The organism is Kitasatospora sp. NPDC093550 (genome assembly GCF_044764985.1).
In the GTDB taxonomy this organism is placed as follows: Bacteria; Actinomycetota; Actinomycetes; order Streptomycetales; family Streptomycetaceae; genus Kitasatospora.
The window spans coordinates 1-57196 of sequence record NZ_JBIWJF010000040.1 but is presented as its reverse complement, the minus strand read 5'-3'; the positions used below and the strand labels follow the sequence as shown (position 1 = coordinate 57196).

Below are 57196 nucleotides of genomic sequence, written 5' to 3'. Positions count from 1 at the left end.
CGTACTCCCGCACGCCGGTGAAGGCGCCGTAGCCGGCGATGATGCCGTCCACCCGCGCCTCGCCCAGCAGCTTGTCGACGTACCACGGGTCGTTGTAGGTGGTGGTCCAGGACAGGGTGGCGGCGAGCCGGCCCGCCGCCCGGTCGGCCGCGCCCTTCTTCAGTTCCGCGCAGGTGTTGTAGGTGGGCTCGGTGCAGTTGCCGAAGCCCTTGGTGATGTCGCTGTCGCCGTAGTCCATCGCCCGGTGCCCGTTGGGGAAGCCGGAGCCGGACTTGTCGAAGGCACTCGTCACCTGGTCGCGGCTGCCGGTCGTGGTGATGCCCTCCAGCGGGCCGAGCCTGCCCTCCAGGCTCTTCCAGCCCCGGCCGCCGACGTCCGGGGTGGTGCCGCCGTGGTACTCGTAGAAGCCGTAGAGCACCTGGATCCCGGCGGCGGTCAACCGCTGCGCCTTGTCCCGCAGACCGGCGACGCTGCAGGTCCGGTTCGGCTGCTCGCCGCAGTAGTTCGGGTCCTTGATGTCCAGCCAGACCAGCGACAGCCGGCGCCCCGCTCGGGCGTTCGAGAGGATGCGGTCGATCATGCTGTCGAAGCCGGGGCCGAGGCGGTTCTCCCCGGCCGAGGAGCAGTCGTGGTAGGCGCGCCACTCGTTCGGGTTCCACCAGGCGCAGACGTCGATCTCGATGCCGTTGGCGCCGTGCTTGAGCGCGGCGTCCACGCCGTCCAGGGTGTCGACCCGGTGCGCGATGGCGTAGACGGGCTGCCGGGAGTCGGTCGCGGCCGCGCTCGCCGGGGCCGTGCCGATCGCGGTGGTGCCGACGATCCCGCACAGCGCGGCCATCAGGGCGGGCACGGCCCGCCGGACCGCACCCTGCTGGTGGTGAGTGGTCAAGGGAGGCACTCCTTCCTCTCGATGTCCTGAGAGCCCTGCGGGTCCCCTGCTCGCCCTGCCGGGCGCGGGGCGCCCGTGGGGGGCGGGCTCAGGTGCGTTTGAAGAACTCCACCTCGGCCAGGGCGGCGGCCCGGCCGGGGCCCGTCCCGGCGGCCTCGCGGACGGTGAGCTGCACCCGGACGACGTCGCTGATCCCGGTCACCACGGTCTGCGGGCCCGGCTGGTCGTTGAGCGTGATCTCCTTCCGGTGCCGCTCACCGTCCGAGGACGTCACCTCCAGGGACAGGACCAGCGGACGGCCCTGCTGCCGGAACTGCTGCGGGTCGGCGGAGGCACCGGTGTGGATGATCAGGTCCACCAGCCGGAACGGGGTGCGGAAGTCGTAGGTGACGGAGTCACCGATCGCGGGCGCCGCCCAGTAGGTGTTGGAGAGGCCGTCGTCGGACAGCGAGGCGGGATGGCCCTCCAGCGCGGCGCTGGCCGAGGTCGTGCCGGGGGTGATCGGCGCGGTGCCGCGCACCTTGTCCAGCACGTCCTGGAAGACGTTCTTGCCGACCGGGTACAGCAGGATCCCGGCGACCACCACGGCGAGCAGCACGAGCAGCGCGATGGTGCGGCGCAGCGCGTTGCCCGACCCGCCCATCCGGACCCGCCGCCGGAACGGCCAACGGGTCCGCCACCAGGGCAACTTCGGCGGGGCGGCGGTGGCGGTCAGCGGTGCCGCGCAGCGGCGGCAGAACCGGCGCTCGGGCAGGTTGGGCGTGCCGCACCGGGGGCAGGGCGGGCCGTCCTGGGCCTCCTCGACGGGGGACGCCCGGACGACGGGGCGGGGTGCGACGGGCTTCGCCGGTTGCACGGCCACCGGGTCCGCCTGCGGTGCGGCCTGCGCTTCGGACGCGGGCGCGGGGGCCGGCCGGGGGGCCTGCGGTGGCACGGGCGGCGTCGGGGCGGGGGCCGGGGGCGCTGCCGGTGTCGGTGTCGGTGTCGGGTCGGGCGTCGGCGCGGGGGCGGGGATCGGCCGTACGCGGGTGGAGGAGGTGCCCCGGGGCTGCTCGGCGGGCGGGCTCGGCGCTTCCTGCCCGGGCGGGTTGGGCGGTTCCTCGGCGGCCGGGCTCGGTCGCCCGGTCTCCGGGGCGGGCGGCTGCTCCCGCCTGCGGGTCACCCGGCGCGACACGTTCCGCCAGGTGGACCCGGTGCGCGTGGTCGTGGGCTCGGCGGTCTCGGGCGCGGTCGTCGGGCCGGGTACGGCGGTCTCGGCACGTACGGCGGTCTCGGCAGGCGCGGCAGAGGCGGGCGCGGCCGACGTGGGCGCGGTCGGCGTGGGCGCGGCAGAGGCGGGCGCGGCAGAGGCGGGCGCGGCCGGCGTGGGCGCGGCAGACGCGCCAGGCGGTGCTTGAGCAGGCGCCGCAGGCTCAGCGGCCGCCGCCGGGGCGGCGGCGCTGCGCGACCACCCCAGGTAGGCGCCGCAGTTGCCGCAGAAGTCGTCCCCCTCGCCGTTGACCGTTCCGCAGTCGGGGCACACCGGCATCCGTCAGCCCTCCGCTCGCCCGGGTGGGCCGGGCAGGATCTCCACCCGGCAGGTCAGATGGACCGGGCAGCCCGCCCGGACGACGGTCAGCACCTGGTCCTCGTCGAGTTCCCGGCCGTCCAGGGGCCAGACCCGGATCAGCAGCTCGCCGCCCGGGGCGGGCGGCAGGACGGCGTCGGCGGCGGTGGACCAGGTGGCGCCGCCGCCGTCGAGGATCTCGGCGCCGGCGCCCAGCACCAGCCGCAGCCGTTCGGTGAGGCCGCGCCGGGTGCCGCGCCAGCGGTGGAGTTCCACCGCGCGTCCGACCACCGCGCGGCGCACCTCGGCGGGCCAGGCCGGGTCGGTCTCCACGGCGACCCAGGACGCCAGCCAGTCGAGGAAGTCGGGTGGCGCGAGGCGGGGTTTGAAGTAGGCGGGCAGGTTGTCCAGGGTGGCGAAGACCGGGGCGAGGACGGTGTCCAGGCCGGCGGTGAACCGCTGCGCGAAGTCGTCGTCGGCGAACAGCGCGGGCAGCAGTTCGCCGATCGGGTGCGCGCTGGGCAGGCCGGGGACGGCGGCGCGCGTCATGACGGCCCGCCCTCGCCGGCCGCGGTCACCACGACCTGGTGCTGGTGGGAGAAGACCAGGGCGTCCGGCGGGACCTCGACCCGCTCGGCGGGCGCGCCCCGGCGCCCGGTGATCGGGTCGGCCGGGAACAGCCGGAGTTCCTCGACCCCGGCGACGGCCGCCACCCGCTGGAGCACGGCGAACACCTCGCCGTACTGCACGGCCCGGCCGAACGGCCAGCCGGAGCCGTCGGCGCCGCCCCGCAGCGGGTTGAGGTACCGGTAGAGCTCGGCGAGCACCTCCTCCCGGACCCGGTCGGGGTCGGGGGCTCCGGTGGTGAGCCGGGCGACCACCGTCACGCCCTGGTAGGCGGGCGGCTGGACGAGGACCCGGGTGCCGATCAGCCGCCGTTCGTCGAGGGCCGTCGCGACGGTGGCCAGCATCTGCTCGCCGGGGATGAGCTGCTCGAAGCGCAGCCGGTCGCCCTCGTCCGCGACGGCGTCGGGGACGACCAGCACCCGGACCGCGCCGGGCTCGGCGGCGCCGGCGGGCACGCAGCTGATCCGGGCGGCGGACGGCGCGGCCTGCCGGGCGATCAGCTCGAAGTCCCCGGCGGTGACGGCGCGTTCCTGCAGCCGCAGCTGGTGCGGGGCACGGAGCTTGGCGTTCTCCACGGTCTCGCCGTCGACGCCGCCCCGGGCCGCCTCCCGGTTGTCCACCCGGGCGATGTACGGGACGGAGCTGCGCAGCACCGTGATGGTGCCGCGGGCGACGTTGCCGGCGGTGCCGCCGCCGGTGCGGTAGCGGGGGACGCGCAGCTGCGCGCCCTTGGGCGGCACGGCGCCGAAGGCGCGCAGGCTGCCGTCGGGTTCCCGGACCGCGGGCGGGAGGAGGAACTCACCGGTGGTCGCGTCGAGCACCACGTGCCGGTCGGTCGGCGAGGAGTCCCCGAAGTGTTCGACGAGCGTCCAGGGCTGCCAGCCGTCGCCGGCCGCGACCTCGACCACCGGGGGCTCGCCGTCGAGCAGGACCGGTGGCCGGGCGAGCCGGAAGCGCTGGCCGGCGACGCCTTCCGAGGTGCCGAGCGGCGCGTCGGTGACGGTCTGGGCGTGGACGACGGTCGCGGTGCCGCCGACGGTGAACACCTCGGCCGAGCGGATGGTCGGGGACTCGGAGTAGAACGGCTGGCCGGGGCGCGGCTCGGTGACCCGGCAGCGCAGCCAGCCGGCCCTGCGGCCGGCCACCACCGACGCGGTGTGCCCGGCGGGCACGAACACCTCGACCTCGCCGGGCCGGTTGAGGCCGCCGGTGGTGTCGCTGCCGGTCTCGCAGGCGATCCAGCGCGCGCCGTCCCACACCTCCCAGGCCAGGGGTGGCTGGCGCGGGTCGACGCCGACGCCCTCCACCCGGCTGTCCAGCCGGACGATCAGGATGCAGCGCGGCACCACGGCCGGCAGGGCGAAGAGCACGGCGTCCCCGACCGCCGGCCGCGGCTGGAAGCACGGCACGTCGGCGCCGTCGGCCAGCCGGGCGGTGGCGTCGGACTGCTCCCCGGAGGCGTGCAGGGTGACCAGCCGCTCCAGCGAGCTGGGAACGATCGGGAGGTCCTCGGCGGTGGAGAAGACCACCGCCTCGTCGGTCTCGGTGCGCAGCGTGGAGACCTCGGTGCCGGCCCGCAGCAGGACCGTCTCGGGTTGCGGGGCGGACAGCCAGAAGTCGACCTCGGCCCGGGCGGCGGCGGGCGGGAACAGCCGGATGCCCAGCAGGTCGAGGAAGGCGGAGTAGTTCTTCTCCGGGACCCGGTTCAGCCGGTAGAGCAGCTGGTCGACCAGGTAGGCGAAGGTCTCGATGAGGGTGACGCCGGGGTCGGAGACGTTGTGGTCGGTCCATTCCGGCGCGCGCTGCTGGACGTACCGCTTGGCCTCGTCGACGAGTTGCTGGAAGCGGCGGTCGTCCAGGTTCGGGGAGGGCAGGGCCATCAGCTCACGCCTCCGTTCGGGACGGCCGCGAGGCCGGCGACCGCGGAACCGGCCGTGGCCGATCCGGCGGCCCCGGGCTCCGCGTCCGGGAACTCCGGGATGGTGTAGAAGGGGAAGACCAGGTTGCGGCGGTCGTTGGTGGCGCGCACGGTGTAGTGGACGTCGATGTAGAGCGTGCCCTCGTCGACGCTGTCGAAGGCGATCACCACGTCGTCGACCTCGATCCGCGGCTCCCAGCGTTCCAGCGCGATGCGCACCTCGCGCGCGATCCGCCCGGCGGTGGTGCTGTCGCCCGGGGCGAAGACGTACTCGTGGATGCCGCAGCCGAACTCCGGTCGCATCGGCCGTTCGCCGGGGGCGGTGCCGAGGATGAGCCGGATGGCCTCCGCGATCTCGCGCTCCCGGTCGACCATGCCGATGCCGCCGGTGGCGTTGACCCGGAGCGGGAACGCCCAGCCCCGCCCGATGAAGCTGCCGGTCATACGGCCCCTCCGATCAGCACGTCGAACGCGCCGGCGATGATGGTGGCGCCGCAGGTCGTCTTGTCGCCCATGCGGGCCGCGGGCAGGCCGCCGATCAGCGTCACTCCCCCGGTCACCGTGCCGAGTTCGGGCTCGACGAGGTTGGCGGGGCCCATCTCCACGTGCGGGACGCAGGCGTGGACCGTGCCGACCACCGCGGCGGGGCGGCCGCCGATCAGCACGGTCGCCACCCTGGCGGCCCCCGGCGGCGGGGTGGTGAGGGCGCCGCCGTGATCGGTCATGTCGCCGGTCCGGGCTGCGGGGGGCATGTACGGTCTCCGTTTCCGATGTGCCGATGGTGCGAGGGGTCTCGATGCGGTCTCGATGACCTGATTGTCTGTCAATTGATGTGCACGAAGGCTCCCTTGAGGAAGGCCTGCGCACCGCCGTCCACGGTGACCGCCGTGGTGCCCCGGACCGTGACCGAGCCGCCGCGGATGTCCACCGTCCCGGTGCCGGCGTCCAGGGTGATGCCGGACGCGGAGAGCCGCACCGTGCTGCCGGGCCCGGCGCCGAGGCCGCGGACGTTCAGCACGATCTCCCCGCGCTGCTGGTCCAGCCGGACCTCCAACTTCTTGTCCCCGCTCGCCAGACGGACGCCGGAGGCGCCGCCCGGCACGTCGAGCAGCTCCAGCCGGTGGCCCGAACGGGAGACCAGGGAACGGCGGTTGACCTTGCCGGCGGCCCGGTCGACCAGGGGCACGTCGTGCGGCGAGGGTTGGTCCACGCCGTTGTAGAGCCCGCCCAGGACGTACGGGCTGTCCAGGTCGCCCTGCTCGAAGCCGACCAGCACCTCGTCGTTGACCTCGGGGCTGAACACCCCGCCGCCGCCCTGGCCGCCCCACTGCACGGTGCGCACCCAGTCGGAGACGTACGTGTCGTCCAGCCAGGGGAACTTCAGCTTCACCCAGCCGCGCTGGCCGCCGCCCGGCTCCCGGACGTCGGTGACCACGGCGACCGCCAGGCCCGGCATCCGCGGCCCGCGCGGCGGCGCGTTGCCGCCGGTGACCAGGCCGGCCAGCGAGCGGTCGGGCGAGGCGCTGACCACCACGGTGGTGCGGTAGCCGCGGAACGGTTCGAGGAGGTGGCGGGCGCCGGTGACGGTGTAGCGGCCGGAGAACGCGGCGCCGACGTTCCCGAGGGCGACGGCGGTGCCCGCCCGCAGCCGCGGGTTGCCCTCGACGACCGCCTCCAGCTCCCCGAAGCCGGCCGCCGTGGCGGCGGCCAGCGAGCGGGCCGCGGCGGTCGTCTCCGCCTGGGTGCGGTACGGGGTGTCGGCGACGGTCAGCTTGGCGCGGCCGGGGAAGGCGGCGGCCACCGTCGAGGGGCTCATCCCCGGCAGCACCGTCCGGGAGGTCACCGAGGGCTCGGTGGCGACCAGGGCGCTCTTGGTGGTGACGTTCCAGCCGCGCGCCTCGACCGTGTCCGCGCCGGCGGCACCGGTCAGCACCCCGCGCAGCTCCAGCAGGTTTCGGCCGTACTCCAGCACCATCGGGTTCTGCGGCGCCGGGGTGGAGGGGGCCGGTGCGCCGGACGCGGGCGTGGGGCTGACGAACTCCAGCCGGCCGTCGTCGTCCACCCGCACCTGCGCGCCGCTCTCCTGCGCCAGGAACTGCAGGAAGTCCCAGTCCGGGACGTTCGCCTGGGACAGCTGCTGGTGGACCACCGGGAAGGAGTCGACCCGGCCGCAGGTCAGGCCCGCGCCGGCGGCGACCTGGCGGACGATGTCGGCGGTCGACATGTTCCGGAAGGCCTTCACCCGGCGCCCGCGCATCAGCCGGTGGGTGACCGCCGACGCCCGCACCACGGTGTAGGAGCCGGTGGTGTCCACCTCCAGCTCCAGCGCGGTCACCTCGCCGGTGAACAGCCGCACCCGGGTGTTCCCCTGCACGGTCACCACGGAGATCCGCAGCGTGGTCCCGATGGTGATCCCGGTCGCGGAGAGGAAGGTGTGGTCCGCGTCCCGGAAGCTCAGCACGGCGGTGTCGGGCAGGCCGACGCTCTCCTCGATGTCGCAGGACACCAACTGGGCCGCCCAGACCGGCGGCAGCGGGCCCGGCGCCTCCACCACCGGATCCGCGGCGAAGGGCCGGCCGCCCCGGGCCTCGGGAGTCGTCATCGCTGCCCGCCCCGGGTGAGTTCGTCGATCCCCGGCACGATCAGCTCCTCGCCCGGCACCAGGGCCATCGGGTCGTCGATGTCATTGGCCTCCGCGATGGTGCGCCAGGCCGTCGCGTCCCCGTACGCGCGCCAGGCGAGCAGCGGCAGGCTGTCGCCCGCGATCACCCGGTGGGTGCTGCGGGCCTCCGGCGAACCCGAGGTCGGGTTCTGGCCCGCCGGATCGACGCTCGCCTCGTCGATGGAGAGCGAGCAGACGGCCCGCAGCGGATTGCCGTTCACGTCGAACAGCGTGTAGGTGACCGACAGGCCGGTCAGCACCCCGTTGAACGAGGTCGTCTTCAGGGTGCCCCAGTCCAGTCGGATCCACGGACTGGCCGGCGTCTTGCGCGCCAGACTGCTCGGGGTGGGCACGCAGGCCGTCATCAGCTTCTCCACCGCCCGCTCCACCGAGGTGTCGTGGGTCGCGGTCGAGTCCAGGAACACGTCGAGGGAGAGCGAGCGCGGGCCGCTGCCGACGAACTCGGGCAGCGCGGACTGGCCCGCCATCCGGGACGGCGTGCGCCGCCACTCGGTGGTCTTGCGCAGCACCAGGGTCGCCGGGTTGAACTGCAGCTGGAGCTGCGCGAGCGCGCCGCCGGGCTGGGCGCCGACCGTGGACGGCGGCTCCATGATGGTCAGTTGGGCCCGGGTGACGCTCGCGGGGACGGCCGAGGGCATCCTGGTGCTCCTTCCGGTGGGTGGGGGCGGCGGGGGTGTTCCGAGGGGACTTCTGGGGGACTTCTGGCGGGCTCCGGGGCGGCGGCTCGCGGCCGGCCCGGGATCAGGACGGGCGCAGGCCCGCGTGGGCGATCTCCAGGGTCTCCATCGCCGCCTGGGAGCTGGAGGGGTCGAAGGACGGCCCCTCCCACCGCACCGGGACGATCCCGAGCACCTGCCAGCCGACGATCCGGCTCAAGTCCGGCCGCAGCGCCACGATCTCCCCGTCCTTCGGCTCCACCTTCCGGACGATCTCGCTCAGCCAGCGCGCGATCTTCGTGGTGTCCGCGGTGACCGCCCGGGTCAGGGTGATGTTCGTCCAGGTGATCCGGCCCGGCAGCTGCCAGGCGAAACCGTTGTTGCCGCCCTCCGCGTACTGCTCGATCTCGACCTGGGCGCCGAGGCCCGAGCAGGTGGTGAACTCGCCCAGGTCGTTGCCGCCGATGGTCAGGCTGAAGAACACACTGGTCGCGAAGATGTTGTCGGTCATCGGTTCCGCATCCTGATTCCCTCGTCGTGCTCGGTGCTCGGTGCTTGGTGCTCGGTGCTCGGTGCTCGGTGCTCGGTGCTCGGTGCTCGGCTTCCGGTCGTGTCGCCGCACTCGGCGCTCAGCGCCGCCCGTCGTACGGCCGCCCGCTGCGTTCCCTCCCCCGGCGCAGCTCGGTGCGCAGCAGCCGCCCGACCGGTTCGACCAGGCGGCGGGCCAACTCGTCCAGATCGCCGAGCCCGTGGCCGCCGGTGTCGGCCGACGGTCCGCCGGTCTGCGGCGGGGAGGCGCTCCGGGAGGGCGATGCGGTCGAGGTGGCGGCCGCGGTCGAGCCGGTCGAGGTGGTCGACGGGGCGGCCTGCACGGTGGTGGGCGTACGGGCCGGCACGGCCGTCAACGGCACCCCGGTCAGGCCCGCCTGCTCCGCGAACCGCTGCAGCACCTGCGCCGTACCGGGCGACGGCGGCGGTGACCCGGCGGGTCGTACCGAGGGAGCAGCGCTCACGGCACGCGACACGACCGGTGAGGACGGCTGCAGGGGCGACAGCTGGGCCGGGGGTTGCGCTGCCGGGAACTGCTGCGCGGGCCGGGTGTGGGCGGGCAGGCGCTGAAGCGTCGGCGCCGGCGCCGTCACGGGAGCGAGCCGGACCACGGGCGGGCGGGCGGCGGCCACCGCCGCAGGCCGCGCTGCCGTCGGGGAACCGGCACCGGCACCCGCACTCGCACCGCGGCCGGGCTCGGGGTGCACGGGGTGCACGGCGGAGGCCGGGGAGGCGGCCCGCTGCACGACCGGGCCGCTCGTGCTCGACACGGCCGCCGTCGGGGTGGGGCCGAGCGGCAGCGGGCCGCCCGGGACCGACGGGCGACGAGGCGCCGACTCCGGCCCCCTGCGCACCCGTTGCAGCACGCCCGCGACACCGCTCACCGCGCTCGTAGCCGTGCTCGCACCCGTTCCCGCGCCCGCGCTCGTACCCGTTCCGGTGCCGGACCGCCGAACCGGCAGCGGCGCGGCAGCGGGTGACACCGAACTCCCGTGCGGCGACGGGTGATCGGCCACCGGCGGAGTGTCCCTGCGGACCGATTCGCGGCGCCGGCGCGCCCGTTGCAGCACGCCTCCGAGTCCCCGCGCCCTGGCCGCACCGGACCCCGCACCGGCCCCTTCGGCGGCGGGCGGACTCGGCACCGGCGCCGGGCCCTGGCCGACCGCCGCCCGGCCGTCCCCGCGGTCCGACGCGCGAAGTCCGCGCGCACGGTGGGGCGCGGCCGCCCCGGACGACCGGACCGGCTCCGCGGCGGAGTCCGCCGCGCGGGGCCGGACCGGGTTCGGCTGTGCTCCGGTCCGCCCGGTGGCCGTCCCGCTGGTCCCCGTCGCCGGTACGTGCCGCGCCCGCACCGCGCGCTGCACGGCCGGAGCCTGCTCGCCGGCGGATTCGCCGTCCGTGGCGGACCGAAGCGCCCTGGGCCAGACGGCCGGGACCACGGGGGGAGCGGACGACGCCGCGCCCACGCCGGGGCGGCTGCCGGACCCGGTCGCGGGCGAGGCCTGCGGGGCGGCGGCGAGGGTGGACCTCATCGGGCGCTCACCGATCAGCCCGCGCCTGGGGCCGGTACGCGTCACGGCACGCTGGACGCCCCAGCCGCCGACCACCGGCCGCGCGGAAACCGTCGGGGCGGGGCCGACACCGCTCCCCCGGGGAGCGCTGCCCGGGCCGGGGGCGCCGACGGGACGGGTCCGGGTCGCGGGGACGACGGCCTGCGACGCGACGACCGGCGGGTGCTCCGAGGCGGGGCCAGCCTTCGGGCCGGTGGCGGGCCGAGGCGCGTCGGACTGCGTCGGACGCGCGGCTGTCGGTCCGTTCCCGGTGCGCTCGGCGGACGCCGGGCGATCGCCACGGGACGTGCTTCGCTCGGTCGAGCGCCCGTCACCGCCGCCCTCGGGCCGGACGGACGGCTCCGCCGGGCTGCCGCCGGTCCGCCGGGCGGCGCGCTGCACACGCGGTCCTCCCTCGGCCGGGGACGGCACGGCGGCGGGCCCGCTCCGACCTGCCGAACGCCCCTCACCACCGGACTCGGACCGGCTCGACGGCCCCTGCGGAGCCTCACCCGGCCGCTGGACGGCACGCTGCACGGGCAGCCCTTCGCCGACCGCCGGCGGGGCCGTCGGCGTGCCCTGGCCCGCCGGACTCCCGGTGCTCCCGCTCCCGCCGCCCGCCGTCGGGCCCGTGATCCGGCGGACCGGCGCGCGCCCGCCGAGCAGCGGGGCGGTGCGGCCCGGTGCGGTCGCCGTCGGCGGCAGCGCGTCGAGGGGCGCGCCCAGGCCCACCCGGTCGCGGGTGGCGGGAGCCGGGTTCGGGACCGGGTCCGGCCGTACCTGGCCGGCTCGTTCGGGGGCCGGGGCCGACGGCGGGTTCGCTGAAGGCCGGTTCGAGGACGGCGGGTTCGAGGAAGTCGAAGGGGTTCCGGCTCCGGAGGGCGTGCGCTGGACGGGTGCGCCGTCGGCGGGCCCACGACCGGAGCGGGCGGGTGCGGGGCGCTCCGGCTCGTCCGCCCCGGTGGCCGTACCCGCGCCCGCCGAGACGACCGGCAGGGCGGGCCCGGCCGAGGCGGCGCCCGGCACCCGGGGGCTCGTGGAGGCCACGGGTGAGGCGCTGGCGGGCAGCGCGGTCAGGGGTGCGCCGAGGACCGGGCGGGCGGCGGGCGCGCCACCACCCGGCGCGGCGCCCGTCGGTGCGACGGCACGCTGGACGACGCCCTCGCCGGCCGGTCCGCTTCGCGTGGGCTCCGCGGTACGCGCCGGGGCGGCCGCCGTCGCGCCGCTGCCGGACGCACGCGGGCCGGCCACCGTTTCGGTCGCCTCGGCCGGATCCGCGGTACGGCCCGTCGGCTCGACGACGCCACCCGGCGCCCGTACCGGGGCCGGGGCAGGGACTGCGGCCACCGGGCGCGAGGCGAGGGTGCGGGGACGACGTGCCACGGTCAGCGGTCGGCCGACGGATCGGGGCCGCACCGGACGCACCGCGGGGTCGACCGTCTCGCTGCGACGCGGGGTCTCGCTCCGCTGCTGCGGGGACGTGGCGTCCGGACCGGGCGTCGGCAGGCCGCCGTCGGCCCCGCCCGGAGCGCTGACGCTCGGCCGTTCGGCCCCGACCGAGGAGGCCGAGCGCGTCGCCCGGCCCGCCCCGGCTGACGCCCCGACCGAGGAGGCCGAGGAGGCCGAGGAGGCCGAGCGCGGCGCCGACCGGACGGGGAGCCGCCGGATCGCGGCGGCGCGCTGGACCGGCCGCGCCCGCCCGAACTCACCGGGATCGCCGGCCGGTTCGGTCTCCGCCGCTGCCGGGGCGGCCGGGCCGGCCCGCAGGACGAGTTCCTCCCCGCCCGGGTGGCCGGCGGACGGGCCGACCGGCCTCGCCATCGCCCGCAGGATGCCCGCCGGGGCGGAGGGCAGGACGGCGTGGCCGAGCGGGCCGCTCAGCGAGGGGTCCTGCCAGGAGGCGAGCCGGGACCGGAACCGCAGGCCGTCGCTGACGCCGTGCGCCGTCCCGGCCAGGGTCGGGGTGAGCGGCCGTACCGCGCGCCACCCCCCGTCGCCGGGCGCCGGACGACGCCGGGCGGCCGCACCAGCACCGACCGCGCCCGACCCGGGGTCCGCCGCACCGCCGGAGCCGTCGCCGGCCCCGGAGTCACCGGCGTCCGGGCGGCCGCCGACCCCGTCCGTCCGTCGGCGGCCGATCCAGTCCCGCAGCCCCACCCCGCTCACCCGCCTTCGCTGACACGGGTGTTGATCCGCGCGATCTCGCGCACCCACTGCCCGCGCTCACGGTGGGTCAGGTCGAGGATGTCCTCCCGCTGCCAGTGGAAGTGGTAGGCGATGTACGCGATCTCCTCGTACAGCCGAGCAGGCGCGTACGTCACGATTCCCCCAGGCGCCCACCGGCGAGGTCGACCTCGAAGGCGCCGTCGCAGTGCGGGCAGGTCACCGCGGCGCGCGTGTGGCCTTCGCTGTTGATCCGCTGGTAGAGGTCCTGGAGGAACGCCACGTCGGTGGCGTACATCCGCTCGACGACCCCGGCGTGCACGTCGCTGATGTCGCCCAGCCTGGTGATCACGTGGCTGAGCAGCACCACGCTGAGGTAGGCCGGGTTCTCCTTGACCCGCAGGTCGATCTGCGGCATCAGTTCGTCGCGGGCGGTGGCCAGGCGCATGGTGCCGTGCCGGTGGACGGTGCCCTCGTCGTCGACGTAGCCGAGCGGCAGCTCGAACTCGAACTCGGTGTGCGGCGCCCGCCGTTGGGGCCCGGACGGTCCCGGGTACCCGGACGGCCCGGCGGGCTGCTGTGCCGGCGGCGCGGTGTGCTGCGCGGCCGGGGCCCGTTCGAGGAGTTCCTCCAGGCCGATCTTCCGCCTCACTCTACGCTGATCTCCTCGAACACGATGGTCACGGTCTCCGACGCGGCACTGGACTCGCCGGCGGTGAGCGTGGGGCCCTCCCAGCGGCTCGCCCAGGCGTTGGTGAGCTGGATGCGCCGCAGGGTGGCACCGGTGGTGTCCTTGACCTCGATGGTGAGGTTCTGCCGCGCGGTGTTGATCGCCCCGTTGTTGAGGGTCTCCTTGATCCAGTTCGAGAACGCGCTGCTCTTGTCGAGGCCGCGGGTGATCGTCACCTCGCCCGGCATCCGCGCGCCGGGCTGCTTGCGGACGATCAGTTTCCCTTCCTGGGTCACCTGCTTGTACTCGACGACCTCCTGGTCGACCGTCAGGTTGCTGATCTCCTTGACGGACTCGACGTTGTAGCCGCCGAGTTGGACGCCGAAGATGTGTGTGGAGAGCGGATCGCCTTCAGCCATGGCTAGTTGTCACCTTCCGATGGGGTGCCGACCGGGTACGGGGTGTGGGTGCCGGTCACTCGTTGACGAGGCTCGTGCTGTCGGAGAACTGGGACAGCCGGAACACCACGAACTCCGCCGGCTTCACCGGCGAGACCCCGATCTCGCAGATCACTTGGCCGAGGTCGATGGACTCCGGCGGGTTGTTCTCACGGTCGCACTTGACGTAGAAGGCCTCGGCCGCGGTCTGTCCGAACAGCGCCCCGCGCCGCCACTCCTCGGTGAGGAACGCGGTGATGTTCCGGCGGATGCTGGACCACAGCCGGTCGTCGTTGGGCTCGAAGACCACCCACTGGGTCCCCAGGAGGATGGACTCCTCCAGGTAGTTGAAGAGCCGGCGCACGTTCAGGTAGCGCCAGGCCGGGTCGGAGGAGAGGGTGCGCGCGCCCCAGATCCGGATGCCGCGCCCGGGGAAGGCCCGCACGCAGTTGACGCCGATCGGGTTCAGCAGGTCCTGCTCGCCCTTGCTGAGCCGGATCTCCAGGTCCACCGCGCCGCGGATGACCTCGTTGGCCGGCGCCTTGTGGACGCCGCGCTCGGCGTCGCTGCGCGCCCACACGCCGGCGGCGTGCCCGCTCGGCGGGACCATGACGTTGCGGCCGGTCGCCGGGTCGAAGACCTTGATCCACGGGTAGTACAGGGCGGCGTAGCGGGAGTCGAAGCCCGCCTCGTCGTTGCGCCAGGTGCGCATCTGCTGGGCGTTGAGGCCGGGCGGCGGGTCCAGCACGGCGATCCGGTCGCCCATCTGCTCGCAGTGCGACATGACGGCCAGTTGGACCGTCCGCAGGCCCTCCCCGTCGATGTCGCCGCGCTGGTAGGCGCTCATCAGGTCGGGCACCGCGACCATGGTGATCTCGTCGATCGCCTCCAGGCCGGAGAAGCCGGTGCGGGCGGCGGCGTCGCCGACGTACTCGGCGGGGTCGAGCCGGCCCGCGGCGGCCGCGACCGGCCCGGTGGCGGGCGCGGGGGCGGCGGCGAGGGCGTGGGTCCGGCGCTCGGGGCGGCTCGGCGCGGTGCCGGGCTGCTCGGCGACGGCGACCAGCTTGGACTCCCGCAGCTGGGTGACGAGGTAGCCCTTGGTGCTCTTGCGGGTCGAGACGTCGTAGGTCTCCGCGACCTCGGCGCCCCGGCGCACCAGCAGCCGGAAGCGGTCCTCGGGGACGTTCTCGCCCTCCACGTCGGCGATCTCGACGGAGACCTCGCCGCCCGCGCCGGGCAGCGCGGAGAAGAGGAAGCCGGCGATCGCGACGGGCGCGGGCGCGGTCACGGCGGGGGCGGTGGCGCCGGGCGCCTGCCGGGCCGGGTCGCCGACCCGCACCACGTAGGCGGAGCCGCCGCCGTTGGCGAAGAAGCCGTACACCGCGTGCGCCAGGTAGGTGCCCTCGGTGAACCCGCCGAACCGCTGGACGTACTGGTCCCAGTTGGTCACCAGTGTGGGCTCGTGGAAGGGGCCGGTCTCGGCGAAGCCCACGAACGCGGCGACGGCCGTGCCGACGCCCTCGATCGGCCGGGCACCGGACTGGACCTCCTCCACGTACACACCCGGGGTGAGGTACGACGGCATTCGCGCTCCTTCGGTCGCCGGTCAGTCGCTCCCGAGTCTGCTGCGCGGGCTCCGGCCGGGGGAGGTCCGCAGGTCCCGGACCGGGGGCAAGAACGACTTCCCCCTGCGGGCAACCGCGCCGGTTGCCGGCGGTGCCGGACGGGCGGCACCCGCCGGGGCGAGCGGTGCCCGCCGGGGCCGGTCCGGACCGGCCGGGTGCCGCCCGGCCGTACGGTCAGTCCCGCCCGAGGACGGCCAGCCACGGCCCGAACTCGCTCTCCAGCACCAGCCGGCCGAGCTTGCGGTACTCCCCGATCACCGCGGCGACCAGCTGCGCCATGCCCAGCGGGGTGCCCGCTCCGGCCGCCAGGTAGGCCGCGGAGACCGCGCAGGCCCGGATGGAGCCGCCGGTGAGTTCGAAGTTCCGGGCGCAGAAGTCCAGGTCGAGGTCGTCGCCGCGGGGCAGCCGCGGCCCCAGGCAGCGGTCCCACAGCACCCGCCGCTGTGCCTCGTCCGGCAGCGGGAACTCCGCGATGACGTCCAGTCGGCGGGTGAACGCCTCGTCGAGGTTGGCGCGCAGGTTGGACGTCAGCACGGCGATGCCCTCGAAGGACTCCATCCGCTGGAGCAGGTAGGCCGTCTCCACGTTGGCGTGGCGGTCCTGGGCGTCCTTGACCTGGGAGCGCTTGCCGAACAGCGCGTCCGCCTCGTCGAACAGCAGGACGCCGTTGACCTGCGCGGCCTCGGTGAAGATGCGTTCCAGGTTCTTCTCGGTCTCGCCGATGTACTTGTCCACCACCGTGGACAGGTCCACCACGTACAGCTCCATGCCGAGCTCCGCGGCGACGACCTCGGCCGACATCGTCTTCCCGGTGCCCGACTCCCCCGCGAACAGGGCGATCACCCCGTTGCCGCGGCCGCCGCCCGGGCGCATCCGCCACTGGCCGAGCACCCGGTCGCGGTGCCGGGCCCGCAGCACGAGTTCGCGCAGCCGGCCCGCGGTGGGGTCGGGCAGCACCAGGTCGGCCCAGCCGACGGCGGGCTCGATCCGGCGGGCCAGCCGGGCCAGACCGGCCGCGTTCTGCGCCCGTACGGCGGACCGCAGGTCCTCGGCGCGCACCGGTCGCCGCTCGGCGGCCGCCGTCCGGACGGCCACCGAGGCGGCCCGCTCCAACTTCTCCTGGTCCACCCGGTAGGCGGCCACCGCCTCGGCCAACTCCTCGCTCAGCGGCTCCGGTTCACGGCCGTCCGACGGCCCGGCGAGGGCCCGGGCCCACCGCTCGGACCGGCCGCGGGCGTCCGGCGGCGGGACGGTGACCACCACCGGGCTCTCCCGCGCCCAGAGCGGGTCCCACACCTGCGGACCGTGCACGACCAGCGGGACGGGCGCCAGGGCCGCGCACAGCTCGCGCAGCAGCGCGGCGCGCTCGGGCCGTTCGGGTTCCAGCCGGTCCAGCGGTCCGAGCAGCACGCCGGCGCCGGTCAGCCGGGCCTCGCGGGCGAGCACCCGGACCAGGCCCGGGTAGGGGCGGGCGGCGAGCGCGGCGGCGTCGACCACCAGGGGCGGGGCGCCGTCGGCGGCGAGGGCGGCCACGGCCGGCGGGCCGGCGTAGCCCTCCCGGTCCAGCAGGTGCACCAGTCCGCCGTCCGCCGCGGCCGCGCGCACCTGCCGGACGAAGTCCTCGGCACCTCCGGTGTCCGGCGCTCCGGCGTCCGGCGCTCCCGTGCCGTACGCTCCGCCGGCGGGCGCGGCGCGGTGGGCCAGTCCGTCGAGCGCGCCGTCCGGCTCGTCGTCGCCGAGCAGATGGGCCGTCACCCGGTCCGGCACCCGCAGGGTGCGGGAGAGCAGCGGGCGCTCCGGCTCGGCGACCTCCAACAGGCCACCGGCGATCAGCGGGGCCCGTACGGCGAACCGGAAGCGGCCGGCGCCGGCGCCGGACAGTCCGCACAGCTCCAGGGCCAGCCCGACGGTCGGCCGGCGGCGGGTCAGGTCGTCGTTGAGGTAGCCGTAGAGCTGCTCGAAGCGGGTGTCGAGGTCGGGGGCGAGGGCCACCAGCAGGAGTTCGAGGTCCACCGGGAGCAGCCCGAAGGCCTCGCTGAGCCGTGCCAGCCGTGAGCCGGGCGGCGGCGGGGCGGGGGCGTCCGCCTCGCCGTCGCCGTCGCGGTCGCGGTCGCCGTCGCCGGGGTTCGCGGGGGCGCCGCAGGCGGCGGAGGAGGTCGCGAGGATCCGCTCCACCGCCTCCGGGCTGAGGTACTGGCCGCGGTACGGGTCGTCCGGGTCGGGGTCGTCGGCCCGGCGCTCGCGCACCGCGGCCCTGACCCGCTGCTCGACCCGGTGCAGCCGCTGCCACAGGTGGTCGAGGCCGGCCGACGCCCCGTCGGTGAGCGTGTCCGGCGTGTCCGGCGTGGCGGGTGTGTCGGGTGCGGCGGGCGTGTCCGACGCAGCGGGCGCGGCCACGGCGGCCGGTCCGAGGTCGAGGCTCATCGCGCCCCGCCCCGGTGCCGGCGGCCCGGCGGCAGCACGCGGTCCCGGGGCGCGGCGAAGCCGTCCGGTCCCGGGTCCGCGGCACCGCGGTAGCGCAGCCGACGGCCCGCGCCCTCGGCTGCCGGGCCGTCCGGAGCGGCGGCCCCGGACTCCCCGGACGCGCCCCCGGCCTGCCGGGAGGTGTCCTCGACCCGCGCCACCAGGCCCTCGGTGACCGGCGGCCCCACGGCGGTGTGCCCGCCGGGCAGCGGGGCGAGCACCCGGAGGTCGATGGAGGGCCGCAGCTCCCCGCCGAGCGCGGACCAGACGTCCGACACCGACGGCAGACCGGTTTCGCGCCCGGAGATGTCGAGCCCGACGGTCAGCCCCTGCCGTTCCAGCGTCCCGGTGAGCAGCCGGGCGGGCAGCGCGTCCACGGCGGTCAGGCACTGCAACACCTCGGACAGCAGACGGTGTTCGTCCTGCGGCCGGTTGGTCCAGACGGTGACCAGGTAGGCCAGCTCGAACCACCGCGGGGCGGCGCGCAGGCCGGTCACCAGGCCGTCCGCGTCGTACTCCGAGACGGCGCCGGCCTGCCGACGGGCCGTCTCCTCACGGATCCCGTACAGGAAGACGCTGACCGTCGGCGCGGTGCGGCGGGAGGCGAAGTCCTTGGTGGGCGCGTCGAAGACCACCTCGACCCCGCGTTCCGGCAGGCCGGCCTCGCCGAGCAGCAGCCGCAGCGCCTCGTCGACCTCGTGGATCACCGGCGCTCCACCTCCCCCGGCGGACCGATGCTGCCCTCGACCACCAGGAAGGGGGTGGTCACCGGGGAGAACCCGGGGCCGTCGGCGGTGATGGTGCGCGGGCCGGTCTCGTCCTTGGGGAGGATGAGCAGCTGGCCGGCGAAGGTCCCGTCGGCCTTCGGGAAGGTGGGCGCGGCCGCGGCGGTGATGCCGGGCTGCCAGGTGAACCGGACCGGTACGCCGGGCGGGAAGTCCACGCCGCGCACGGAGGTCACGAAGCCGGGCTTGCCGATCGGCGGCACCGCGACGATCCGGGGCTGCAGGACGCGCAGCGGGGTGGTGGCCCGGTGCGGTCCGGGGGTGGCGTCGGTGCCGGTGGTGGTCAGGACCGCGGTGACGGTGGTGTCCAGCACGGCCACGGGTGACAGCACCACCCGGACGACCTGGCTGCCGCCCGGGGACAGGTCGGCCAGGGCGCAGCCGTCGGTCCGGCAGCCGGGGGGCAGTGCCTCGGTGGGCACGCCGGGGGGCAGGCCGAGGGTCAGCCGCAGCCCGGTGGCGAGGGCCTGGCCGGTGTTGCGCACGGTGTAGCTGACGGTCACGTGGCCGCCGACGTAGCCGGGGTTGGGCTGGGCGTCGATCGCCACGGTCGGGCCGGCCTGCGGTGGCGGTGCCGGGGCGGGCGCGGGGGGCGGCGGGGGTGCCGGGGCGGGCGTGGTGGCCGGGGTCGGGGCGGGGGTCGGCGTCGGGGTCGGTGACGGGGTGGGCGAGGCGGAGGGCGAGGGGGTCGGCGTCGGGGACGGGGTCGGCGGCTCCTGGACGGGCAGGGAGGTGAGGGCGGAGTCGTCCCCGGGGTTGGGGTCGGCCACCGCGCCGGTGACGGTCCAGCCGAACTGCTGGGTGCCGGTGCGGGTGCCGATCAGCCGGGCGGTCACCTTGACCACCGCGCCCGGTGCCAGGGTGCCGAGTTCGCAGCGCAGCGCCGCGGCGTCGCAGGTCCCGACCGGGGTGGTCAGTGCGCCGAGCCGGGCGCCGGTCGGCACCGAGGCGGTGAGGACGGTTCCGGGCGAGGGCGCCGGGCCCTTGTTGGTGACGGTGAGCGTCACGTCGGTGCCGCCGCCGACGGGGACGGCCGGGGTCCGGTCGGGGGCGTTCAGGGCCAGGTCGACGGACTGCTGGACGGCCGGTTCCTTCTGCCGTCCGGGCAGCCGCCGGTCGAGCGGGGTGAGCGTGCCCGCCGCGAAGTCGTAGAGGGCCAGGCTCTCCGGCGAGTTCGGCGGCAGGGCCCGGCGGGAGCTGAGCACCAGCTGCGCGCTGTTCGCCGTCCAGGCGACGTCGCGGGGCTGGAACGGCCCGGCGTCGGAGGTGTCGGGCAGCGGGCGGGTGCAGGCGTCCTTCTGCCCGCGCAGGGCGGCGGGCAGGACCACCGTGCAGTCGTCGCCGGTCGGCGAGGTGACCACGATCCCGTCCTGCTGGTTGTTTCCGCCGTTGCCGGCCTTGCGGTTGAAGGCGATGCGCCGGCCGTCGGGCGAGAACGCGGGGCTGTCGTCGATGACGGCGCAGGTGCCCGGGCAGATGGTCCGGCTGAGGTCGGTCTGCCGGGTGAGGTCGTCCGCGCGCGCGGTCCACAGGTGCAGGTTTCCGGCGTTCCCGTCGACCACCGCGGTGCGGGAGAAGACGATCAGTTTCCCGTCGGGGGACCAGAAGGGCTGGCCGTCCGAGGCTCCCGGCTGGCCGGCCGGGGGCTGGACGGTGCCGACGATCGCCCCGGTGGACATCTGGGCGATCAGGATCCGTCCCGGGCGGCCCGGGTCCTGGCCGGCGGCCGGGGTGCTGCGGCTGAACACCAGGAGCCGGCCGTCCGGTGAGACGGAGGGGTCGGTGTCCCGGTCGAGCGGGCCGCGCCCGGCGAGGTTCATCGGGTGCGGGTCGGCGCCGTCGGCGTCGGCCAGCCAGATCCGCTGGATCCGCCCGGCCGGCGCGTCCTCGTAGCGGGTGACCACGATCCGGCGGCCGTCGGGCGTGTAGGTCTGCCGCTCGAACCACGGGTCGTAGCCGGGGCGGGGGTGGAAGAGCGGGTCGGCGCCGGGGTCGGGGTTGGTGTTGGTGTCGGCGGCCGGGTCCTCCCTGAGCACGCTGATGCCGAGGTCGCGCGGGTCGGCGCCGTCGGGGCGGACGTCCTGGACGTCGGCGATGTTGGCGGCGGCGGCGCTGGTCTGCTCGACCACCGGGCCGCCCGCGGCCTGGGTGCCGAGCCAGGTCGGCGTCGCGATCAACCGGTCGGTGCGGTAGAGCAGTTGGGGATCGGTGCAGGAGCACGTCGGCGCCCGGTACAGGTTGAGCACGGGCGGCTGCGCCGGGTCGGGCTGCGGCGGGTCGGTGCCGAGCCGGTCGGCGCTCAGGAAGAGCACTCCGGTGCCGTCGGCCAGCCAGGAGGCGGAGCCGGTCCGCCACGTGGAGCCGGTGCCGGGGAAGAAGGCCTTGTCACCGCCGGTGGGCGAGGTGAGCATCAGGGTCCGGCCCTGGCCGCCCCGGTCCCAGGTGTAGACGATCTGGTTCCGGTGCTCGTCGTCGTTCACCGGGTTCCAGGTCGGGTCGACGGCGTCGCCGTCGGTCACGTTGGTGACCTTGACCGGTGCGCCGCCCTCGTACGGCCGCAGGTAGATCTGCCGGTGCGCCGGGTCGCCGGTGCAGGAGTAGGCGATCCACTTGCCGTCGGGCGAGACCGTCGGGTGCGTCTCGTCGGCCGCGCCGTCGGTGATCCTGCGCAGCCCGGAGCCGTCCCGGCCGACCACCCACAGCACGTGCTGGGTCCGGCCGCCGGTGCCGGGCTCCAGGGACTCGAACACCACGCCCTTGCCGTCCGGCGCCAGCGCGGGGTGGGCGGTGTCCATGCCGGTGGTGAGCCGGCGCACCGCGCCCGTCGCGTCGCGCAGGTAGACCTGGGGCAGCGGGCCGTCGCGCAGGCTGGTGAAGACCAGGTCGCCGCCGCGGGCGGAGGGGTCCTGGTCGAAGTGGATCGGGCCGGGGCCGAACAGCGGGTCGCTGGTCGCCGCGCCGGTGACCCGGCCGAGGCCGCGGTGGTTGGTGCCGGCGAAGACGATCCGTCCGGCCGCCGGGTCGGCGGCGGCAGCGGCCGGGGTCGCGGGGGCGCCCTGCCCGCCGGAGGCGGCGGTGCCCAGGGTCACCACGGCCGTCGCCAGCGCGAGCAGGACCGCGACGGCGGCCCGGCCCGGCCGCCGGATGGAACGGGGGGTGGCGGTGGCGCCGATCACGCTCGACCTCACTAGGTGGCAGGGGCGGTCTCCCCCGCAGTCTCCCCGGCTCGGGCACCCGGGACCAGAGCCCGGGTGCCCGAGCCGGGGGTAACGAGCGGTGTCCCCGAAGGGCAACCCGGCGCGGCCGGACCGACCGCGGACCGACCGCAGACCGACTGCGGACCGCCCGCGGACCGCCCGGCCGGGCCGGGGTGGCGCTCAGATCAGCCCGCGCCGCATCGCGTACCCCACCGCGTGGGCCCGGTTGCGCAGGCCCAACCGCGTGATGATCTCGTGCAGCACGTTCTTGACGGTGCGTTCGGAGTAGGAGGTCTTGGCGGCGATCTCACTGGTGTCGAAGCCCTCGGCGACCAGCCGGAGCATCTCCGTCTCCCGGGCCGTCAGCGTCGACAGGGTCATCCCCCGCCCGTCGAGCATGGTGCGCTGGAGCGCCCCGATCCGGTCGAGCAGCTCGCCGAGCAGGTCCCCGGGCATCACGCCCTCGCCGTTGGCCAGCGCGGTGATGAGGTGCACCAGCCGGTCCTGGTCCGCCTCGGAGCGGCGCAGCACGGCGGCGACCCCGTACTCGACGATCGTCTGCAGCCCGCCGGCCTCGAACTGCCCCACCACCAGGCCTATCCGGCCCGAGGTGGCGAGCCGCAGCCGGCGCAGGTGCTCGGCCACGGTCTCGGTCAGGGCGTCGACCACCAGCAGCGAGACCTCCGCTTCGGCCGCCTCGCTCTCGCTCAACAGCTCCACCTCGGGCCGTTGGCGCAACTGCTGGACCACGCCGGTCTGCAGGATGATGTCCTCCGCGTACACCGCCACGCGCACCTGGGCCGGCTTCCCGCGCTGGGCGGGGACGACCGGGCCGGAGCGCCGGACACCGGCGGACGGCGGTGTCTGCACGGCCCGACGGGGTGTGACGGCTTCCTCACGGGTTGTATCGGTCGACGTCATCGAACTCTCCATTTCTTCAAAGCAGTTGCTGCAGTTGCTGTGTTGACGGCCCGTCCGCCGAGGGCCGGGGCCGACGGTCGGCCCGGGTGGTGCGCACGCCCGGATCGCGGGGTGAGCCGCGACGGCACCGGGCAGGGTCCGTCTGTCCGCGCGGGCAAGCGGTGTGCCCACGGCTTGCCCGCGCGGCCCTCTCCTCCGACCGGCCTTCGGCCCTACCGTCACGCCATGACCACATCCGCCGAACTCGGCCTGCCCGCGCTGACGGTGGCGCCCGGTGGCGTGGCCACCACGACCCTGACGGTACGCAACGACCTCGACATCGTTGAGGCGTACACGCTGGAGGTGGTCGGTGACTGCGCCCCGTGGACGACGGTCGAGCCGGCCAGGATCTCCCTCTACCCGGGGACGTCCGAGACGGTGACGGTGCGCCTGGCCCCGCCGCGCTCGAGCGCCGCCCGGGCCGGTGAATTCCCGCTCGGCATCCGCGTGTTGCCGACCGAGCGGGCCGATCTGGTGACCGTCCCGGAGGCCACGGTCACCGTCACGCCGTTCCACGAGCTGCAGGCCGCGCTGGCCCCGCGGCGCCGCCGCGGCTGGCTGCGCGGACGCTACCGGACCTCGGTGCGCAACCTCGGGAACGCCCCCGGCACCGTCGCCCTCACCCCCGGACAGGCCGGCGAGGACCTGCGGTTCCGGATCACCCCGGAGCGGCTGCGCCTCGAACCCGGCGAGTCCGCCGAGCTGCGGGTGCAGGCCCGCGCGCGCAAGCTGATCTGGTTCGGCAAGCCCGCCTCCTGGCCGTTCGAGGTCGCGGTCGGCCCGCTGCAGGGTACGGACGGCAAGGGTTCGGACGGCAAGGGGCCGGACGGCGCGGGCACGGACGGCACGGCGGGCAAGGGCCCCGAGGCCGCCGGAGCGGGCGGCCGGAGTGGGAGCCCGGGCGGCGGGGGCGCGGCCGAGAGCGCCCCGACCGCTCCCCTGGCGGCCGCCCAACGGCCCGTCCTGGACGCCGAGTTCCTTCAACTGCCGATCCTCCCCAAGTGGCTGCTCGCGCTGCTGGCGGCGCTGATCGCGCTGCTGCTGGCCTGGTTCGCGCTGGTCCGCCCGGCGGTGCGCAGTTCCGCGAAGCAGGCCGCCGAGAAGGTCGTCGCCCAGCAGAGCGCGACCCCGGCTCCGCCCGCGGCCACTCCCGAGGCCGGCGGGTCGGCGACCCCCGGGAGCGGGAACGCCGGCTCCGGCGGCCAGGCCAAGCCGGGCAGCGGGCAGGCGAGCCCGGGCAGCGGCGGCCGCGGCTCCGGCGGCCTGGCGGTACCGGGGACGGGACAGCAGAGCTCCGCCACGATCGACGTGCAGACCGCGGGCGGCGCGTCCGCCGTGGGCAGCTACCAGGTGCCGCACGGCAAGGTCTTCGACATCACGGACCTCGTGGTGGCCAACTTCCAGGGCGACCAAGGACTAGTGACCATCACGGCCGGGAACCAGACGATCACCACGATCGCGTTGGAGACCTTCCGCAACCAGGACTACCACTGGGTGACCCCGATCCAGGTCGGCGAGGACCAGTCGGTGACGGCGAGCGTGACCTGTGAGACGCCGGGCACTCCGGCCTCCGGCAAGCAGGCGGCCACGTGCCACGAACTCCTCAACATCAGCGGCGCGTTGAGCGACATCAGGCGGGGGAACTGAATCGGCGTACAGGACGGGCCAAGCCTTTCCGGACAGCCCGGGAGGGCAGGCCGCCCCCGAGTGCCACAACGATGCGGACGGGCCACTTCCGGCCCGTCCGTTTTCGATCCCCCACCGATATCTCCTCCTACGGCCCGTGACCATGTCAACACCGGCCGCACACCCTGGCCGGTTCGCAACCCCTCCCACGAGGCCGGAGAACCGCCCCAGCTCGGGCCGCCCGCCCTCCCAGGACAACCCGGCGGGGCCCGCCGAGGCAACCGGCCCTTCCCTCCCGGACGGTGAGGTCTGCCCCGGCGCACCACCGGCAGACCGCTGATCCGGCAATGCCGTTGCCCTTTCCAACCATCTCCGCCGCACGCCCCAGCGCCCCGCCCGCGCCGGCCGCGCGGACCCGCCGCCCGCGCCCGCGATTCCGTCCGGCCGGACCGCACGAATCCGGCCAAGCACGGCGGGCCGTGCACGACCGGACGACGAGCGCCGTCGATGCCCCGGTTCGGGCCTGCCGACCCGCCCGGTGACCGTATGCTCACCGAATGGATACGGACGGAACGGCGCGGCCCTGTGACGTGCTCGTCGCCGGCGCCTACTTCGCGGACCTGGTGTTCCACGGCCTGCCGCGGCCGGTGCGGCCCGGGACGGAGGTGTTCGCCGACGGCTTCGGACTGGTGCCGGGCGGCGCGTACACCCTGGCGATGGCGCTGCGCCGGCTCGGGCGGCGGGTGGTGTGGAGCGCGGACTTCGGCACCGACCCCTTCAGCGCGCACGTGCTGTCCTGCGCCCGACGGGAGGGCCTGGACGAGGCCGCCTTCCGTCACCACCCCTTCCCCGTACGGAGCCTGACCGTCGCCCTGTCGTCCGGCGAGGACCGGGCGATGGTCAGCTTCCAGGACCCGGTCGACCCCGAGCCGCTCGGCCCGCTGCTGCGGCGGGCCCGCCCACGCGTCCTGATGCTTCCCCAACTACGCTGGGACGACGAGACCTTGTCCGCCCTCCGGACGGCGCGGCAGCTCGGCGCGCTGGTGGTCATGGACTGCCACGACACTCCCGCGACCCTGGACGACCCGGCCGTCCGCGACGCCCTGGCCCTGGTCGACGTCTTCACCCCGAACGACGCCGAGGCCCTGCGCCTGACCGGCGCCCGCGACCCGGACGACGCGCTCGCCGCGCTGGCCCGCCTGGTGCCCGCCGTGGTGGTCACCCGCGGCGCCCGGGGTGCCAGCGCCGTACGCAACGGCGAGCGCCACGACGTCCCCCCGGCCTCCGCCGCCCCCGCCGTCGACCCGACCGCGGCCGGCGACTGCTTCAACGCCGGCCTGGTGCACGGACTCCTCGACGGCCGGAGCCTGCCCGAGTGCCTCGCGGCGGCCGCGATCTGCGGAGCCGCCGCGACCACCGGCCCCGGATCCGACCCGGCCCTGCGCGCGGCCGAGCTGGCCCGCCGGCTGCGCCCCCTCGGGGCCGCGGAACGGGCGATCCGCCGCCCAACCACCCCGCTGAGGTGAACACTTCACCACGCGGCGTGATCGTGTTAGCGTCCCTCGGATGTCGAGAATTCTGGTCACCGATCTGGACGGCACCTTACTCGGCGGCACCCCCGACGACCGCGCCCGGTTACGGGAGGCCCTGACCCGCAACCCCGGGGTGACACCGGTCTTCGCCACCGGCCGCGGGCTGACCTCCGTCCGGGACCTGCTGCGCGACCCGCTCGTGCCCGCGCCCCGCTGGATCATCGCCGACGTCGGCGCCACCGTGATCGACGGCACCGACTTCACCCCCGTGCACCCGGTGCAGGACCAGCTGCGGGCCGGCTGGCCGGGGCCCGAGCGGATCCGCGCGGCCCTGCGATGCTTCCCCGGGCTCGCCTACCAGCACGACGTCGTCCAGGACGGCCGCTGCTCCTACCACCTCGCCCCGGACCGGCTCACCGACGAGCTCACCGCCGCCGTCGAAGCCCTCGGCTGCGCCTGGGTGTACTCCGGCGACCGCTACTTCGACGTCCTGCCGCCGGGCGCCTCCAAGGGCAACGCCCTCCGGGCCCTGGCCGGGAAGCTGGGCTGGCGGCCCGAGGCGATCCTGGTCGCCGGGGACTCGCTCAACGACCTCTCGCTCTTCCGGACCGGCGCGCACGGGGTGGTCGTGGCCGGCGCCGAGCCCGCGCTGCTCACCGCCCTCGCCGACGACCCCCTGGTCCACCGCCCCGACCACGTCGGCGCGGCCGGCATCCACACGGCGCTCCGGGAACTCGGCTGGCTCACCCCCGAGCCCGGTCCGGTCCCCGCCCCGACGCCCGGCCGCGCCACCGCCACCGCCACCGCCCCGGGCGAGCACTCCCTGCTGGTGGCCTACCACCGGCCCCCGCTGCACTGGAACGGCCGGGACTGGCAGCCGCCCGGCAGCCCCAACGGCATCCTGCCCACCCTGACCAGCGCCTTCGCCGACGGCCTGCCCGGCGTGTGGGTCAGCGCGCTGGTCGGCGACGAGCGGCGGGCCGCCCTCCCCCGCCCCGCCGGGGTACCGCTCTCCCCCGTGCCGCTCGACACCGCCGCCTGGGCCGGCTACTTCCACCGCGCCTGCAAGGAGACGCTGTGGCCGGTGCTGATGTCCGAACCGGAGCGGTCGGCCTTCCACGGACCCGCCTGGGCCGACTACCGCGCGGTCAACGCGCGCTTCGCCCGGCACATCAGCGCCCAGGCCGCCCCCGGCGCCACCGTCTGGCTCCACGACTACAACCTCTGGCTCGTCCCCGGCCTGCTCCGCCGTCTCCGTCCCGATCTGAGGACCGGGCTCTTCCACCACACCCCTTTTCCACCCCCGGAGGTCTTCGCCACCCTCCCGGTCGCCGCCGAGCTGCGCCGCTCGCTGGCCCGCCTCGACTGGGCCGGCTTCCACACCGAGGAATTCGCCGAGCACTTCCGCCGCACCCTGGCCGGCCTGCCCGACCCGCCGCACACCGCCGTCCACCCGCTCGGGATCGACCGGCCGGCCGTCGAGCGGCTCGCCCGCCTGCGCGCTCCGCGGCGCCGCCCGGCCGCCGGCCGCGTGGTGCTCTCGGTCGAGCGCCTCGACTACGTCAAAGCCCCGATCCAGAAGGTCGACGCCGTCGAGCGGCTGCTCACCCGCCGGCCCGAGCTGCGCGGCCGGCTCACCTTCCGGTTGGTCTGCCCGCCGCCCGAACCCGGCATCACCGCCTACGACGCCACCCGGAGCCGGCTCGAGCAGCGCATCGCCGAGGTCAACGGCGCCTGGCGGCAGGCGGGTTGGCAGCCGGTGGACTACCTGCCGCAGAGCCTGACCGCCACCGCGGTCGTCGACGAGTACCTGGCGGCCGACGTGCTCTGGGTGACCTCGCTGCAGGACGGTATGAACCTCACCGCCAAGGAGTTCGTCGCCGCCCGGGCCGCCCTCCCCCGCGAGCACACCGAGCCGGGCGTCCTGGTGCTCTCCCGGCACGCCGGCGCCGCCGCCGAACTCGGGGAGGCGGCCCTGCTCACCGACCCGAACTCACCCGAGGACCTCAGCGCCGTCCTCGCCCGCGCGCTCGACCTCACTCCCGCCGAACGCCGTTCCCGCCTGGACCGGCTCTCGGTGCTCCTCGGCCGGGACCGGCCCGCCGACTGGGCCGCCCGCATCGTCCGGGCGATCCGGAGCTGCTCCCCACCCGTCTCACCTGACGGGACTTTCAGCATACGGAGCGATCTTGGCGCGTACCCCCGGTAGAGTGGTGGATCGTGGCCAGTCGTAAAACGTCGATCATGGAAGCAGCGGCGCGGGTGATCGCGCGACGCGGAGTGCGCGGGCTGCGGGTGGAGGAACTCGCGGCCGAGGCGGGCGTCTCCACCGCGCTGATCTACTACCACTTCAAGGACCGTACGGGGATCCTCCGGCAGACGCTGGAGTTCATCAACGACCGGGCGGAGCGGTACACGACCGAGCGCGACCCGGACGCACCGCCGCTGACGGCCCGCGAGGAACTGGAGCAGACGCTGCTGCTGGAACTCCAGGACACCGTCGAGGTGCGGGAGAACAGCACCGCCTGGGGGGAGCTGCGGGCCAGCGCGGTGTTCGACGAGACCCTGCGCGAGGACCTGGCGCGGGCCACCCGGATCTGGGTGCAGGAGATCGCCGAACTGCTCGGCACCGTGCAGCCGATGTCCTCGGCGGTCGCGCTGGCCGGCGCGGCGGAACGGCTGACCGCGCTGCTGGAGGGCCTGAGCACCCGTTGGCTGAGCGGCAGCCTGCCGCTGGCGCACGCCCGCACGCTGATGGTCGAGGCGATCGACATCGAGGTGTCCCGGCTCGGCGCCTGATCCCGCGCCGCTCGCGCTCCTCTCCTGACCGGCTCCCGCATCCGCTCCCGCGTCGGCTCCTGATCCGTACGGAACGCCCGGAACCGTCACGCCGCGTCCCGCGTCCGTCAAGGATGCGTCAACGCCACGCCAGCGCGTTTGACTGATTTTTCAGTCAGTGCGAGTCTGAACCCGCAGGCAGGGCGCTGCCGCCGGTCCACCCCGCCGTGCGGTGGTGCGCCGCGACACGAAGAGTGGAGACGCGCACCCTGCCCGTGCACCGTCGCACGATCTGGAGACCCTCATGACCCACTACCGCGATGACCGTTCCGCCGAGGCCCACCCCTGGGTGCCGGCGGACGACGTCCCGCACGCCCGGACCTGGATGTCCTGGCCCTCCCGCCGGGGCGTGTGGGGACTGCGCCTGGGAGGCGTCCAGGAGGACATCGCCCTGATCGCGCGCACGATCGCCGAGTTCGAGCCGGTGGTGATGTGCGCCCCCGACGACTGGACCGCGGACAAGGCCCGGTCCTGGTGCGGCTCCGCCGTCGAGGTGATCAGCGACATCCCCACCGACGACCTGTGGATGCGCGACACCGCGCCGGTGTTCCGCCGGGACGGGTACGGCGGCCTGGACACCGTGGTCCTCAACTTCAACGGCTGGGGCAACAAGCAGGTGCACCACGACGACGCCCGGGTCGCCGAGCTGGTCGCCGCCCGCCGGGGCCTGCGCCACACCTACGCGGACTTCGTCGGGGAGGGCGGGGCGATCGAGACCGACGGCGACGGCACGGTGATGGCCACCGAGAGCAGCCTGGTCAACAAGAACCGCAACCGCGGCATGAGCCGGGACGAGATCGAGGAGGCCGTCCTGGAGGCCTACGGCGCCGACACGATGATCTGGCTGCCGGGCATCAAGGGCCAGGACATCACCGACGACCACGTGGACGTCACCTCCCGCTTCGTCCGCCCCGGCGTGGTGATGGTGCAGCTGCCGCCGGCCGACCGCAACGACGTCTGGGCCCGCGACGCCCGCGAGCAGTTCGCCATCCTGTCCGCCGCCGCCGACGCCCGCGGTCGCCGCCTCCAGGTCATCCCGGTGCACGGCCCGGACACCGTCCGCTCCCGCAGCTCCAAGTTCGTCGACTCCTACCTCAACTTCCACGTCGTCAACGGCGGTGTCGTCACCGCGCAGTTCGGCGACCCGTACAAGGACGCCGCCGCCAAGGAGGCGCTCGCCGCGGCCTTCCCCGGCCGCGAGGTGGTGCAGATCGACGTCGACCGCCTGATGGCCGGGGGCGGCGGCATCCACTGCTCGACCATGCACGAGCCCCTGCCGTAGCCGCGCCAGCGGCCACAGCCACAGCCACAGCCACAACTGTGACGACAGCCGTCACGACAGCCACAGATTCCCCCTGCCACGCCCACCCTCAGCTGGAGTTCCCGCATGCCCGACGACCTGTCCCGCCGTACCCTGATGCGCTCCCTCGCCGGCGTCGGCGTCGGTGTCGGCGCCCTCACCCTCGGCCTCACCGCCTGCGACCCCAACGGCATCGAGGACCCCGAGGGCGCCGTGCCGCCCCAGCGGCCGGGGGGCACCCCCGGGGTGCGCCGCTTCGGCGCCGAGTGGGACAAGCACCTGCGCACGGTGATGTCCTGGCCCGCCTCCGAGAACGTCTGGGGCGAGCAGCTCCCGGACGTCCGCCGGGACGTGGCCGGGCTGGCACAGGCCATCGCGGCCCGCGAGCCGGTGGTGCTGATGGCCCGCCCCGAGCAGAAGGACGCGGCGCAGAAGGCCTGCGGCTCGGCCGTCGAGGTGGTGCCGATCGCCGTCGACGACCTGTGGGCCCGGGACACCCTGCCGGTGTTCGTGGAGGAGGGCGGCAAGGTCAAGGGCGTCGACTTCAACTTCAACGGCTGGGGCGGGAAGCAGCAGCGCGGCAACGACTCCAAGGTCGCCCGCACGGTGCTGGAGAAGTACGGCGTCGAGCGGATCGAGACCCGGCTGGTCGCCGAGGGCGGCTCCTTCGAGACCGACGGCCAGGGCACCCTGATGGTGACGGAGAGCTCCGTCGTCAACGACAACCGCAACCCGGGCATGAGCCGGGACCAGGTCGAGGCCGAGCTGAAGAAGGTGCTCGGCGTGACCAAGGTGATCTGGCTGGCCGGCGTCAAGGGCAAGGACATCACCGACGCGCACGTCGACTGCCTGACCCGGTTCGTCGCCCCGGGCGTGGTCCTGCTCGACCAGGCCTTCCCCGGCACCCCGCCGGACGTCTGGTCCCGCTCCGCCGACCAGGCGCGCTCCGTCCTGAAGGACGCCACCGACGCGACGGGAAAGAAGCTCCAGGTGGTGGAGCTCCAGCAGCCGGACCCGGACAAGATCACCGGGCGCGGTGACGCCTTCGTCTCCTCGTACATGAACTTCTACATCGGCACCAAGGGCGTCTACCTGCCGAAGTTCGGCGACGCCAGGGCCGACGAACGGGCGCAGCAGATCATGAAGCAGTACTTCCCGGGCCGGGAGGTCGTGCCCGTCAAGATCGACGCGATCGCCGCCGGTGGCGGGGGCATCCACTGCGCGACCCACGACATCCCCGCCCTCGGCTGATCGGGCGCGCCGTCCGCGAGGACGGCCCGGTGGGGCCGGGTCCGGTCGGCGGGCCGGACCCGGCCCCACCGGCCGGGGCTGCCTCAGGCGGCGGGCTGCTGCTGGGTGACGCAGTGGATCCCGCCGCCGCCCGCACCGAGGTAGTCGATGTCGAGCTGTTCCACGGCGCGGCCGGGGAACAGCCGGGCGAGGGTGGCCCTGGCCGCGGCGTCGGCCCTGGTGTCGCCGAACTGCGCGGAGATCACCGCGCCGTTGCACAGGTAGTAGTTGGCGTAGGAGCCGACGAAGTTGCGGTCGGTGGAGCGGATGAGGTTGTAGTCGGGCCCCTGGATCCGACTGACCGTGAACGGGACGCCCTGGGCGCTGGTGGAGGTGGTCAGCGTCTTGTACTGCTGCCGTTCGTCGTCGGACCAGACGTCGGTGTCGCTCGCCAGGGGCATCTGGACCGCGGCCGTGCCGGCGCCGAGGAAGCGGGAGGTGGCGTCCACGTGGTCGTCGGTGATGTCCTGGCCGGCGATCCCGGGGAACCAGATCACCTTGGTGGCCCCGTACGCGGCGCACATGGCGCCCTCGATCGCGGTCTGCGACATGCCGGGGTTGCGGTTGCTGTTGATGATGCTGCTCCGGGTGGCCATCAGCGTCCCGGAGCCGTCGGTCTCGATGGCGCCGCCCTCGGCGACCAGCCCGGCGGCGGTGAACGGCAGGCCGAGGTAGGCGGCGAGCCGGCCGGCGACCAGGGCGTCGTTGCCGTGCGGGTTCTGGTGGTTGCCCCAGCCGTTGAAGTTGAGGCCGACGGTGTCCAGGCCGCCCGCGCCGTCGGTGCGGAAGACCGGTCCGGTGTCGCGCATCCAGCAGTCGTCGACCGGGATGTCGCCGATGACGGTGACGGTCGAGCCGCACATCGACCGGGCCTTGGCCACGCTGGCCGGATTCGCGCAGACGGTCACCGGCTCGTACCTGGCGATGGTCTTCGCGATGAGGGCGATGTTCGACTGGACGCCGCTGAGCTTGCTGCGCCAGATGGTGGTGCTGTCCGGCCAGGCCATCCAGGTCCGGGTGTGCGGGACGGTGTCCAGCGGCACCCGGTAGCCGGTGGCGACGGCCGGGCCGGGGGTGGTGCGGCGCTGGGCCGCCAGGGCCGGCCCGCCGGTCGCGGCGGTCAGCGCGGCACCGGCGGCGGTGAGCCCGGCGGCCGTCAGGAACCGGCGCCGGCCGAGTCGTGCGTCGAGCTCCGCGTGGGGTCTGGAGCTGTCCTCCATCACTGCCTCCCTGTCAACAGGCGCTGCTCGTGCAGCAGTTGACCGAAAAGGTAAAACTGGCCAAGCGCTCGGTCAATACTTTGCGCAGCCTCGGAGCGCGGCGATCGCCGCCGGTCCGCCCCGGCCGCCCTCCCCCGGTGGTTACAGTGACGGCCATGGCGACACAGGCGACAGGCACCGCCGCGCGGGCGGCCTCCGGAGCGGGCGGCCCCGGCCGGGCCCGGGCGTCCGCCAAGGGCGAGCAGACCCGGGCCCGGCTGATCGCCGCGGCCCGCACGCTGCTCGCGGGCGACGGCGCCGGGCGGTTCACCACCCGGAACGTGGCCGCGCTGTGCGGGGTCTCGCACGGGATGTGCCACTACCACTTCGCGGACCGCACCGACCTGATCGTCGCCGTGGTGGAGGACATCCGGCCCGAGTGGATCACGCCACTGGAACAGGCGGTGGCCGGCCCGGGCGGCTACGCCGAGCGCGCCGAACGCGTGCTGGCCCTGCTGACCCGGCCGGAGAGCCCCGACCTGGCCCGGCTGCACGCGGCCCTGCACTGGCTCGCCCTCAACGACGAACGCGTCCGCGCCGGTCTGGAGGCCGAGTACGCGCGCTGGCGGTCCTCCTTCGTGGACCTGTTCCGCTGCCTGGCCGAGGAGCGCGGCGACGGCACCGACCCGGTCCCGCTCGGCGAGGCCTTCGCCGCCGCCGTGGACGGGCTCGCCGCCATCGGCTCGCTCGACGGCACGGTGGACGCCGAGCGGGTGCTGCGGACCCTGCTGGGCTCGCTCTCCTCCTCGGCCGGGTGAGCCCGCCCGTCAAGCTCCGGAAGCGGCCTCCGCCTCCGCGCGCTTGCGGCGCTCGACGCGGGTGCAGGTCACCACGGTGAAGGTGAGGCTCGCCGCGATGATGCCCTCGGCCCAGAAGAACGCCACGTAGTCGATCAGCGAACCGATCGGCGGCGAGCCGGGCGCGGCGTTGCGCATGCCGATCAGCGCGAACAGGGTCGCGGCCATCCACCCGAGCGAGGGCCACACGACCCCCTGCCGCCCCCGGTGCAGCACCTCGGCCCCGGCCAGCACCGCCAGGGCGAGCGCCCACATGGCCGCGATCATGAACCAGGCCAGGATGAAGGTGCTCCGCGCCCGGGTGACCCCGCCCCGCAGGATCGTCGCCCCGGCGGCGTTGGGGGTGCTGGTCGGGTGGACGACGAAGAACGGGTCGGCGTCCACGAAGACCACGCCGACGGGCACGGCTCCCGCGGGGTCCGCGGCCGCGAGGGACAGCGCGAAGTGGTGCAGGTCGAAGGGGTAGTCGGTGACGGTGCCGTTGTAGAAGCCCGCCTGGACGGCCTGGGACGTCACCTCCTCCCCCGGCCCGGCCCGCAGTTCGGTGCGCGCGGCCGACTCGACGGTGATCACCGCCTGCCGGCTGAAGACGGTGGAGTCCGGCCCCGCGGCCAGGCCCCCGTGCGGGACGGCCGCGACCCAGAGGGTGAGCTCGCCCGCCGCGGGGTCGATGTCCTGGGAGGTGATGTCCAGTTCGATCCAGTCGCCGGCGGACGGAAGGGCCAGCTCGTGCGGGCGCTCCCGGGTGTTGCGGTCGTTCAGGTACAGCCCGACGCCCGCCGAGCACAGCACGGCCACGGTCAGCAGGGCCAGCAGGAGGCGGTTGCCGCGCCACCGGGCCGTGCTCACGCCGGGGTGGAGCCGGACGCGACGGGCTGCTGCTGGGTGGCGCAGTGGATGCCCCCGCCGCCCGCGGCGATGTGGTTGATGGAGACCTGGGTGACCTTGCGGCCGGGGTGCAGGTCGCCGATGATGCCGGCCGCCTCGTCGTCGGTGGCCCGCACCCCGAAGCGCGGGACGATGACGCCGCCGTCGCAGACGTAGTAGTTGAGGTAGGTGGCGAGGAAGTTCTTGCCGGCGCCGGGGATCTGCTCGGCGTCGGGCTCGGGCAGGTCCACCACCTTGAGCGTGCGCCCCCTGGCGTCGGTCGTGGAGCCGAGCACCTGGAGGGCCTGCTGGGAGGCGGTGGTCCAGACGTCCGGCGGGGTGTCGGGGGTGGGGCGGTGCAGCACGACGGTGCCGGGCTCGGCGAAGCGGACCAGGGCGTCGATGTGGCAGTCGGTGATGTCCTGCCCGGCGACGCCCTTGAACCAGATCACCTTCTCGACGCCGAGCAGTTCCTTGAAGCTCGCCTCGATCTGGTCGCGGGACTTGCCGGGGTTCCGGTTGTCGTTGACCCAGGAGCTCTCGGTGGCCATCAGGGTGCCCTCGCCGTCCACCTCGATGCCCCCGCCCTCGCCGGTGATCGGCGCCTGGACGCGGGTGATGCCGTAGTGCGCGAGGAGGTTGCGGGCCGCCTGGCCGTCGTTGGCGTGGGTCTGCTTGTCGCCCCAGCCGTTGAAGTTGAAGTCGATCCCGGCGAGCCCCTGCGGGCCGGTGACGAAGGTCGGGCCGGTGTCCCGGGCCCACAGGTCGTCGACCATCAGCTCCAGCACCTCGACCGAGGAACCGCAGGCCTGCCGGGCCTGGTCGGCCTGGTCGGGGCGGGCCAGCAGCACCACCGGCTCGAAGCCGGCGATCGCCTGGGCCAGCGCCGCGATGTCCTGCCGGACGCCCGGCAGTTGGTCGCCCCACACCTCCTCCAGCGCCGGCCAGGCCATGAAGGTCCGGGTGTGCGGCCGGGACTCCGCCGGCATCGCTCGCCCGGCCGCAGCGGCGGTCGCGCTGCCGGTCGGGGCCGCGGCCGTACCGCTCGGGCCGGGCTGCTCCACCGCTCCGCCGTCGGAGGAGTCGGAGGAGCAGCCGCCGGCCAGGGCGAGGGCGGCGAGGGCGGCCCCGGACTGCAGGAGCGAACGGCGGGACGGCCGGGGGTGCGCCATGGGGCCTCGTTCCGGTAGGAGTCGGTGTCGGCTCCGCAGGCTACTGACAGGCGGGTCAGGATCCGGCGCGGCACGCATCCGCCGTCCGGGGGAATCCGCTCCCGGGCCGTCCCCCGGTGCTGCCCGGTCGCCCCGGCCCGGCAGGTCCCACCGCCTGCCGGACCGGGGCCGCCTCACGGCCGGAGCCGTCTCACAGGGCGCGGCGCGCGGCGGCGATCCGGTCGGGATCCCAGCCGGGCCGGGGGACGGACTCCAGCAGCAACCGGGTGTAGGCGTGCTGCGGGGAGTCCAGGACGCGGGTGGTGGGGCCGGATTCGACGATCCGTCCGTGGCGCATCACGACGACCTCGTCGGTGACGCAGCGGACGACACCGAGGTCATGGGTGATGAACAGGTAGCCGACGCCGGTCTGTTCGCGGATGTCGGCGAGCAGGTTGAGGACCTGCGCCTGCACCGAGACGTCCAGGGCGGCGACCGCCTCGTCCAGCACCAGGACGGCCGGCCGGACGGCCAGCGCCCGGGCGATGGCCACGCGTTGGCGCTGACCGCCGGAGAGCTGCCGGGGCAGCGCGTCGGCCGCCCGGGTGCCGAGGCCGACCTGGTCGAGGAGTTCCCTGATCCGGGCCGGGTGGTCGGTGTCGGGGAAGTGCAGCCGCAGGGTCTCCCGCAGGACGGCTTCCACGCTGGTGCGGGGGTCGAGCGAGAGGTACGGGTCCTGGAAGACCATCTGCACCTCGCGGGCGCGGGCCAGTCGCTCGGCCCTGCCCCGGGCCGGTCCGCTCCGGGCCCGGCCGCGGACCAGCACCCGGCCCGCGTCGGCCTGGTCGAGGCCGACCACGATCCGGGCGGTGGTGGTCTTGCCGGAGCCGGACTCGCCGACGACGCCGAGCGATCCGCCGGCGGGGAGGGTGAAGGAGACGTCGTCCACCGCCCGTACGGTGCCGAAGGTGCGGCACAGCCCGGCGACCTCCAGGACGGTTTCAGGCATGGCCGCGGCTCCCTTCGAGCGGGTGGTGGCAGGCGACCGGGTGCGCCTGCGGGGTCTGCTCGCGGCACAGTTCGGTCGCGTACCGGCACCGGGCGGCGAACGCGCAGCCGGTCGACTCCTGCCGGAGGTCCGGTGGTTGGCCGTCGATGGCGGCGAGCCGGCCGGGCCGGGCGTCCAGCCCGGGGGTGGCGGCCAACAGGGCCGCGGTGTAGGGGTGGCGGGGCCGTTCGAAGAGCGCCTCGGCGGTGCCGCTCTCGACGATCCGCCCGGCGTACATCACGTGGACGCGGTCGCTGATGGCGGCGGCCAGGCCGAGGTCGTGGGTGACGAACAGCAGGCCGGTGCCGAAGCGTCGGCGCAGCCGGCCGAGCAGCGCGATGACCTCGGCCTGGCTGGTGACGTCCAGCGCGGTGGTGGGCTCGTCGGCGAGCAGCAGGACCGGGTCGCCCATCAGCGCGGCGGCGATCATCACCCGCTGGAGCATGCCGCCGGACAGTCGGCCGGGGTAGCGGCGCAGCAGTTCGGGGCCGAGGCCGACGGCGTCCAGGAGTTCGACCGCGCGCCGCTCGGCGTCGGCCGGGCCCAGCAGGCCGCCGAGGCGGACGCCCTCGGTGAGGAAGTCTCCGACGCGGCGCAGCGGGTTGATGGCGGCCCGGGGGTCCTGGAAGATCATCGCGGCCCGGCCGGTGCGCAGGGCGCGCAGCCGGGCGGGGTCCATGGCGAGGACGTCGTCCCCGTCGACCAGGACGCTGCCCTCGGTGGTGGCGCCGGGCGGCAGCAGGCCGAGGGCGCTGCGTGAGGTGAGGCTCTTGCCGGAGCCGGACTCGCCGACCAGGGCGACGGTCTCGCCGACCCCCACGGTGAGGTCGACCCCGTCGAGGACGGGCCGGGCGGCGCCGGGCAGGCGGAGCCGCAGGCCCCGGATGTCGAGGGCGTTCACACGCTGCTCCGGTTCGTGGCTGCTGCGGATCACGGGGCGGTCCCCGGGTGCGCGGTCGCGCTTCATGGGGTCCTCCGGGCGACGCGGTCGGCCCAGCGCTCGCCGACGACGTTGAAGGCGACGACGGTGAGCACGATCAGGACGCAGGGCACGATCGCGGAGAGCGGGTAGCCGTGCTGGATCGCGGTCTGGCCGTCGAAGACCATCCGCCCCCAGTCGGGGGTGAGCGCGGGGACGCCGAGGCCGAGGAAGGACAGGCCGGCGAGGTCCATCAGGGCGTATCCGAAGTTGATGGTGGACTGGGCGAGGACGATCGGGGCGATGGCGGGCAGGACGTGCCGCAGGCAGATCTGCACGGCGGAGTGCCCCTGGACCCGGTACGCGGAGACGTACGGCCGTTCGCGTTCGGCGAGCACCAGGGAGCGGGTCAGCCGCGAGACGTACGGCAGGTAGGCGATCGCGAGGGCCGTGACGGGGGCGAGCAGGCCCTCCCCGTACACCGAGACGACCAGGATGGCGAGCAGCATGCCGGGGAAGGCGAAGACCAGTTCGGTGCTGCGGGAGAGGACGGAGTCGAGCCAGCCGCCGCGCCAGCCGGCGGCGAGTCCGATCAGGACGCCCGCGACGGTGGAGAAGGCGACCACGCCGAGCGGGCCGAGCAGGGAGGTGCGGGCGCCGAGCAGCAGCCGGGCGAGGGTGTCGCGGCCGGCCGCGTCGACGCCGAGCAGGTGGTCGGCGGACGGCCCGGCGAGGGCGTTGCCGAGGTCGACGGCGTTCGGGTCGGCCGGCGCGAGCCAGGGCGCGAGCAGCGCGGCGAGCACCACCAGGGCGACGAAGCCCAGGCAGGCCAGGTGCAGCGGGGCGCGGCCGGTGGTGAGCCGGGAGAGGCCGGGCCGGCGGGTGAGGACGGTGCTCATGCCCCTGCCTTCCTGGAGCCAAGGGCGATCCGGGGGTCGACCAGCGGGTGGAGCAGGTCGACGACCAGGTTCACGGTCATGAACAGGGCGACGACGAGCAGCGAGATGGCCTGGACGGTCGGGAAGTCCTTGGTGGTGGTGGACAGTTCGAGGAGCTGGCCGATGCCGCCGATGCTGAACGCGGACTCCACCAGGATGGTGCAGACCAGCAGGGTCGAGACGATCAGGCCGCCGGTGGTCAGCACGGTGCCCAGCGAGTTGCGGAACACGTGCCGGCGGATCACCTCCCGTTCCGGCACGCCGCGGCTGCGGGCGACGGTGACGTGCTCGCCCTCCAGGGCGTCCAGCATCGCCGAGCGGGTGACCCGGGCGAGCATCCCGATCAGGTACAGCGCGAGGGCGACCGCCGGCAGGGTGAGGTGCCACAGCAGGTCGAGGAAGCCGTCGCCGGTGCCGCTGGTGGGGAACCAGCCCAGCTTGACCGCGAACAGGCCCTGCAGCAGGACGGCCGCGACGAAGGAGGGCGTGCCGACCGCGACGGTGGTGGACAGCAGGATCGCCGAGTCGGTCGCGCCGCCGCGCACCGCGCCGATCCAGCCGAGCGCCAGGCCGATGAGGACGACCACCAGCAGCGCCATGGCCACCAGGGTCAGGGTGGCGGGCAGCCGGTCGGCGAGCAGGGCGGAGACGTCGGTGCGGTAGGTGATGGAGCGGCCGAAGTCGCCCTGCAGCACCTGGCCGAGCCAGCGGAAGTACCGCACCAGGAAGGGGTCGTCGAGGTGGTACTGCTCGTTGATCGCCTGCAGGGCGGCCGGCGAGGCCGACCGGCCCGACAGGAGGAAACTCGCCGGGTTGCCCGGCGCCAGGTACATCGCGCCGAAGACCACGAAGGACGCGCCGAGCAGGGTGGCGGCCATCTCCGCGAGTCGCCGGGCGGCGAATCTCAGGAAGTTCACCGGGCGGCCCCCACGTCGGCGGCCCACGGGTAGTACATGTACGAGATCGTGGTCGGGGCGCCGGTGACGCGCTTGTTGAGGAAGACGGCGGTGGGCCACTCGGCGACCGGGATCCACAGCAGCTGCCGGGAGGCGGTCTGCTGGAGCTCGGCCTCGATCGCGGCGCGCTTGGCCGGGTCGTACTCGGCCGTGGCCCGGTCGACGAGGTCGTCGTAGGCCTTGTCGCTGTAGCCGGCGAAGTTCTGGTAGGCGCCGGTCTTGAAGGTGGCGAGCAGGTCGAGCGGGTCGGTGATGGAGTCGTAGTACGTCTCCGGGAACATGTCGATGCCCTCGCGCGCCTTGGGGTCGGTGAACAGCGCGGTGAAGGCGTTCGGGGCGATCGTCTTCAGCCGGATGTCCAGCCCGATCTTCGTCCCGGCGGCCTGGACGGCGGTGGCGAGCAGGGAGACGTCCTGGCCGATGGTGCTGGTGGCCATGACGAGCGTCCTGCCGCCCGCGCCGGCCTCCTTGACGAGGGCCTTGGCCTTGTCGATGTCCTGCGCCGTGGGGGTGAGGCCGTCGAAGGCGGTCTTGCGGACGTCCTCGGGGGCCGTGCCCCAGGCGGCCCTGGTGGTGAGGGAGCCGGTCACGGTGCCGGCGCCGGCGAGGCCGGTGCGGACGAAGCCGGAGCGGTCCAGGGCCAGCGACAGCGCCTGGCGCACCCGCAGGTCGCCCAGCGGGCCCTGCATGGTGGTGACGTTGACGTTGACGGTGCTCAGGCCCTCGCCGAAGTAGAGCGTGCCGGGGCCGTCCTTCCTCAGCCGGTCGTAGCTCTCGGTGGGGATCAGGTAGCCGCCGTCGACGTCGCCGGTGAGCATCGCGTTGGTGCGGGCGGAGGAGTCGGTGAGGAAGCGGAACACGACCTTCTTCGACTTGGCCTTGGTGCCCCAGTAGTCGTCGAAGCGCTGCAGTTCGAGCGACTGGCCCTTGGCCCAGGTGCCGAGCCTGAACGGGCCCGTGCAGTCGAGGCTGCCGCCGGTGCCGTAGTCCTTGCCGGCGGCCTCCACCCCGGCCTTGGCGGCGACGACGCCGGCCGCCGTCGCCATGTACTGCGGGAACTGGGAGTCCGGCTGCTTGAGCGTGACGGTGACCTGCAGCGGGCCGGTCCTGGTGACGGAGTCGACGTTCTGGAACACCTGGTTCCAGGCCGCCGCGTTGTCCGGGTTCATCTGCCGGCCGAGGCTGTACACGACGTCGTCGGCGGTCATCACCGTGCCGTCGTGGAAGTGCACGCCGGAGCGCAGGTCGTAGACCCAGGTGGTGGGGTCGGGGTTGGCGGCCTTCTCGGCCAGTCCGGGCGCCAGGGTGAGCTGGGGGGTCCAGCGCATCAGGCTCTCGCAGACGTTCGACAGGACGGTGTTCTGCGGGTAGTCGAAGGCCTGGAGGTAGTCGAGGGTGGGCGGCTCGGCGTAGGTGGCCCAGGTGAAGGAGTCCAGCTCGCCCTTGGCGGGCGGGGTGTCGGCCGAGAGCTTCACCGCCGCCTGGTCGGAGCCGGTGTGCGGCGGGCCGGAGCAGGCGGCGACCAGGGCGGCGGCCGAGAGCAGGGCGGTGGCGAGGACGAGCCGCCGGGTCGTGCTGCGTCTCGCGGGCGCGGTGGGAGTCATGAGGGGGTGTTCTCCGTTCGCTGGCGTGGGGGGTCAGGCGCGGGCGGCCGGGATCTGCTGGGTGATGCAGTGGACTCCGCCGCCGCCGTAGGCGATCACCCGGGCCCGCACGCCGACCACCTTGCGGTCCGGGCAGGCGGCGGCGAGCACCGCCAGCGCCCCCTCGTCCTCGGGGTGGTCGGCGACCGGGACGACGACACCGCCGTTGGCCAGGTAGAAGTTGAGGTACCCCACCTCGACCTCGCGGCCGTCCACCTCGACGAAGGCGGCCTGCGGCAGGTCGACGATCTCGAAGGGCCGGCCCTGGGCGTCGGTGGAGTGCTCCAGCACGGCGCGGTTGGCCCGCATCCGCACGTAGTCCGGGTGCTCGGGGTCGGCCGGGAGCTGCACCACGACCTTGCCGGGGGCGACGAAGGCGCAGACGCCGTCCACGTGGCCGTCGGTCTCGGTGTCCAGCGCGCCGCCGTAGGGCAGCCAGATCACCTTGGTGACGCCGAGGCGCGCCTTCAGCTCGTCCTCGATCTCCTCCCGGCTCATCCCCGGGTTGCGGTTGGGGTGCAGCAGGCACTGCTCGGTGGTGATCAGCGTGCCCTCGCCGTCGACGGTGATCGCGCCGCCCTCGAGGATCATCTCGGAACGGATCGCCGGGGTCCCGAGGTGGTCCAGCAGCAGGCCGCCGATCCGGTCGTCGGTGTCCCAGGGGTGGTGCTTGCCGCCCCAGGCGTTGAAGCGGAAGTCCACGCCGGCCCGGCGGCCCTCCGGGTCGAGGACGAAGATCGGCGCGGAGTCGCGGAACCACGAGTCGTCGGTGGGGAGTTCGATCACGCTGACCCCGCCGCCGCAGCGGGCGCCCGCCTCCTCGCCGTGGCCGGGCGGCGCCACCATGGTGACCGGCTCGAACTCGGCGACGGCGCGGGCGACCGCCGCGTACTCGCGCTGCACCTCGTCCAGGGTGTCGCCCCACAGGTCCGGGCGGACGGGCCAGGCCATCAGGCAGCCGTCGTGCGCGGTCCACTCGGCGGGCATGCGGTACGTCACGGGAAACCTCTTTTGCTCGGGGCCCGACCGGGCCGGTGCGGGCAGGCGCTGCGGGGCGCTCGGTGCGTCGCGTCCGGCGGCGCTGGGCGCTCGGTGCGTCGCGTCCGGCGGCGCTCGGGCGCTCGGTGCGTCGCGTCCGGCGTACCGGGGTGCCCGGGGGCACCCGGCTCGCCCGGTGCACCGGCCGGTCGGGAGGGAGGGTGGTGGAGCGGAAGCCCTGGCGGCCCGTCCCCGTGGGGATCCGGACGGGCCGCCAGGGGGGTCTCAGAGCGCCGGCGGAACGGCCGGCTGGGACTGGGTGGCGCAGTGGATGCCGCCACCGCCGGAGGCGATGTTGTCGATGTTCAGCTGGACGACGTCGCGGCCCGGGAACTCGGCCCGGAGGATCGACTGGGCCAGCCCGTCGGCGTACGCGTCGCCGAACTGGGGCACGAACACCGCGCCGTTGGCGACGTAGAAGTTGGTGTAGCTGGAGAGGAAGTCGTTGCCGCGGCCGCGGATCCGCGCGCGGTCGGGACCGGGCAGCTCCACCACGGTCAGCGGGCGGCCCTGGGCGTCGGTGGCGCTCCGCAGGACCTGCTTGGCCTGCTCGTAGACGTCGATCCAGATCCGGGCGGTACCGGGGCCCGGCTGGTCGAGGATGACCCGCCCGGGGGCGGTGAAGCGCGCCAGGCAGTCGATGTGGTCGTCGGTGATGTCCTGACCGGCCAGACCGGCCAGCCAGATCACCTTGTCCATCCCGAGCGTCGTCTTCAGCGCCTGCTCGACCTGGTCCTGCGACATCCCCGGGTTGCGGTTGGGGTTCACCAGCGAGCTGACGGTCGCCAGCAGCGTGCCCTGGCCGTCCGTCTCCAGGGCGCCGCCCTCGCCGACGAAGGGCGCCCGGACGCGGTCGATGCCGTACCGGGCGAGGAGCGCGGCCGCGACCGCGGCGTCCTCGGTGTAGCGCTGGTAGTAGGGCGTGCCGGTCTTGCCCCAGCCGTTGAAGTTGGTGTCGACACCGGCGACGGCTCCCGGCCCGACCAGGAAGGTCGGACCGAAGTCGCGGATCCACAGGTCGTCGTTGGAGATCTCGACCACGGTGATCGGGTAGTAGGCGCCGGCGCCGCAGTAGTAGCGCGCGTCGGCCGCCTGTCCGGGGCGGGCGACCACGACCACCGGTTCGTAGCGGGAGATCTCGTAGGCGATCGTGGCGATGTCGTCCCGGACCGCGGACAGCTGGGTCCGCCAGATCGAGGACAGGGCCGGCCAGGCCATGAAGGTGCGGTCGTGCCGGTCGCTCTCGGCGGGCATCCGCAGCCGCGCGGTGCCGCCGGCGGCGGGGGCGGCGGCGGTGTTCTCCGCAGTGTTCGCGGCGGTGTTCTCGGCGGTCGCGGCCCGGGCGGTGGCCGGGAGGGCCGCGCCCAGGGCGATCAGGGGGACGGCGGCGGCGCCCAGCCGGAGCAGATCACGTCGTGAGGGCGTGGGGGTGTGCATGGCGCTCCCTGGATGAGGTGGGAGGTGGGGGGTTGCCCCGCATCCTCCACTGTACTGAAAATTCAGTCAAGCTTTCGGTGCAGGACTCGACGAAAACCCTGAAACGATCATCAGGAAGCTGGCTTGACCGGCCACGAAGCACCTAGAGTGGGCGCCCATGTCGGATCGTCGGACGGAAATACTCAAGGCCGCCACCCGCGTGATCGCCCGCCGGGGCGTCCGCGGACTCCGCGTGGGGGAACTGGCCACCGAGGCCGGGGTGTCCACCTCGCTGATCTACTACCACTTCACCGACCGGGCCGGCCTGCTGCGCCGGACCCTCGACTTCATCAGCGACCGCGCCGACCACTACACGGCCGAACCGGACCCTGCGCCCCGGACCGAGGACCCCCGCGCCGACCTGGAACAGGTGCTGCTCCTGGAGCTCCAGGACACCGATGACGTGCGCGAGAACAGCACCGCCTGGGGCGAGTTGAGGGCCACCGCGGTCTTCGACCCGGAGCTGCGCACGGACCTCGCGCGGACCACCCACACCTGGGTGCACGACATCGCCGAGCTGCTCGCCCGGGCCGACCCCGGCGGCACCGCCCCGGCGCACGCGGCCGCCGCCGAGCGGCTGACCGCCCTCGTCGAGGGCCTGAGCGTGCGCTGGCTCAGCGGCTCGCTGCCGGTCGAGCACGCCCGCCTGCTGCTGCGCGGGGCCATCGCCGCCGAGTTGGACCACACCTAGGACGTCCGCGCTGGTGGGGGTGGATTCGGACGATCCTGAGGGAACCTCTAAACTCTGCCGCACCATCCGCGCCGCCCGTGCCGTCCGGGCCGGCGCCGCACCCTCCCTGTCCGTCGAGAGGCAGCCCGCATGTCCGCTGACCGATCCCCCTTCGCCCTCCAGCCGGTCTTCCAGGCGCTCACTCCGGACGACCCGCGCGAGGTCGGCGGCCACCGACTCTACGCGCGGCTCGGCGCCGGCGGCATGGGCCGGGTCTACCTCTCGTACACCCCGGGCGGCCGGCCGGTGGCGCTCAAGGTGGTGCGCCCCGAGCTGGCCGAGGACCCGGAGTTCCGGGCCCGCTTCGCCCAGGAGGTGGCCAGCGCCCGGCGCATCCACGGACTGTTCACCGCCCAGGTCGTCGACGCGGGCGTGGACGCCGCCACTCCGTGGCTGGCCACCACCTACGTACCCGGCCCCTCCCTCCAGCAGGTGGTGCGGGCCTTCGGCCCGCTCCCCGAGCGGACCGTCCTGCTGCTGATGGCCGGCATCGCCGAGGCGCTGCAGGCGATCCACGCCACCGGGGTGGTGCACCGCGACCTCAAGCCGGGGAACGTGCTGATCGCCTCCGACGGCCCCCGGGTGATCGACTTCGGCATCGCCCGGGCCGCCGACGCCGCCGCGCTCACCGGCACCGGACTGCGCATCGGCTCACCCTCCTACATGGCGCCCGAGCAGGCCACCGGCCGGCCCGCGACCCCGGCCACCGACGTCTACGCCCTGGGCGCCCTCGCCGTCCACGTGGCCGGCGGCGCCCCGCCCTTCGGGGACGGGCCGGACCCGGCCACGCTCTACCGGACCGTCCACGAGGCCCCCGACCTCGACCGGGTACCGCCGGGCCTGCACGCGCTGCTGCTGGCCTGCCTCGCCAAGCGGCCCGAGGACCGCCCGACCACCGCCGAGGTGATCGCCGCCGCCCGCGACCACCCGGCCGTCGGCGGGCACCTGCGGTTCGGCGAGGACTGGCTTCCGCACCCGCTGACCAGCCAGATCACCCGGCACGCCGAGCTGCCGCAGGTGCCCGCCGAGGCCGCCGGGAACGGCGCCGACGGCGGCACCGGCAGCGGCAGCGGTGGTGGTCAGGCTGCCGAGCCCGGCTGGGCCTCGGCCCGGACGGTCCTCGCCCCCGCGTCGGCGCCGGCGCCCACCGTGCTCGCCCCCGTACCCGCGCCCGCACCCCCGACCCTCGCCGCCGCTGCGCCGGCCGCCGCCCGGAGGGCCCCGCGCGACGGCGCCCGGCGGGCCGACGGCCGTCGCCGCTCCCTCGGGCGGACGGTGCTGACCGCCGCCGTCGCCCTGACCGTCGGCGCCGCGGCGGCGGTCCTCCTGCTCGACGACGAGGAGCCGGTGGACGCCGCGACCGCCGACGCCCCGGTGTCCGCCGGCGCCGTGCCGGGCGGTCCGACCGCCCCCGCCGCTCCGGCCGGATCGCCGACCCCGGCCCGCTCGACCCCGGGCACGCCGGGCCCCGCCTCGCCGCCCACCGCGACCCCGCCCGGGCCCGCCGCCGACTACGCCCCCGTCTACCGCGCCGTCGAGCTGACCTCGGCGGACTCCGGCTACGAGTTCGACCTCACCACCGGCACCGTGGTCCCCACCGACAGCGCCGCCTGGTACGTCGCCCGCGGCGAGAGCGAGTTCCTCGTCCCGGACACCGCCGACACCTTCATCGGCCAGGACGCCGGGCTGGGCGTCGCCGAGTGCGTCAAGGGGCTGGGCAGTCGCCCGGCCGGCCGGATCCCGTTCGCCTCCGTCGGACCGCACGGCGCCTTCTGCGTCCGGTCCGCGGACGGCCGGGACCTGGCCGTCGTCCGGGTGCTGTCGACGGCGGGCACGGACGGGCCGGTCAGGGTGTCCGTGGACCGCTACCGCCGCAACGGCTGAGAGCCGTCGTTCCCGGCACCGGGGTGCGGGGAACGACGGCTCTCACGGGCTCCGGCGGTCAGACCGGCCGCCTGCCCGGTTCGGCCGGCTTCACGGCCTCGACCGGCTTCACGGCCTCGACCGTCCTGACGGGCTCGGCCGCCTTCACCGGCTCGGCCGGCTTGACGGCCTCACCCGTCGTCCCCGCCTGCTCGCCCGGGCCGGGGGCGGGTACGTCCGCCTCCCGCATCGCGGCCGTCTCGGCCTTCAGGATCCGCATCGACTTCCCCAGTCCGCGCGCCATCTCGGGCAGCTTCTTGGAACCGAACAGCAGCACCAGCACGGCCACCATCACCAGCAGGTGCCAGGGCTCCAGACCATTGCGCAGCATCGCCGCCTCACCCGGCCTTTCATCGTCGTGACCGGGGCCGTCCGGTCGGCGGCCCGGGTCGTCTCGGGGTGGTTTGGGTGAGTTCACCGTAAAGCTTGACTGATTTTTCAGTCAATGCGACAGTTCAGTTCCGGCGCTGCCGGGCTCCCTGCCCGCCGCCGCCCGGCGCCGCGCGCCCCGTCATCGGATTCCCGCTCCGCGCGCCGGACCGAACCACCCTCAGCCCCACCGGAGTTCACTGTGTCCCACGCCCCCCTCGCCCGCCGGGCGGTGCTGCGTTCCCTGGCCGGCGCCGGCCTGCTCGCCCTCGGCGCGACCGCCTGCGCGGCCACCGGCGACGACCCGGCCGACCCCGGCTCCCCGGCGGCGGGCGGCCCGACCGGCGACGCCCCGGCCCCGGCGCCCGGCGGCAACCCCGCGCGTGGCCGGCGGCTCGGCGGCGAGTGGGAGAAGCACGAGCGGACCTTCATGGCCTGGCCCGCCTCCGAGCACGTCTGGGGCGAGCAACTCGGGGGCGTCCGCCGGGACATCGCCACGGTGGCCCGGGCGATCGGGGAGCGCGAGCCGCTGGTCATGCTGGTGCGCCCCGGCCAGGAGGCCTCGGCGCGCAACGCCTGCGGTTCGGACGTCGAGCTGCTCTCCGTCCCGGTGAACGACCTCTGGGCCCGCGACACCGTGCCGGTCTTCGTGGAGGAGAACGGCAAGGTCAAGGGCGTCGACTTCAACTTCAGCGGCTGGGGCGGCAAGCAGGAGCACGGCGACGACACCCGGATCGCCCGCACCGTCCTGGAGAAGTACGGGATCGAGCGGATCGAGACCCCGATCACCGCCGAGGGCGGCTCCTTCGAGACCGACGGCCAGGGCACCCTGCTGGTGACGGAGAGCTCCGTCGTCAACGACAACCGCAACCCGGGCCGTACCCGGGACGAGATCGAGGCGGAGCTCAAGAAGGTGCTGGGCCTCACCAAGGTGATCTGGCTCGCGGGCGTCAGGGGCAAAGACATCACCGACGCCCACGTCGACTGCCTGGCCCGTTTCGCCGCCCCCGGCGTGGTCTTCCTGGACCGGGCCTTCCCCGGCACCCCGCCCGACGTCTGGTCCCGTTCGGCCGACCAGGCCCGCGCCGTCCTCGCCGAGGCCACCGACGCCGCCGGCAAGCGGCTCAAGGTCATCGAGATCAGCCAGCCGGACCCGGACAGGATCACCGGCCGCGGCGACGCCTTCGTCTCCTCGTACATGAACTTCTACATCGGCGACAAGGGCGTCTACCTGCCGCGGTTCGGCGACGACCGGGCCGACGGGCACGCCCAGGACGTCTTCCGGGAGCAGTTCCCGAGCCGCGAGATCGTCCCCCTGCAGATCGACACCATCGCCTCCGGCGGCGGGGGCATCCACTGCTCCACCCACGACCAGCCGGCCGGCTGACCGGGCACGGCCGGGCTACCCGGCCGCCCCGCCCCGTACGCACCGGCCTGCGCCGCGCCGACCCGCCGGCCCGCCGGCCCGCCGCACCGCACCGCACCGCACCGAGGGAGAAGGGACCCCCGTGCAGCTGACCCCCACCGAACGCGACCGGCTGCTGATCTTCACCGCAGCCGAACTCGCCCGTGCCCGCCGCGCCCGCGGCCTGCGGCTCAACGTCCCCGAGGCGATCGCGGTGATCTCGGACGCCGTCTGCGAGGCCGCCCGCGACGGCCTCCGGCTGGCCGAGGCCGTGGCCCGCGGCCGCGCCGCCCTCTCCCCCGACGACGTGCTGCCCGGAGTGCCGGACCTCGTCACCGAGATCCACGTCGAGGCGGTGTTCGAGGACGGCACCCGACTCGCCGTCATCGCCGACCCGTTCGGGGGCGGCGGCCTCGGCCCGGCGGCCCCCGGCGCCGTGCTCCTCGACCACCGTTCCGAGCCCGGGCGGGCGGCGGTGCGCACGGTGGCCGTGCGCAACACCGCCGACGTCCCGGTCTCGGTCACCTCGCACTTCCACTTCTTCGAAGCCAACCCGCGCCTGGCCTTCGACCGCGCCGCCGCGTACGGGATGCACCTGGCCGTGCCGGCCGGCTCCTCGGTGCGCTTCGACCCGGGCGCCACCGTCGAGGTCGGCCTGGTGCCGATCGGCGGCGAGCGGGTCGCGATCGGCTTCGCCGGGCTGGTGGACGGCCCGCTGGACTCGCCCCGGGTCCGGCGCGAGGCGATGCGCCGGGCGGCCGAGCAGGGCTACCTCGGGGCCCCGGCCGACCAGGACGGCCGACCGGGGGCGGCCGACGACGAGCGACAGGAGAACCAGCCGTGAGCAGCAGCACCGGGGCCTCCGGGTTCGAGGCCGCCGAGTACACCGCCGTGCACGGCCCGCGCGCCGGGGACCGGGTCCGGCTCGGCGACAGCGGACTGGTCGTCCGCGTCGAGTCCGATTCCCAGCAGCCGGGGGACGAGTTCCTGGTCGGCTTCGGCAAGACCGCCCGCGACGGCCTGCACCTCAAGGCCGCCGCCGTCCGCGAGACCTGCGACCTGGTGATCAGCAACGTCCTGGTGATCGACGCGGTCCAGGGCATCCGCAAGACCTCGATCGGCATCCGGGAGGGCCGCATCGCCTCGATCGGCCGGGCCGGCAACCCGGACACCCTGGACGGCGTGGAGGTCGTGGTCGGCACCGGGACGGCGATCGTCTCCGGCGAGGGGCTGATCGCGACCGCCGGGGCCATCGACACCCATGTGCACCTGATGTCCCCCCGGATCATGGAGGCCTCGCTGGCCTCCGGCGTCACCACGATCATCGGCCAGGAGTTCGGCCCGGCCTGGGGCGTCGGCGTCAACTCGCCCTGGGCACTGCGCCACGCGTTCAACGCCTTCGACGCCTGGCCGGTCAACATCGGCTTCCTGGGCCGCGGTTCGTCCTCCCACCCGGCCCCGCTGGTGGAGGCGCTGGCCGAGGGCGGCGCCTGCGGCTTCAAGGTGCACGAGGACATGGGCGCGCACACCCGCGCGCTGGACACCGCACTGTCCGTGGCCGAGGTCCATGACGTCCAAGTGGCCCTGCACACCGACGGGTTGAACGAGTGCCTGTCGGTCGAGGACACCCTGAAGGTGCTGGAGGGCCGGACCATCCACGCCTTCCACATCGAGGGCTGCGGCGGCGGGCACGTCCCCAACGTACTGAAGATGGCGGGCGTGCCGAACGTCATCGGCTCCTCCACCAACCCCACCCTGCCGTTCGGCCGGGACGCGGTCGCCGAGCACTACGGCATGATCGTCTCCGTCCACGGTCTCAAGACCGACCTGCCCGGCGACGCCGCGATGGCCCGCGACCGGATCCGGGCCGGCACCATGGGCGCCGAGGACGTGCTGCACGACCTCGGCGCGATCGGCATCACCTCCTCCGACGCCCAGGGCATGGGCCGGGCCGGCGAGACCGTGCGCCGCACCTTCGCCATGGCCGGCAAGATGAAGGCCGAACGGGGCCCGATGGAGGGCGACGGCCCGGACGACGACAACCAGCGGGTGCTGCGCTACATCGCCAAGCTGACCGTCAACCCCGCCATCGCGCACGGCCTTTCGCACGAGGTCGGCTCGATCGAGGTCGGCAAGCTCGCCGACATCGTGCTCTGGCGCCCGGACCACTTCGGCGCCAAGCCGCAGCTCGTCCTCAAAGCCGGCTTCCCCGCCTACGGCGTCACCGGCGACCCGAACGCCGCCACCGAGACCTGCCAACCCCTGGTCCTGGGGCCCCTGTTCGGCGCCCACGGCGCCACCCCGGCGGACCTCTCCGTGGCCTTCACCAGCCGCGCCGCCGCCGAAGCCGGCGCCCACGACCGTCCGTACGACAGCATGACCACCCGCCGTCGCCGGGTCGCCGTCCGGCACACCCGCGGCATCGGGCCCGCCGACCTGGTCCGCAACACCCGCCTCGGCGACATCCTCGTCGACGGCGAGCGGGGGCTGGTCACCCTCGACGGCACCCCGCTGCAGTCCGACCCCGCCGAGGAGGTCGCGCTGAACCGGCTCTACTTCCTCTGAGCCCGTCCCCCGCCCGCGCCTGTGCGGCACGGGCCGGGCGGCCCGTGCCGCACAGGCGCGGGCGAAGGAGAAGGCGACGGCCGGCAATCGGGCGGCTCAGCGTGCCGCGGAGCGCGCTTCCGCCATCAGCGCGGCCACCGTCGCCGCCTTGTGCGCGGAGTAGGCGAGCAGCCGGCCGGTGGCCCCGGCCGCGTCGCGCTTGGCGCGCGCGTAGCGGGCGGAGGCGGCCGGGTGGGCCCGGAGGTGGTCGCGGAACAGCAGGTTGTCGGTCCACAGCGGGCCGTCCAGCTCGACCACGTGGACGTTCGCCGAGGCCTCCGGCCGCCTGCGCCGCAGGTAGCGCCGGCCGGGAACACCGGCCTCGCCGAGGTCCTCGAAGCCGAGGGCCCGGACGTACCCGGCCACCGCGTCGGTGTCCGCAGCGGCGCAGCCGATCTGGACGTCGAGCACCGGTTTAGCGGACAGGCCGGGCACCGACGTCGAGCCGATGTGCTCCACCCCGGCCGTGAGCGCGCGCTCCCGCAGCCCGGCCGCGAGCCGCGTCACCAGGGCCCTGCCCTGATCGGCCCAGGCCGGGTCGTACGGGAGGAGGTGGATCGGTTCGTCGAGCCCCGGGGCGCTGTTCGGCATGCCGGGAGGCTACCGGCCACCGGCCCGGTGCGGCGGGCCAGCGGTGCGGGGCAGCGGTGCGGGAACGGCGTCAGAGGAACTACTCAGAGGAACTACTCAGAGGAACTGCTCGGACCAGATGATCTTGCCCTCGGCGGTGTACCGCACGCCCCAGCGCTCGGTGAGCCGGGCGACCAGGAACAGGCCGCGGCCGCCCTCGTCGTCCGCGACCGCGTAGCGCAGGTGCGGGGCGGTGCCGGCGGCGTCGGAGACCTCGCAGATCAGCGTGCGGTCGTACAGCAGTCGCACCCCGATCGGTTCGGCCGCGTACCGGATGGCATTGGTCACCAGCTCGCTGAGCACCAGTTCGGTGACGAAGGCGGCCTCGTCCAGGCCCCACTCGGCGAGCTTCCGGGTGGCCCGGGCCCGGACCTCGGCCACCGCCTCCGGCGCCGAAGCCACCTCCCACTCGGCGATCCGGTCGGCCTCCAGCACCCGGGTGCGGGCGACGAGGAGGGCGATGTCGTCGCTCTGGCGGCCGGGCAGCAGGGCGTCGAGCACGGCCTCGCAGATCTCCTGGGGCGACCGGCCGGGCCGGGCCAGCACGGTGGTGAGGACGTCCAGCCCGACCCCGATGTCGCGGGTGCGGTCCTCCACCAGACCATCCGTGTAGAGGACCAGGCTGCTGCCGGGCGACAGCCGCAGCTCCACGGCCTCGAAGGGCATCCCGCCCAGGCCGAGCGGCGGACCGTCCGGCAGGCCGAGCAGTTCCACGGTGCCGTCGGGGTGGAGGAGGGCCGGCGGCGGGTGGCCGGCCCGGGCCAGCGCACAGGTCGCCGTACTGGGGTCGTAGATCGCGTAGAGGCAGGTGGCGCCGGTGATCGTCGGCTCGCCGCCGGCGGCGGCCGCCTCCTGGTCCAGGTGGGCGACCAGGTCGTCCAGGTGCCCGAGGAGCTCGTCCGGCGGCAGGTCGAGGGTGGAGAAGTTCTGCACGGCGGTGCGCAGGCGGCCCATGGTGGCGGCCGCGTGCACGCCGTGGCCGACCACGTCGCCGACGACCAGCGCGACCCGCGCGCCGGGCAGCGGGATGACGTCGAACCAGTCCCCGCCGACCCCCGCCTGGGCGGGCAGGTAGCGGTGGGCGACGTCGAGGGCGTTCTGCTCGGGCAGTGCGCGCGGCAGCAGGCTGTGCTGCAAGGTGACGGCCATGGTGTGCTCGCGGGTGTAGCGGCGGGCGTTGTCCACGGACACGGCGGCCCGGGCGGCGAGCTCCTCGGCCAGGGTCAGGTCGTCCTCGTCGAACGGGTCCCGGTCCCGGCCGCGCCAGAAGCAGGCGACGCCCATCAGCACGCCGCGCGCCGTCAGCGGGACGGCGATCAGCGACGCCAGGCCGAACTCCAGCACCGCCTGGGTCAGCTCGACGTCCTGCTCGCGCCAGCCGGCGTCGGTCGCCAGCTCCGGGACCAGCGAGGGCCGCCCGCTGACGAAGCCCGCCGCCTGCGGGGTGCTGCCCGCCCACCGGACGAACGTCCCCTGCGGGTACAGCGGCGAGTCGTCCCGGATGCCCGCCAGCGCCACCCGTCGCAGCTCCACCTCGGCACCGGCGGCCAGGGTCGGCGGTTCCTCGCCGAGCAGGACGGCGTCGGCGAGGTCGACGGTGGCGTAGTCGCAGAACTCCCGGGAGGCCATCGCGGCGAGCTCCTCGGCGGTGTGCCGGACGTCCAGGGTGGTGCCGATGGCCAGGCTCGCGTCGTACAGCAGCCTGAGCCGGCCGCGGGCGACCTCGGCCTTCCCCGCCAGGGCGCGCAGTTCGGTGGAGTCGCGCAGGGTGGTGACGCTGCCGGGCGGGCCTCCGCCGGTGTCGGTGGGCCGGTGGTTGACGGCCAGCAGCCGCTCGCCCACCGGGAGCACCTCGTCGGTGACCGCGTCGGCGGACCGCAGCAGAGCCGCCGTCCGGGGAGCGAGGCCGAGGTCGGAGACGGCCCGCCCCTCCGCGTCGGGGGGCAGGTCCAGGAGCCGGCGCGCCTCGTCGTTGGCGAGCAGGACCCGGCCGTCCCCGCTGACGATGGTCACGCCCTCGCGCACCGCATGGAGCACCGCGTCGTGGTGCTCGTACATCCTGGTCATCTCCTCCGGCCCCAACCCGTGGGTCTGCCGCAGGAGACGCCGGCCCGCCAGCGCCGTTCCGGCCGTGGCCAGGCCCAGCGCGGCCGCACCCGCCCCCAGCACGACCGGCAGCTGGCGGTCGATCGCGCTGCTCACGTTGGCGACCTTCATCCCGGCCGACACGATGCCCACGACCCCGCCGTGGGTGTCCTCCACCGGGACCACCACCTGGTACTCCAGGCCCAGCGGCCCGTGCACCTGCTCGACGGTGACCCGGCCCTCCAGCGACGGCCCGATGGTGCCGACGAACTTCTTGCCGATCTGCTCCGGCTCGGGGTGGGTGAACCGGATGCCGTTGCGGTCGGTCACCACGATGAAGTCCACCTGGGCGTCCTTGCGGGCCGCTTCGGTCAGCGGCTGCAGCACCGCGCTCGGATCGGGGCCCTGCATCGTCGCCACCAGACCGGGGCTGTGGGCGAACGCCTCGGCCGCGGCGAGCGAACGGTCGCGGGCGGCCGCGAACCGGTCGCTGCGGGACTCGACCAGCAGCGCGACGACCGCCGCCACCACGAGCAGCAGCACCACCAGCACCTGGAGGAGGAACATCTGACCGGCGACGCTGCGGATGTTCAGCACCGACCGCAGACGCCGCGCCGAACGATCCCCCGGGACCGGGCGTGCGCGGTGCCGCCCCCGACGACCACCCGCCACGCCCGGGGCCCCGGGGTCGGGGCCCGTGTCTTTCGCCATACACCCATGGTCCCGCCGCGCCTGCCGGCTCACCGTCGGACGGGCCGGGCGGCCCGGGACCGCGGGACGGAACCGGGCCGGCGCGGGGCGGTCCGGCGCGGGAAGGAGCGGGCCGGAGCGGGTCGGCGCGGGCCGGAGCGGACCGGAGCGGATCAGCGCGGGAAGGAGCTGCGTGGGACGGCCCGGATCAGCGTGGGACGGTCCGGATCAGTAGTAGCGCGACGTCGTCGGTGCGGTGCTGCCCCTGCCCGGCCCGGTCGACCAGGGCGTCGGCCAGCCGGTCCAGCGGTTCGTCGCCGTGGCGGGCCAGCGTGGCGGAGAGGTCCGCCAGCGCCTGGTCCGGGTCCGCGCCGGGCGTGTCGACCAGGCCGTCGGTGTACAGCGCCAGCGTGGTGCCGACCGGCAGGTCGACCCTGATCTGCGGGTAGTCGGCGGCCGGGTCGACGTTCAGCACCAGGCCGATGAGCGGATCCAGCGCGCCCGCCCGGCCGTCCGGGCCGTACCGCAGCGGCACGGGGTGCCCGGCGTCGGCCAGCCAGGCCTCGCGGCGGGCCAGATCGACCCGCAGGTAGGCGCAACTGGCCAGCAGCGTCGTGTCCAGGTCGTTCAGCAGGCGGTTGGTGCGGCACAGCACCGTGCTCGGGTCGGCGTCGGCCGCGGCGAAGGCCCGGACGGCCGTCCGCACCTGGCCCATCAGCGCGGCGGCGTGGACGTTGTGGCCCTGGACGTCGCCGATCACCACGGCCACGCTGTCCGGCCCGATCCGGATCAGGTCGTAGAAGTCCCCTCCGACGTCCATGCCCTCGGTGCACGGCAGGTAGCGGGCACTGACCTCCAGCCCCGGCACGACCGGCAGCGCCCGGGGCAGCAGGCTCTCCTGCAGGCCGTGGGCCAGGCCCAGCTTGGTGTCGTACAGCCGGGCACGGTCCAGGGCCTGGGCGATCAGCCCGCCGAGCGAGGTGAGGACGGCCCGTTCCTCCAGGTCGAAGTGGTGCGGCTCGGCGAAGGCCAGCACGCAGGTGCCGATCAGCCGGCGCGAGGTCACCAGCGGCAGGTAGGCCCAGGCGGCCATCCCGTCCTGCGTCTCCGGGCGGCCCGGGTAGACCCGTTCCAGCTCCGCCCGGGTCTCGAAGTACGCCGGTACCGGGTTGGTGGACGCCTGCACACCGGGGGTGGGCTCGGTCAGCGGGGTGCTGTCGAAGCGGTCGACCAGCCCGGGCGGGTAGCCGCGGTGCCCCACGATCCGCAGGCGGCCCCCTTCGGCCATCAGCACCGCCACGGCCCGGCCGCCGAAGGCCGGCACGATCTGCTCGGACACCATGCTCACCACGTCCTGCACGGTGACGGCCTCGGTCAGCGCACCGGCCAGGTGGAGGAGGTGGTACAGCGCCCCGGGCCGCGTGTGCACCCGCTCGGACGGCGCCTCGGTCCCGGCCGAACCGGCCGAACCCGCCGAAGAGGCGGGATGGGCGGGATGGGCGGCATCCGAAGGGTCAGCGGGATCGGCGGGGACGATCCGGGCGGTCAGTCCGGTGGGATCCGGGAAGAGCTCGAACGCCAGCCACCGGTCCGGCGGCCGCAGCGCGACGAAGGAGCTGGCGCGACCGCTGATCACCGCGGCCCGGTAGTGGTACTCGTACACCGGATCCCGCAGCCACGGCACCACGCCCCAGGGCCTCCGGCCCAGCAGCCGGTCGACCGGCTCGCCCAGCAGTTCGGCCGCCGCCGGCGTCACCGCGGACAGTCGGCCGTCCAGGTCGATGTCGCACACGCCCTCCGGAAGCCGCGCCGCCATCGCCTGGACGGGGGCGGCCAGACCGACCTCCGCCGCTTCGGGCCTCGCTCCGGCCCGCACCGGACGGCCGGACCGCTCCGCCTCCGCCAGGACCCCGGCCAGGCCCGCTGTCAGCGCGTCCAGCCGGTTCCGCTCCCAGGGCGACAGCTCGGGCGGGTGCGCGGCGGGCCAGAGCACGAACACGCCCCCGTACGTGGTCCGGCCCGCGACCAGCGGAGCGGCCGCCAGGCAGAACGCGTACGGCATGGCGACCGCGACCCTCGGATACCGGCGCGCCATCGACTCCGCGCCGCCCACCCAGACCGGCTCGCCGCTGCGCACCGCCTCGGCCACCGGCACCGGCGCGGTGATGCCGATCCGCTGCCACGGCCTGGTGAACTGCCGGGCCGCCCCCAGCGTCACGGCCAGTTCGAGCAGCTGCCCGTCCTCGGAGAGCAGGTAGAGCCCGCCGAGGTGCGCGTCCAGCAGGACCGGCGCCGACCGCAGGACCTTCGCCACCTCGGCGAGGCCGCTCCCGGCCGTGGCCCCGGCGGGCCCGACGGGCTCGGCGGCCCCGTGTCCGGGCCCCGGCGCCCGATGCCACGGCACGCCCATCGCGAGCACCCCATTCGAGCCGACCAGTGGGCCCGTAGGCCCCTTCCATAGTGGCTCGGCCCGCTCGGTACGTCCCGTCGGCTCTCAGTCGGTCCCGTCGGATCCCGTCTGATCCCTGTCGGATCCCTGTCGGATCCCGTCAGCCGGCGCCGGTCAGCCGCCCGCAGTCAGCCGTCGGCCCTGCTCCAGGAAGGCCGTGACGCCACCGACACCGCCGAGCTCACGGACCACCCGCGCGGCACCGAACGGGGCGTTCCAGAACGCGCCCTCCCGCGGTTCGTGCGGGCCGACGTAGGCGTACGGCTCCGGCTGGAACGCGTCACCCGGCGAGAGGCCGTAGTTCACCCCGTCGACGGTGACCCCGATGTCGAAGTGCTCGGGCCAGATGACAGGCTCCGCATCCGGGAACAGCCCGCGCAGCGCGGCATCGCCGAGCGCGAAGCAGTGCGCGAGCCACCGGGCGGCGGCCGGGTCCACCTCCAGCACGCCACCGACCTCTCCGCCCGGTCCGTCCTGGTACAGCCCGGCCGGAGCACCGACCTCGATCCCCAGGGCCTCGCCGAGGGCCGCACAGGTCGTCCGCTCGACGGACAGCACCCGCCCGGGCGCGACCAGCTCCGCGCCGACCACCCTCAGCCGCGGCTCGACGACGGTCGCGAACCCACCAGCGCAGGCCCGCAGCCGGATCGTGCCGCCGGCTCGGTACTGCGGCCCTGCCAAAACCAGCTCCGCCACCACGTGCAGCGCACGACGGGTCCGCACGAGCGTCTCGATGTCCATGAGGGCATGCTCCCCCAGCAGCGCGGCCCCCGCACGGTCTTCGAAAAGGCCCGGAAATGCGAAGAACCCCCATCCGGTCACCGGATGGGGGTTCTTCGTGAATGATTGTTCGGCGGCGTCCTACTCTCCCACAGGGTCCCCCCTGCAGTACCATCGGCGCTGTGAGGCTTAGCT

At 74.9% G+C, this 57196-nt stretch carries 46 protein-coding genes (1 of these 46 cut by a window edge); 13 read left to right on the top strand and 33 right to left on the bottom strand.

Going from position 1 to position 57196, the window contains the following annotated elements; translation table 11 throughout:
• A protein-coding gene (locus ACIRD3_RS36910) for a phospholipase (RefSeq protein ID WP_402225553.1) crosses the window boundary here: on the bottom strand, nucleotides 1-889 show its 5' portion. 107 nt of this gene lie to the left of the window's left edge; 889 of the gene's 996 nt are visible here — the first part of the coding sequence; its start codon is at nucleotides 887-889; its stop codon lies off the left edge, out of view.
• 88 nt (nucleotides 890-977) lie between these two features.
• Complete coding sequence (locus ACIRD3_RS36905) at nucleotides 978-1751, bottom strand: zinc ribbon domain-containing protein (protein WP_402225552.1); 774 nt, start codon at nucleotides 1749-1751, stop codon at nucleotides 978-980.
• 166 nt (nucleotides 1752-1917) lie between these two features.
• Here ACIRD3_RS36905 and ACIRD3_RS36900 point away from each other — a divergent pair, with 166 nt between their 5' ends.
• Nucleotides 1918-2286, top strand: coding sequence for a hypothetical protein (locus ACIRD3_RS36900; RefSeq protein WP_402225550.1), 369 nt, complete (start codon nucleotides 1918-1920; stop codon nucleotides 2284-2286).
• A 134-nt stretch (nucleotides 2287-2420) separates the two neighbouring features.
• Here ACIRD3_RS36900 and ACIRD3_RS36895 read toward each other — a convergent pair whose 3' ends face one another.
• The 16 genes from ACIRD3_RS36895 to ACIRD3_RS36820 all read right to left on the bottom strand — a co-directional run bounded on the left by ACIRD3_RS36895 (nucleotide 2421) and on the right by ACIRD3_RS36820 (nucleotide 22679).
• Complete coding sequence (locus ACIRD3_RS36895) at nucleotides 2421-2984, bottom strand: phage tail protein (protein WP_402225547.1); 564 nt, start codon at nucleotides 2982-2984, stop codon at nucleotides 2421-2423.
• Nucleotides 2981-4942: a putative baseplate assembly protein gene (locus ACIRD3_RS36890; protein ID WP_402225546.1), complete on the bottom strand. Its 1962-nt coding sequence runs from the start codon at nucleotides 4940-4942 to the stop codon at nucleotides 2981-2983. The genes ACIRD3_RS36895 and ACIRD3_RS36890 overlap by 4 nt, the downstream gene beginning before the upstream one ends.
• Nucleotides 4942-5424 carry a GPW/gp25 family protein gene (locus ACIRD3_RS36885; protein ID WP_402225543.1) on the bottom strand — a complete coding sequence of 161 codons (483 nt, stop codon included), beginning with the start codon at nucleotides 5422-5424 and terminating at the stop codon, nucleotides 4942-4944. The genes ACIRD3_RS36890 and ACIRD3_RS36885 overlap by 1 nt, the downstream gene beginning before the upstream one ends.
• A complete protein-coding gene (locus ACIRD3_RS36880; protein WP_402225541.1) occupies nucleotides 5421-5732 on the bottom strand; it encodes a PAAR domain-containing protein in 312 nt (103 codons plus the stop codon). The genes ACIRD3_RS36885 and ACIRD3_RS36880 overlap by 4 nt, the downstream gene beginning before the upstream one ends.
• Before the next feature lie 71 nt (nucleotides 5733-5803).
• Nucleotides 5804-7582 carry a VgrG-related protein gene (locus ACIRD3_RS36875; RefSeq protein ID WP_402225539.1) on the bottom strand — a complete coding sequence of 593 codons (1779 nt, stop codon included), beginning with the start codon at nucleotides 7580-7582 and terminating at the stop codon, nucleotides 5804-5806.
• Entirely contained in the window at nucleotides 7579-8301 is a 723-nt protein-coding gene (locus tag ACIRD3_RS36870; protein WP_402225536.1) for a LysM peptidoglycan-binding domain-containing protein, read from the bottom strand. Before ACIRD3_RS36870 ends, ACIRD3_RS36875 begins: the two co-directional genes overlap by 4 nt.
• 103 nt (nucleotides 8302-8404) lie before the next feature.
• Entirely contained in the window at nucleotides 8405-8830 is a 426-nt protein-coding gene (locus tag ACIRD3_RS36865; RefSeq protein WP_402225534.1) for a phage tail protein, read from the bottom strand.
• A gap of 118 nt (nucleotides 8831-8948) precedes the next feature.
• Nucleotides 8949-9332 (bottom strand): hypothetical protein, encoded by a 384-nt coding sequence (locus ACIRD3_RS36860; protein ID WP_402225532.1) that lies wholly within the window; start codon nucleotides 9330-9332, stop codon nucleotides 8949-8951.
• Nucleotides 9333-12580: 3248 nt separating this feature from the next.
• Nucleotides 12581-12739, bottom strand: a complete 159-nt coding sequence (locus ACIRD3_RS36855; RefSeq protein WP_360509020.1) for a DUF6760 family protein — start codon at nucleotides 12737-12739, stop codon at nucleotides 12581-12583.
• Nucleotides 12736-13233: a hypothetical protein gene (locus tag ACIRD3_RS36850; protein ID WP_402225530.1), complete on the bottom strand. Its 498-nt coding sequence runs from the start codon at nucleotides 13231-13233 to the stop codon at nucleotides 12736-12738. The genes ACIRD3_RS36855 and ACIRD3_RS36850 overlap by 4 nt, the downstream gene beginning before the upstream one ends.
• Nucleotides 13230-13670 carry a phage tail protein gene (locus ACIRD3_RS36845; RefSeq protein WP_350524442.1) on the bottom strand — a complete coding sequence of 147 codons (441 nt, stop codon included), beginning with the start codon at nucleotides 13668-13670 and terminating at the stop codon, nucleotides 13230-13232. The genes ACIRD3_RS36850 and ACIRD3_RS36845 overlap by 4 nt, the downstream gene beginning before the upstream one ends.
• Nucleotides 13671-13725: 55 nt before the next feature.
• On the bottom strand, nucleotides 13726-15273 hold the full coding sequence (locus ACIRD3_RS36840) for a phage tail sheath family protein (protein ID WP_402225527.1): 1548 nt from the start codon (nucleotides 15271-15273) through the stop codon (nucleotides 13726-13728).
• A 214-nt stretch (nucleotides 15274-15487) separates the two neighbouring features.
• Nucleotides 15488-17737: an AAA family ATPase gene (locus tag ACIRD3_RS36835; protein ID WP_402225524.1), complete on the bottom strand. Its 2250-nt coding sequence runs from the start codon at nucleotides 17735-17737 to the stop codon at nucleotides 15488-15490.
• Entirely contained in the window at nucleotides 17734-18483 is a 750-nt protein-coding gene (locus ACIRD3_RS36830) for a DUF4255 domain-containing protein (RefSeq protein ID WP_402225522.1), read from the bottom strand. Before ACIRD3_RS36830 ends, ACIRD3_RS36835 begins: the two co-directional genes overlap by 4 nt.
• Nucleotides 18480-21734: a hypothetical protein gene (locus ACIRD3_RS36825; protein WP_402225560.1), complete on the bottom strand. Its 3255-nt coding sequence runs from the start codon at nucleotides 21732-21734 to the stop codon at nucleotides 18480-18482. Before ACIRD3_RS36825 ends, ACIRD3_RS36830 begins: the two co-directional genes overlap by 4 nt.
• A 204-nt stretch (nucleotides 21735-21938) precedes the next feature.
• Entirely contained in the window at nucleotides 21939-22679 is a 741-nt protein-coding gene (locus ACIRD3_RS36820) for a LuxR C-terminal-related transcriptional regulator (RefSeq protein ID WP_402225519.1), read from the bottom strand.
• A 225-nt stretch (nucleotides 22680-22904) separates the two neighbouring features.
• On the opposite strand from ACIRD3_RS36820, the gene ACIRD3_RS36815 reads away from it, so the two are divergent.
• From ACIRD3_RS36815 to ACIRD3_RS36790, 6 genes are all read left to right on the top strand, one after another.
• On the top strand, nucleotides 22905-24365 hold the full coding sequence (locus ACIRD3_RS36815; RefSeq protein WP_402225517.1) for a hydrolytic protein: 1461 nt from the start codon (nucleotides 22905-22907) through the stop codon (nucleotides 24363-24365).
• Between the two features lie 536 nt (nucleotides 24366-24901).
• Nucleotides 24902-25870 carry a carbohydrate kinase family protein gene (locus tag ACIRD3_RS36810; protein ID WP_402225515.1) on the top strand — a complete coding sequence of 323 codons (969 nt, stop codon included), beginning with the start codon at nucleotides 24902-24904 and terminating at the stop codon, nucleotides 25868-25870.
• A gap of 40 nt (nucleotides 25871-25910) precedes the next feature.
• Entirely contained in the window at nucleotides 25911-28085 is a 2175-nt protein-coding gene (locus tag ACIRD3_RS36805) for a trehalose-6-phosphate synthase (protein WP_402225512.1), read from the top strand.
• An 11-nt stretch (nucleotides 28086-28096) separates the two neighbouring features.
• Nucleotides 28097-28675: a TetR/AcrR family transcriptional regulator gene (locus tag ACIRD3_RS36800; protein ID WP_402225510.1), complete on the top strand. Its 579-nt coding sequence runs from the start codon at nucleotides 28097-28099 to the stop codon at nucleotides 28673-28675.
• A gap of 283 nt (nucleotides 28676-28958) precedes the next feature.
• Nucleotides 28959-29996 carry an agmatine/peptidylarginine deiminase gene (locus tag ACIRD3_RS36795; RefSeq protein WP_402225508.1) on the top strand — a complete coding sequence of 346 codons (1038 nt, stop codon included), beginning with the start codon at nucleotides 28959-28961 and terminating at the stop codon, nucleotides 29994-29996.
• A 105-nt stretch (nucleotides 29997-30101) separates the two neighbouring features.
• A complete protein-coding gene (locus tag ACIRD3_RS36790; protein ID WP_402225506.1) occupies nucleotides 30102-31265 on the top strand; it encodes an agmatine/peptidylarginine deiminase in 1164 nt (387 codons plus the stop codon).
• Nucleotides 31266-31348: 83 nt separating this feature from the next.
• Here the strand turns inward: ACIRD3_RS36790 and ACIRD3_RS36785 are convergent, their stop codons facing one another.
• A complete protein-coding gene (locus tag ACIRD3_RS36785) occupies nucleotides 31349-32524 on the bottom strand; it encodes an agmatine/peptidylarginine deiminase (RefSeq protein ID WP_402225504.1) in 1176 nt (391 codons plus the stop codon).
• 155 nt (nucleotides 32525-32679) lie between these two features.
• On the opposite strand from ACIRD3_RS36785, the gene ACIRD3_RS36780 reads away from it, so the two are divergent.
• On the top strand, nucleotides 32680-33321 hold the full coding sequence (locus ACIRD3_RS36780; protein WP_402225501.1) for a TetR/AcrR family transcriptional regulator: 642 nt from the start codon (nucleotides 32680-32682) through the stop codon (nucleotides 33319-33321).
• A 9-nt stretch (nucleotides 33322-33330) separates the two neighbouring features.
• On the opposite strand, the gene ACIRD3_RS36775 is transcribed toward ACIRD3_RS36780, so the two are convergent.
• The 9 genes from ACIRD3_RS36775 to ACIRD3_RS36735 all read right to left on the bottom strand — a co-directional run bounded on the left by ACIRD3_RS36775 (nucleotide 33331) and on the right by ACIRD3_RS36735 (nucleotide 43357).
• Nucleotides 33331-34209: a DUF4436 family protein gene (locus tag ACIRD3_RS36775; RefSeq protein ID WP_402225499.1), complete on the bottom strand. Its 879-nt coding sequence runs from the start codon at nucleotides 34207-34209 to the stop codon at nucleotides 33331-33333.
• Nucleotides 34206-35399 carry an agmatine deiminase family protein gene (locus ACIRD3_RS36770; RefSeq protein ID WP_402225496.1) on the bottom strand — a complete coding sequence of 398 codons (1194 nt, stop codon included), beginning with the start codon at nucleotides 35397-35399 and terminating at the stop codon, nucleotides 34206-34208. Before ACIRD3_RS36770 ends, ACIRD3_RS36775 begins: the two co-directional genes overlap by 4 nt.
• Before the next feature lie 190 nt (nucleotides 35400-35589).
• Nucleotides 35590-36387 (bottom strand): ABC transporter ATP-binding protein, encoded by a 798-nt coding sequence (locus tag ACIRD3_RS36765; RefSeq protein WP_402225494.1) that lies wholly within the window; start codon nucleotides 36385-36387, stop codon nucleotides 35590-35592.
• Complete coding sequence (locus ACIRD3_RS36760; protein WP_402225492.1) at nucleotides 36380-37393, bottom strand: ABC transporter ATP-binding protein; 1014 nt, start codon at nucleotides 37391-37393, stop codon at nucleotides 36380-36382. The genes ACIRD3_RS36765 and ACIRD3_RS36760 overlap by 8 nt, the downstream gene beginning before the upstream one ends.
• Entirely contained in the window at nucleotides 37390-38244 is an 855-nt protein-coding gene (locus ACIRD3_RS36755) for an ABC transporter permease (protein ID WP_402225490.1), read from the bottom strand. Before ACIRD3_RS36755 ends, ACIRD3_RS36760 begins: the two co-directional genes overlap by 4 nt.
• Nucleotides 38241-39200, bottom strand: a complete 960-nt coding sequence (locus ACIRD3_RS36750; protein ID WP_402225487.1) for an ABC transporter permease — start codon at nucleotides 39198-39200, stop codon at nucleotides 38241-38243. Before ACIRD3_RS36750 ends, ACIRD3_RS36755 begins: the two co-directional genes overlap by 4 nt.
• Nucleotides 39197-40843 (bottom strand): ABC transporter substrate-binding protein, encoded by a 1647-nt coding sequence (locus tag ACIRD3_RS36745; protein WP_402225486.1) that lies wholly within the window; start codon nucleotides 40841-40843, stop codon nucleotides 39197-39199. Before ACIRD3_RS36745 ends, ACIRD3_RS36750 begins: the two co-directional genes overlap by 4 nt.
• A 33-nt stretch (nucleotides 40844-40876) precedes the next feature.
• Complete coding sequence (locus ACIRD3_RS36740; RefSeq protein ID WP_402225483.1) at nucleotides 40877-41881, bottom strand: agmatine/peptidylarginine deiminase; 1005 nt, start codon at nucleotides 41879-41881, stop codon at nucleotides 40877-40879.
• A 264-nt stretch (nucleotides 41882-42145) separates the two neighbouring features.
• Nucleotides 42146-43357 (bottom strand): agmatine deiminase family protein, encoded by a 1212-nt coding sequence (locus ACIRD3_RS36735; RefSeq protein WP_402225481.1) that lies wholly within the window; start codon nucleotides 43355-43357, stop codon nucleotides 42146-42148.
• A gap of 157 nt (nucleotides 43358-43514) precedes the next feature.
• On the opposite strand from ACIRD3_RS36735, the gene ACIRD3_RS36730 reads away from it, so the two are divergent.
• A complete protein-coding gene (locus ACIRD3_RS36730; RefSeq protein WP_402225479.1) occupies nucleotides 43515-44087 on the top strand; it encodes a TetR/AcrR family transcriptional regulator in 573 nt (190 codons plus the stop codon).
• A gap of 129 nt (nucleotides 44088-44216) precedes the next feature.
• Nucleotides 44217-46010 (top strand): serine/threonine-protein kinase, encoded by a 1794-nt coding sequence (locus tag ACIRD3_RS36725; RefSeq protein WP_402225477.1) that lies wholly within the window; start codon nucleotides 44217-44219, stop codon nucleotides 46008-46010.
• Between the two features lie 58 nt (nucleotides 46011-46068).
• Here the strand turns inward: ACIRD3_RS36725 and tatA are convergent, their stop codons facing one another.
• Nucleotides 46069-46380 (bottom strand): Sec-independent protein translocase subunit TatA, encoded by a 312-nt coding sequence (tatA, locus tag ACIRD3_RS36720; RefSeq protein ID WP_402225474.1) that lies wholly within the window; start codon nucleotides 46378-46380, stop codon nucleotides 46069-46071.
• A gap of 240 nt (nucleotides 46381-46620) precedes the next feature.
• On the opposite strand from tatA, the gene ACIRD3_RS36715 reads away from it, so the two are divergent.
• The 3 genes from ACIRD3_RS36715 (at nucleotide 46621) to ACIRD3_RS36705 (ending at nucleotide 50388) form a co-directional block, all read left to right on the top strand.
• A complete protein-coding gene (locus tag ACIRD3_RS36715) occupies nucleotides 46621-47805 on the top strand; it encodes an agmatine/peptidylarginine deiminase (protein WP_402225472.1) in 1185 nt (394 codons plus the stop codon).
• Between the two features lie 121 nt (nucleotides 47806-47926).
• The gene (ureA, locus tag ACIRD3_RS36710) at nucleotides 47927-48667 is read left to right on the top strand and encodes an urease subunit gamma (RefSeq protein WP_402225471.1); all 741 of its coding nucleotides are present in this window, start codon (nucleotides 47927-47929) and stop codon (nucleotides 48665-48667) included.
• Nucleotides 48664-50388: an urease subunit alpha gene (locus ACIRD3_RS36705; protein ID WP_402225468.1), complete on the top strand. Its 1725-nt coding sequence runs from the start codon at nucleotides 48664-48666 to the stop codon at nucleotides 50386-50388. Before ureA ends, ACIRD3_RS36705 begins: the two co-directional genes overlap by 4 nt.
• Before the next feature lie 96 nt (nucleotides 50389-50484).
• Here the strand turns inward: ACIRD3_RS36705 and ACIRD3_RS36700 are convergent, their stop codons facing one another.
• The 4 genes from ACIRD3_RS36700 to ACIRD3_RS36685 form a co-directional block, all read right to left on the bottom strand.
• Nucleotides 50485-51018, bottom strand: a complete 534-nt coding sequence (locus ACIRD3_RS36700) for a GrpB family protein (RefSeq protein WP_402225466.1) — start codon at nucleotides 51016-51018, stop codon at nucleotides 50485-50487.
• Nucleotides 51019-51114: 96 nt separating this feature from the next.
• Nucleotides 51115-53853, bottom strand: coding sequence for a SpoIIE family protein phosphatase (locus ACIRD3_RS36695; protein WP_402225463.1), 2739 nt, complete (start codon nucleotides 53851-53853; stop codon nucleotides 51115-51117).
• 187 nt (nucleotides 53854-54040) lie between these two features.
• The gene (locus ACIRD3_RS36690) at nucleotides 54041-56146 is read right to left on the bottom strand and encodes a SpoIIE family protein phosphatase (protein ID WP_402225461.1); all 2106 of its coding nucleotides are present in this window, start codon (nucleotides 56144-56146) and stop codon (nucleotides 54041-54043) included.
• Nucleotides 56147-56395: 249 nt separating this feature from the next.
• On the bottom strand, nucleotides 56396-57022 hold the full coding sequence (locus tag ACIRD3_RS36685) for a hypothetical protein (protein WP_402225459.1): 627 nt from the start codon (nucleotides 57020-57022) through the stop codon (nucleotides 56396-56398).
• Nucleotides 57023-57196: the final 174 nt, after the last annotated feature.

What these genes read in the sequence shown, in the direction of transcription:
- ACIRD3_RS36805 (WP_402225512.1), top strand. Translation starts at nt 25,911, where the DNA reads ATGTCGAGAATTCTGGTCACCGATCTGGACGGCACCTTACTCGGCGGC.
- ACIRD3_RS36725 (WP_402225477.1), top strand. Translation starts at nt 44,217, where the DNA reads ATGTCCGCTGACCGATCCCCCTTCGCCCTCCAGCCGGTCTTCCAGGCG.
- ACIRD3_RS36760 (WP_402225492.1), bottom strand. Translation starts at nt 37,393, where the DNA reads ATGAAGCGCGACCGCGCACCCGGGGACCGCCCCGTGATCCGCAGCAGC.
- ACIRD3_RS36765 (WP_402225494.1), bottom strand. Translation starts at nt 36,387, where the DNA reads ATGCCTGAAACCGTCCTGGAGGTCGCCGGGCTGTGCCGCACCTTCGGC.
- ACIRD3_RS36685 (WP_402225459.1), bottom strand. Translation starts at nt 57,022, where the DNA reads ATGGACATCGAGACGCTCGTGCGGACCCGTCGTGCGCTGCACGTGGTG.
- ACIRD3_RS36890 (WP_402225546.1), bottom strand. Translation starts at nt 4,942, where the DNA reads ATGGCCCTGCCCTCCCCGAACCTGGACGACCGCCGCTTCCAGCAACTC.
- ACIRD3_RS36730 (WP_402225479.1), top strand. Translation starts at nt 43,515, where the DNA reads ATGTCGGATCGTCGGACGGAAATACTCAAGGCCGCCACCCGCGTGATC.
- ACIRD3_RS36880 (WP_402225541.1), bottom strand. Translation starts at nt 5,732, where the DNA reads ATGCCCCCCGCAGCCCGGACCGGCGACATGACCGATCACGGCGGCGCC.
- ACIRD3_RS36780 (WP_402225501.1), top strand. Translation starts at nt 32,680, where the DNA reads ATGGCGACACAGGCGACAGGCACCGCCGCGCGGGCGGCCTCCGGAGCG.
- ACIRD3_RS36875 (WP_402225539.1), bottom strand. Translation starts at nt 7,582, where the DNA reads ATGACGACTCCCGAGGCCCGGGGCGGCCGGCCCTTCGCCGCGGATCCG.
- ACIRD3_RS36790 (WP_402225506.1), top strand. Translation starts at nt 30,102, where the DNA reads ATGCCCGACGACCTGTCCCGCCGTACCCTGATGCGCTCCCTCGCCGGC.
- ACIRD3_RS36885 (WP_402225543.1), bottom strand. Translation starts at nt 5,424, where the DNA reads ATGACCGGCAGCTTCATCGGGCGGGGCTGGGCGTTCCCGCTCCGGGTC.
- ACIRD3_RS36820 (WP_402225519.1), bottom strand. Translation starts at nt 22,679, where the DNA reads ATGACGTCGACCGATACAACCCGTGAGGAAGCCGTCACACCCCGTCGG.
- ACIRD3_RS36870 (WP_402225536.1), bottom strand. Translation starts at nt 8,301, where the DNA reads ATGCCCTCGGCCGTCCCCGCGAGCGTCACCCGGGCCCAACTGACCATC.
- ACIRD3_RS36745 (WP_402225486.1), bottom strand. Translation starts at nt 40,843, where the DNA reads ATGACTCCCACCGCGCCCGCGAGACGCAGCACGACCCGGCGGCTCGTC.
- ACIRD3_RS36895 (WP_402225547.1), bottom strand. Translation starts at nt 2,984, where the DNA reads ATGACGCGCGCCGCCGTCCCCGGCCTGCCCAGCGCGCACCCGATCGGC.
- ACIRD3_RS36770 (WP_402225496.1), bottom strand. Translation starts at nt 35,399, where the DNA reads ATGGCGCACCCCCGGCCGTCCCGCCGTTCGCTCCTGCAGTCCGGGGCC.
- ACIRD3_RS36755 (WP_402225490.1), bottom strand. Translation starts at nt 38,244, where the DNA reads ATGAGCACCGTCCTCACCCGCCGGCCCGGCCTCTCCCGGCTCACCACC.
- ACIRD3_RS36865 (WP_402225534.1), bottom strand. Translation starts at nt 8,830, where the DNA reads ATGACCGACAACATCTTCGCGACCAGTGTGTTCTTCAGCCTGACCATC.
- ACIRD3_RS36695 (WP_402225463.1), bottom strand. Translation starts at nt 53,853, where the DNA reads ATGGCGAAAGACACGGGCCCCGACCCCGGGGCCCCGGGCGTGGCGGGT.
- ACIRD3_RS36810 (WP_402225515.1), top strand. Translation starts at nt 24,902, where the DNA reads ATGGATACGGACGGAACGGCGCGGCCCTGTGACGTGCTCGTCGCCGGC.
- ACIRD3_RS36840 (WP_402225527.1), bottom strand. Translation starts at nt 15,273, where the DNA reads ATGCCGTCGTACCTCACCCCGGGTGTGTACGTGGAGGAGGTCCAGTCC.
- ACIRD3_RS36835 (WP_402225524.1), bottom strand. Translation starts at nt 17,737, where the DNA reads ATGAGCCTCGACCTCGGACCGGCCGCCGTGGCCGCGCCCGCTGCGTCG.
- ACIRD3_RS36785 (WP_402225504.1), bottom strand. Translation starts at nt 32,524, where the DNA reads ATGGAGGACAGCTCCAGACCCCACGCGGAGCTCGACGCACGACTCGGC.
- tatA (WP_402225474.1), bottom strand. Translation starts at nt 46,380, where the DNA reads ATGCTGCGCAATGGTCTGGAGCCCTGGCACCTGCTGGTGATGGTGGCC.
- ACIRD3_RS36815 (WP_402225517.1), top strand. Translation starts at nt 22,905, where the DNA reads ATGACCACATCCGCCGAACTCGGCCTGCCCGCGCTGACGGTGGCGCCC.
- ACIRD3_RS36700 (WP_402225466.1), bottom strand. Translation starts at nt 51,018, where the DNA reads ATGCCGAACAGCGCCCCGGGGCTCGACGAACCGATCCACCTCCTCCCG.
- ACIRD3_RS36845 (WP_350524442.1), bottom strand. Translation starts at nt 13,670, where the DNA reads ATGGCTGAAGGCGATCCGCTCTCCACACACATCTTCGGCGTCCAACTC.
- ACIRD3_RS36735 (WP_402225481.1), bottom strand. Translation starts at nt 43,357, where the DNA reads ATGCACACCCCCACGCCCTCACGACGTGATCTGCTCCGGCTGGGCGCC.
- ACIRD3_RS36795 (WP_402225508.1), top strand. Translation starts at nt 28,959, where the DNA reads ATGACCCACTACCGCGATGACCGTTCCGCCGAGGCCCACCCCTGGGTG.